The following is a 56,814-nucleotide window of genomic DNA, read 5'->3' as shown; positions in this document are numbered from 1 at the left end:
CGTCTCGCGCTGCGCCGCCCGGTAGAGCGCCGTGCAGCGCACCGGGCCGACGCGTCGGGGAAGCGGTGGCAGCACGGCGAGCTGGGCGGCCTCCGCGACGGTGCGCACCGTGACCAGGTGGGCGTCGCGCCGACTGCGCACCAGGGAGATGGCGACGCTCAGGATCGCGACGAACGTGATGGTCAGCAGGTCGGTGTTGCCCGGATGGTTGAGCTGGAGCGGCGGTACGTAGAGGAACACGATGACGATGGCGCCGAAGACGGCCGTCGCCACCGGTCCGTAGGAGAGCACGGCCAGCGACGGGATGGCGCCCAGCAGGAAGCCGATGTCCAAGGGGTACCGACTCAGCAGTTCGGCGGTACAGACCGCCACCAGCAGGGCGGGCGGCAGCACCCGCACCCAGCGCGGTGGTGGTGCTCCGCGCAGCCAGCCTTGGCTCTCCCGGACCTGATGCCGGTGGTCGGCCGTGCCCATAGCACTCCTCCCTACCCCACCACGCTCCTCCTTCCGGCGGTCGGGCGCATCACGGTGGGCCGGGCGGGCCGCCGGACGCCGAGGATTTCCTTGTCCCGCGCGGAGTTCCGCGCGGAGAATTTCCGTTGTTGGTTGAAAATCGCAATTCTCTGAGAATTCTCTTCGGGAAAAAGAGTGTCGGCGCGCGCTGAACGGACACCCGGTGTTTTCAAGCGCAGCGCGACGTAGCTGGAGGATTTCTTCATGTACGAGAATCTGTGGGCCTACACTCCGACCAGCGGCCACACCCCCGACTCGGATCTCACCAGGTACCGGGTGGAAGCGACCGATGGGCACATCGGGAAGGTCGACAAGCACTCCGACGAGGTCGGTTCCCAGTACATCGTGGTCGACACCGGCATCTGGATCTTCGGCAAGGAGGTCCTGCTGCCCGCCGGGACGATCACCACGATCACCCACGAGGACAAGACCGTCCACGTCGCCCGGACGAAGGACGAAATCAAGTCGGCACCGGAGTTCGACAAGGAGAAGCACCTCGGCGACCCGCATTACCGCGATCAGCTCGGCGGACACTACGGGTCCGGACACTGACACCGCCCCGTCCGCCGGTGCTGCCCCCTTTCGGGGGCGGTGCCGGCGTTTCTGCAGCCCGCTCCGCCTCAGTGACCCGACCCGGGCCCCCGCCGGCTCGGCGACCTGCGTCCGGGACGGCTCGCCGGCAGACGGGACCTGGCCGCCCTGGGTGTCCTCTCGGCCCGCGACATGCTCGCTCCCGCCCGTTCGGTGAAGCACGGCGACGACCGCACCACCCGCGGCCCGCGAGGTGGCTCGGGACCTGGCGGCCCAGTCACCCGTGGGCGGCTAGGCGTGTGAGGCGTCGGTCGGGGAGGCGTCGGTCAGGGACGTGGGGCGCTTGGAGAACCAGGAGCCGATCAGGGTGGGGAGCGAGGGGCCGCCGCGCAGGCACCAGAGGGCGATCACCGGGTCGCAGATCGCGCAGCCGAGCGACGAGTGCGTGGCGAACGGGATGATCGGGGCTCCCCGCAGATAGTGCAGGGCGTCCCAGGCGGTGTGCAGCAGCCAGGCGATGCCGATCCAGACGTACGAGTCGAGGCCGCGGTAGGCGCAGTAGGTGACCGCGGCGGTGAAGACGAACTCCCAGGCGCCGAAGCTGCCACTGCTGAGATAGGCGGCTCCGGCCCCGGCGACCATGATGGCGTTGAACCGCCGCCTCGCGGGCTCCCGGAGCAGGGACATGAGGAACGCGTAGAGAACACCGATGAGTACGGGTGCGACGAAGAGCATGAGCGAGACGCTACGAGGGTGATCGCGGCCCCGGCAGTGGCCGGAATGACAGAGTGCGACGGGTTCTCGCCACCCGGTATCGCCGGCTCCGGGGACCGATCCGTCGTCGCGAGGTGAGGCGCGGCTGCCGACCGCCGTGGCGCCCGGCGTCGGACGACCAGTAGGCGATGGGACACTTCTCCCACAGGCGGAGTCGGAACACGGGAAGAGCTGTGATGCGCGGCCGAACGCGGACAAGGACCTCTGGTGCACCGGCGCGTGGACCGGTCGGGACCGACACCGCCCTGGTGCCGGTCCGTCACTCGGACGCGGCGCGTGCGGCCGTGCTCGTCCTGCACGGGGGCCGGGCCGACAGCCTGGCCCCCGCACGGCCCTGGAACGTGGCGGCGCTGCGGATGAGGCCCGTGGTCCGGGCCGTCGCCGCGGCCGTGCCGGACGACGAGGTCTTCCTCGGACAGGTGCGCTACCGCCTCAAGGGCTGGAACGGGTCACGGGCCGACCCTGTCGGTGACGTCCAGCGGGCACTCGCGGAGCTCGCTCGCCTAGTCGGTGAGGTGCCGGTGATTCTCGTGGGTCATTCGATGGGCGGCCGGGCAGCCCTGCGCGTCGCGGCGGCGACACAGGTGGGGGGAGTGGTGGCGCTGGCACCCTGGTGTCCGGAGGGCGAACCGGTGGCCCACCTCCAGGACAAGAAGGTGATCGCGCTGCATGGTGACCGCGACCGCGTCACCGAACCGTCGGAGTCGATCGCGTTCGTCCGCCGGGCCAGGGCCGCCGGATCCCGCGCGGGTGTGCTGCTGGTCAAGCGCGGTGACCACGCCATGCTCCGACGGTACGGAACCTGGCACGGCGCCACGGGGGCGGCCGTCGCCGAACTGCTGAGACCCACGGAGTCGCCCGGTGGACTGCTCGCCCGGGCGCTTTCGGAGGCCGACTCCGGCCTGCTCTGACCGGACCTGCCGGGAACCTGTGACTCCGGGACCCGTCGGAGTTGTCAACTCCCGGATTCGTCGGAGCTGTCAACTCCGGGACCGGGCGCGGCGCGAGGAGCGAAATTCCGGTGCGCCGACCGCTTCGCGCTCCCTACACTCACCCCACAACGCGCGCTCACCGCACCTGCGGAACATCACGGCGCGCGTCCTGACGAGTGAGGGGAGCCGGGCCGTGCGTCACCGCACCGCTGTCGTCGTTCCCCCTTCGCGCTACGAGGTGATCCTCGTGTCTCCGGGTGCCCGGTGCCGGCTGCGCGGCCGACACCGGTGGTCCGTGACGAACATCTGACCTCTCTCCGCCCGTCACCGGGCAGATCGGCTCCGTACGCCCCGATGGGGATGTGCCGCGGCCAGAGGTCCCCGCACGGCCCGTGGCACGACCGCGGGCCGCTTCGTCCGGGAAATCGCGCCGCCCCATCCGGATCATTCCGAAAGGCCATGGGCCGTGCGTACCGACCGACACCGTCACCTCGACACCCCGCTCGCCGCCGTCCGCAACCTGGGCATCCTCGCCCACGTCGACGCCGGGAAGACCACCCTCACCGAGCGGATCCTCTACCTCACCGGGACCACCCACAAGCGGGGTGAGGTCCATGACGGCACCACCGTCACCGACTTCGACCCCCAGGAACGCGATCGTGGCATCACCATCTTCGCCGCGGCCGTGAGCTGTGCCTGGGACGCGCACCGGATCAACCTGATCGACACCCCGGGCCACGTCGACTTCTCCGACGAGGTGGCGCGCTCCCTGCGGGTGCTCGACGGCGCCGTGGCGGTCTTCGACGCCGTCGCGGGAGTCGAGCCGCAGAGCGAGGCGGTGTGGCGCCAGGCGGACCGGTACGGCGTGCCGAGGATCGCCTTCGTCAACAAGCTCGACCGCGCCGGTGCCGACCTCGACACCGCGGTCGAGTCGATCCGGGAGCGGCTGCATCCGGCCCCGCTGGTCGTCCAGTTGCCGATCGGAACGGAGGCCGGGTTCACCGGTGTGGTGGATCTGCCGCGCATGCGGTCACTGGTCTGGCCCGAAGGCCGCGACACGGTCGAGGAAGGCCCGGTGCCCGAGGCACTGAGGGACGCCGCGGAAGGCCGCCGCCGACAGCTGGAGGAAGCGGTGGCGGAACTCCACCCCGGCGCGCTCGAGGAGTTCTGCGCGGAAGGGACGCTCTCCGCGCGGACCCTGACCGCCGCGCTGCGCGACCTGACCCGTTCCGGCGACGGCGTGGTGGTGCTGTGCGGCTCGGCCTACCGCAACCGCGGGATCGAGCCACTGCTCGATGCCGTGGTGGCCTACCTGCCGTCGCCGCGCGACGTGCCCGCGGTACGCGGCACCCGGGACGGTGGGGAACAGGAGCGGTTCGCCGACCCGGCGGCACCGTTCGCGGCACTGGTGTTCAAGGTGAACGGGACCGCCACGGGGCGGCTGACGTACCTGCGTGTCTATTCGGGCACGATCGGGAAGGGAGAGACGGTGTGGGACTCGGGCACGGGGCGCACCGAGCGCATCGGCCGGATCCTGCGGGTGCAGGCCGACCGTCACGCCCCACTGGAGCGGGCGGTGGCGGGCGACATCGTCGCGGTGGTTGGGCTGAAGTCGGCCCGCGCCGGGTCGACCCTGTGCGCCCCCGGGGCTCCGTTGGTTCTCGAACCGCCGACCGTCGCCGATCCGGTCGTCTCGGTGGCCGTCGAGGCCGTCGGCAGCGCTGAGGCGGAGCTGTTGGTGTCCGCGTTGACGCGGCTGGTCGAGGAGGATCCCTCGCTGGTCGTGCGCACCGACCCCGAGACCGGCCAGCTGGTCCTGTCGGGCATGGGCGAACTGCATCTGGAGGTGGCGGTGGAGAAGATCCGGCTCGCCCACGGTCTGGACGTCCGGGTCGGCCGGCCGAGGGTGGCCTACCGGGAGACGGTCGTCCGGGGAGTGTCGGGGCTGGTCCACCGGCACGTCAAACAGGACGGCGGCGCCGGTGAGTTCGCCCATGTCGTGCTCGACGTGGAGCCGCTGGAGGACGTCCCGGGCGACGGCGGCGAGGGCGCGACGCGCTTCGAGTTCCGCTCGACCGTCGTCGGCGGACGGGTGCCACAGGAGTATGTCCGGGCGCTGGAGGCCGGGTGCCGTGACGCGCTGGCCGACGGGCCGCTCGGCGGGCACCCGGTCACCGGGGTACGTGTCGTCCTCACCGATGGAGCGACCCATCCGAAGGACTCTTCGGAGCGGGCGTTCCGGACGGCCGGCCGGTTCGCGCTGCGGGAGGCACTGCGCGCCTGCGCGATGGTTCTCCTGGAACCGGTGGCGGACGTCACGGTCACCGTGCCGGACGACGCCGTGGGCGGGGTCCTCGGTGACCTGGCGGCGCGACGCGGGCAGGTCTCGGGCTCCGTCGCGCGGGCGGGCGTCGTGGTGATCACCGCGACCGTGCCGCTGGTCGAGCTGTTCGGCTATGCGACCCGGCTGCGCAGCCGGACCCGGGGCCGGGGAGTCTTCACCGCCCGGCCCGCCGGGTACGCCCCGGCACCGAGCACGGCGCCGACCGGGACTGTGGCCCGGTGACGCACAGGACGGTCCCGCCCGACTTCGGGCGGGACCGTCCCGCGGCGCCCCGGTCGAACGCTGTCCCGGTCGAACGCTGCCCGGGGCGGGTGCGTCGGACGACCGCGGCGCGTCAGGCGACCGCGGGATCGAGCAGCCCGGTGCGAAGACGCTTGATGATGCGGGTGATCAGACGCGAGACGTGCATCTGCGAGATGCCGAGTTCCTCGCCGATCTGGGCCTGGGTGCGCTCCTCGACGAAACGCATGTGGATGATCCGGCGCTGACGCTTGTCCAGTTCGGCGATCAGCGGGGCCAGGGACTGGAAGTCGTCGACGAGTTCCAGCGAGGGATCGTCCTCGCCGATGAAGTCCGCGAGAACGGTGTCCCCGTCCGCGCCGTCGTCGGCCGTGAGCGCGGCGTCGAGGGACGAGGAGTTGTAGCCGTTGGAGGCCTTGCGCGCCTCGATGACCTCCTCCTCGGAGAGAGACATCAGCGCGGCCAGCTCACGCGTGGTCGGGGTGCGGCCGAGGCGGGTGCGCAGTTCTTCCGTCGCCTTGGCGAGTTCGATCCGCGCCTCCTGAAGACGGCGGGGCACGTGGACGGCCCAGCTGGTGTCGCGGAAGAAACGCTTGATCTCGCCGACGATGTACGGAACGGCGAAGGAGGTGAACTCGACCTCGCGGGTCAGCTCGAAACGGTCGATCGCCTTGATGAGCCCGATCGTGCCGACCTGGACGATGTCTTCCATCTCGTCCTGGTTGCGGCTGCGGAAGCGGGCCGCCGCGTACCGCACGAGGGAGAGGTTCATCTCTATGAGCGTGTTGCGCGCGTACTGGTAGTCGTGCGTGCCTTCCTCCAGCACGGCCAGCCGGTCGAAGAACTGACGCGACAACGAGCGCGCGTCCTTCGGGCTGATCTTCAGTGGCTCGTCGATCAGGGGGAGTGCCTCCTCCTGTGCCGTCCCTGCCTGCTGTGCCGTGTTGGTCGCCTTCGCTGCCGTCACGGCTGCCATGCGGTCCACCCCAGTTCGTTCGAAGCCAATTGAAGACAGTGCCCGTCTGCCCCGTCTCAAGCCAGTCATGCCACCCAAACCCCGAAACCCGCGGAACGCCTCTGTTCCGCGGCCCGCCGGACATGGGGCCACTACCACTCCTCGCCGAAGCCCTCTGCCGGATGCACGCCGACGGCAACCGCCGCCGCCTACAGTGGGATCCGAGGTGAGCCAGTGGGCATGGAGCAGGGAGAACACGGAGCGCGGTCGCCCCTCGCCCGAGACCGGGCGGAGCCGTTCGCGCATCCCGCGCTCCTGTACCGCTCCGAGCAGGAGTACGCGCAAGGCACCCTGCCGTTCGTGTCCGAGGGCCTCGCCACCGGCCTGCCCGTGGCGGTGGCGGCACCTCCGTCTCGACTGGCGCTGCTCAAGGCGGAACTCGGAGCGGTCGCCCACGAGGTCCGCTGGATCGACATGACCCAGGCCGGCCGGAACCCCGGCCGGATCATCCCCGCCGTCCTGCGATCCTTCGCCGACGCCCACCCCGGACGCCCTGTGCGCATCATCGGGGAGCCGATCTGGTACGGCCGTACGCCGCGTGAGTACCCGGCCTGCGTCCAGCACGAAGCCCTCATCAACACGGCGTTCCACGGCCGCGACGCGACCATCCTCTGCCCTTACGACGCCCGAACCCTCTCCGACGACGTGATCGCCGACGCACACGCCACGCACCCCGTGGTGATCAGCGACGGGCGGCCGTGCGTCAGCCACGCCTACGATCCCGAACGCGTCCTCGCGCGCTACAACGAGACCTTGCCGTATCCGCCGGGAGCGGCCACGGTCCGCTTCGCCGCCGGACTGCTGCCTGCCGCACGCGACTTCGCGCTGCGCGAGGCACGGGAGCGGGGGATGGCGCCGCCCCGGCTGCAGGATCTGAACCTCGTCGTCGCGGAGTTGACGACCAACAGCGTGGTGCACGGAGGCGGTTCGGGGACGCTACGGATCTGGGCCGAGAGCGAGCAGATCGTCTGCGAGGTGCGTGACGAGGGACACCTGACCGACCCCCTGGCCGGCCGCCGCCCGGTGCGCCCGGACCAACTCGGCGGACGGGGCCTGCTCCTCGTCCACTTCCTGTCCGACCTGGTACGCGTCCACACCGCCGCGTCCGGAACGACCGTACGCAGCTATCTCGCCCGAAGATGACCGCGGTCGTTCCACCCGGGGCCGGCCGTGCCCCTCGCAGCTCGCCGTACTCGCTCTACTCGCCGCGGTGCCGCCAGTACCAGACCAGGACCGCGACGAGCCCGCAGAGATAGACCAGGGGCAGGACCAGGCCGGGGACACGGGCCGCGTTCACGAAGCGGCTCCGACGGGAGAACAGGCCGATGCGGCCGGGGTGTGTGCCATTGCTGTCTGCTTTCGATGAGCTGCGGGCCGGTGGGGGCGTGTGTGGCGACAGGAGCGGACTGATCGGCACTCGCGGCCCGGGTGGTGGGCTCAATGATGACGGCAGGCCCCGCGGTTCGGCCCCGTCCGGGCCGGCTGGACTTGTGTACGGGGATTCCGCCCGCGCGAGCGGTACACGGAGACCGGCTCCCGTTCCAGGCTCGCACCGATGCGCGAAGTTGTGTCGACAGGATTCCTGGGGGCACTCGGACTCCACCACCACTTCGGATGAGGAGAGTTCATGCTCGGAATCGTTGCGGCGATCGTGCTGTTCATCGCGTTCTTGATCAATGCCGCGGACCTCTCGACCAACGACGTCTTCACGTCGACCAACGTCATGCTCATAGGGCTGGCCCTGCTCGCCCTGCACGTCTCCGGCGTCGGCGGCGGCTGGGCGACCCGCGGCCGTAGGCGCTGACGCCTGGGGCGGACGGTTCAGGAGGAACAGCATGACGATCGACAGAATCTGGTCGTACGCACCGGGGTTCGGCAGCCCCGAGGCGCTGGACCTCACCGGCTACACCGTCGAGGCGAGCGACGGGACGATGGGGCACGTGGACCGACAGGCCGACGATTCCGGTATGCGCCACCTGATCGTCGACACCGGTGCGTGGGTTTTCGGAAAGAGTGTTCTGGTACCTGTGGGTGTCGTCACCGACATCGACACCCAGGCGCGGAAGGTGACGATGGCCCGCACCCGGGAGGAGATGACCTCGGCACCGGTCTTCCGGACCGACCGCGAGACCCTGGACCCCGCATACCTGGCCCGGGTCGGCAGCTACTACCGAAGCCTGCCGCCCGGACAACTCGCCTGATGTCGTCGTCCCCGAGCGGACGACATCGCAGCCCAAGGAGCCCGAGTGACCTACGACGTCGGCGCGTTGCGCGCCCAGATCCCCGCCCTGCGGACCGGCATCGCGTATTTCGACGGTCCGGGCGGCACCCAGACGCCGGCGCCGGTCGGCGCGGCGATCGCCGACGCGCTCACCCGCCCACTGTCGAACCGCGGGAGCGTCACGACGGGAGAGGCGAACGCGGAGGCTCTCGTCAGGGAGTTCCGGCAGACCATGGCCGACCTGTTGGGCGGGGAACCCTCGGGAGTCGTCTTCGGCCGCAGCGCCACCCAACTCACGTACGACTTCTCCCGGGCGCTGGCCAAGGACTGGGCCCCCGGCGACGAGATCGTGGTGAGCCGGCTCGACCACGACGCCAACATCCGCCCCTGGCTCCAGGCCGCGGAGCGGACCGGCGCCCGGGTGCGATGGGCCGACTTCGATCCGGTCACCGGCGAACTCCCGCCCTCGGCCGTGGGCGAACTGCTCACCGAACGCACCCGGCTGGTCGCGGTCACCGCCGCCTCCAACCTGATCGGTACGCTCCCCGACGTCGCGGAGATCGCCCGTCTGGTCCACCGCACGGACGCACTGCTCTACGTCGACGGCGTGCACTACACGGCGCACACGTTCGTGGACCTCGCACGGCTCGGCGCCGACTTCTTCGTCTGCTCGCCGTACAAGTTCCTCGGCCCGCACCACGGCGTGCTCGCCGCCGCTCCGGCCCTGCTGGAGACGCTGCGTCCCGACAAGCTGCTGCCCTCCTCCGACGCGGTCCCGGAGCGTTTCGAGCTCGGGACGCTACCCTACGAGCTCCTCGCCGGCACCCGCGCCGCCGTCGACCTGCTCGCCGGTCTCGGGACCGGTCCGACGGACGACCGGCGCGCCCGGCTGCGGTCCGCGTTCGCGTCGATCGAGCGGCACGAGCGAGCGCTGCGGGACCGGATGGAGAACGGCCTGGCCGCACTCGCGGGCGTCACGATCCACTCCCGGGCGGCCGACCGCACCCCCACGCTGCTCCTGACCTTCGACGTCCGCGACACGGACGACGCCTACCGCTTCCTGGCGGCGCGGAGCGTGCACGCGCCCGCGGGAACCTTCTACGCGCTGGAGGCATCGCGCCACCTCGGCCTGGGCGACACCGGGGGCCTGCGCCTCGGACTGTCACCGTACAACGACGAGGACGACGTGGAACGGCTGCTGGAGGGCCTGGCGGCATTCCTGAAGTCGTGACCCCCGCGACTCCCGGCACTCCTTAGGCGGCGGGTCCCCGGGACGCCGTGTCCGCGGGCGTCGACACCGGTACTCCGAGGGGGCGGGCGAGGCCGATCACGCCTTCGTCCAGGCGCTGCAGATGCCGCAGGACCCGGTCGGTCACGCGGTCGTGCCGGGGACGGCCCGGCCGGTCCGTCTCCAGCATGGACGCGAGGCTGGGGCCGGTCTCGGCCACGCCTTCGGTGTCGTCGTCCTCGACGCGTGCGACCAGGACGTCGATGTTGTGTGCGATGCGCCGGCCGGCCCCCTTGAGTCGGGGATCGGCCGCGACGGTCTTGCTGTAGGGCAGCAGCTCGGCCGTCGCCGCCAGGGAACGCGCGTGGTACGCGCACGTCTCCAGGAGCGCCACGAGATAGCGCGCGGTCTGCCGACGGGCCCGCAGTGGGGTGATCGGATGGGTCAACGGCTGCGTGGAGGATCGTAGATCGTCCAGAGCCGTGTCGAGATCCCGCGCCTTGTCCAGCAGCTCGATCGCCGGGCCGCCGCTCAGCTGCTCGACCGCCGCACCGGTGACCTCCCCGAGCCGCTTCAGAACCGTGGCCAGCAGCTCGTCGGTACGGCGGTCCGTGTTCACCGGCAGCACCAGGGCGGCCGCGATGACACCACAGGTGGCGCCGAGCGCCGTTTCCTCGATACGAAGGACGAGCACCCCGGTGCTGTAGGTGTTGAGCAGCGTGTACAGCAGGCCCAGCATCGCCGTGACGAAGAAGGACATCAGGGCGTACGACAGCGGCGCGGTGAAGAACATCGCGAAGATGAACAGCAGCACCAGGGCGAACGCGGTCCAGGTGTGGGAGCCGACCAGACTCGCCAGCAGGGCACCGGCGACGACGCCGAGGACGGTGCCGAGCAGCCGCCGATACCCCTTGACCAGGATCTCTCCCGTGGACGCCGTGTTCAGGAAGACCACCCAGCAGGTCAGCACGGCCCAGTACCAGCGCTGACTGGAGAGGAACTCCCCACCGACGATGGCCAGGGCCGAACCCACCGACACCTGGACCGCGGTACGGGTCGTCGGACGCTTCCACCCCGTGGGGGCGTGCGCGTCCTCCTCGTCCTCCTCCTCCCTGGCGATGGCGATGTCCTCGGCGTCCAACTCCTCACGGGAACGGGTCGTCGACGGTGTGTCGTCGGACTCGTCCTGCGGCCCGTCGAGGGCGAGTCGCAGGCCCAGGACGGAACGCCCCGTCTCCCCGATCCCGCGGAAGACGTCCTGGACGGCCGCCGAGGCACGCGGCAGGTTCTCCTCGTCGCGGTAGCCGAGCAGCCGGTTGCGCACATGGGCCACCCCGGTGCCGCGGTCCTCGGCGACCGGGCGCAGGACGAGCAGGCGCAGCGCTTCGAGATCACGGCGCAGGGTGGCGGTGGTGTCGTCCTGCGCCCGGAGCCGGTCGCTCGCCGCGGGCACGGGCGCGTTCGGCAGATGCAGGGTGAGCGTGTCGGCCCGTTCCGCGCTGCGGGCGGTCAGGATGAGCACCCCGAGCCGCTCGGCGGCGATCTCGGCGTCGGCGATACGCCGCTGCACGAGCGCGGCGGTGGCGCTGTCGCTGGTCCCCTCCGCCAGCCGTCCCTGGATCATCATCGCGCTCTCGTGGAGCCGGGCGGTGTGCCGCCTGACCTCCTCCAGAGCCTTCTCCACCCGGTCGGGGCCGGCGTCCAGCAACTCGATCTGGGCGGACACCAGTTGCGCCAGACGGGCCCGGAAGGCCGCGCGCAACCGACGCAGCACACGCTCGGGCGTCTCCGGCACGACGACGAAACGCACCAGCGCACTGCACACGAACGCGACGACCAGGGTCCCGCACAGTCCCGGCAGACCGGGGACGCCGGCCCTGACGAACAGCGACACGAAGTAGACCTGGAACCCGATGAGGCCCAGCGCCGTTCCGCGATCACCGAAGCGGCGGCTGTACACGGCGGCGAAGATCAGCGCCAGGAAGAAGAGGTCACCCGCGACCACGTGGGTGCTGAGCAGCGCCCCCAGCGACATCGCGGCGAGTGCCACGACCAGCCCGAGCGCGAGCGTGACTGCCTGTTGGCGCTGCTGCTTCTCCTTGATGGCGAAGGTCGCGGCCATGGCCGAGATGGAACCGGCGACCAAGTGAGTCTTACTGGCCCCGAGCAGCGCCAGTACGGCGAGCGTGAGCGCGATGGCCCCCACCGTCCGCAGCCCGGCCATGAGCCGCAGCAGCCCGGGGTCCGATGCCGCGAATCGGTCCCAGATCCTCGTCCGGCCCGGCCGTGTCGCTGTCCTCACGCTGCTGTTCTGCCTCGCTCTCCGCCATGATCAGCGGTTCCAGCATGGCACGTGTCGACGCCCGCGCGTCCTTCCCGGCGTCCGCGGCGACCCCGGGCTCAGTCGGCCTCGCTCAGCGCGGGCGTCAACTGCGCCCAGGGATTGGGAGGTTCTCCCGTCACGGGACCGTAGACCGCCGCGCCGCGTTCGCGCGCGGTCCGCACGGCGAGCGGTACGAGCGCCTCGGGCACACCGTAGACGAGATGGCAGAACCGGTCGGGCGGGTGCCGGGCGGTCCACGCCGGTCTGCTGAACGCCGACACATAGGTCGTCCAGTGCCCCTCGAAGGTCACCGTCAGGTCGGCGACGCGCGCATCCCCCGGCGCCGGGTGCACCCCGGGGTTGAGCACGACGGTCGTGGCGCCCAGCCGGCGTACGGAGCGCACCACCCTTCGGCAGGCGGGCAGTTCGGCCGGGTCCGAGGTCACCCGGTCCAGGAAGCAGCCGTCGGCCCCGTACCACTCCCGGTGCCGTACGATGTCCTGCGCGACCTCGGCCGTGGAACGCGCACCGTAGTCGGTGTCCACGTAGCCGAGCAGGCGGGCGCCGGCCACCCGCAGAGCTCCGGCCGCCGCCGTGAACGCCGGGTCGGGGCTCGGGCCCGGACCGTTCGCGGGATTGATCACCACCGCGTACGTACGGGCCGCGGCCGTGATCAGCCGGTGCCAGGCGCCCGGATCCTCGGCCGGGTGGACGTACAGCGGAATGAGCAGGCTCATTGCGCCCGGCCGCCTTCCGGCCGGACGGGCGGCGCCGCCCAGCGCGGCCAGCGACTCCTCCAGGGCGTACGACGGCCGCCAGTCCAGGCCCTCGCCGGCGGCGGCGATGTCGGAGCACTGCCACGACACGGCCCCCGAGCGCGCCGAGCCGCCGCCGTCCTCCTCGATCCGGCCCCGGAACCCGGCGGTGCGGGCCAGCGTCCGTACGAGCTCGCGCACCGGGACGGCGCGTCCGCCCCCGATGTTGAGGACGTGCGGCAGGGGCCCGGGCGACGTGGCCGCGAGCACCGCCGCCCGCGCCACATCTCGTACGTCCACGAAGTCGCGGTATGCCGACAGGTCACCCAGTCGGATCACCGCGTCCGGGTCCGGGCCGGCCGCGCGCAGCAGCCCGGCGATCCGGCCGGGCAGCCCGGTGGGCGGGGCGCCGGGCCCCACCGGGTTGCCCACGCGCAGGACCACCGCGTCGAGTCCGGAGGTGGTCACGGTGACCGTCCCGGCGAGTTTGGTGGCGCCGTAGGGGGTGACGGGACGGGTGGCCGACGCCTCGGTCACCCTGGTGTCCGGGGTGCCGGGGCCGTACTCGGCGGCCGAGCCCAGATGGACGAGGCGTGCCGAGGGTGCCGCCTCTCGCAGCGCCGCGCACAGGACGGCGGGGCCACGGGAGTTGACCTCCGCGAGGGTCACGGCGTCCCCGTCGGTCGAGCCCGCACAGTTGATCACGGCATCGGGCGCCGCCGACGCCAGGGTCTTCGCCAGCCCGTCCGTACGGGCGGTGGCCAGGTCGATGTCCAGCTCCGCGTCGGGCGAGCGACCGCCGCCGAACACCCGGGCGTCCGGCAGGGCGCGCAGGTGCTCGACGACGTGACCGCCCAGATAGCCGGTGAAGCCGAGGACGAGAATGCGCATGCGGTGGTCAGGCTCCCTTGAGCAGCATCGACTTGCGGGTGGTGAACTCGGCGTTGGCCCGGTCGTAGTCGTCGGGGCGGCCGATGTCGAGCCAGTACCCGTCGAAGTCGTAGGCGTGCGGGGGGTCCTGTGCTTTGAGTAGATCGAGCACCAGTTCGTCGAAGCCCAGCGGCAGCCCGGGCGTGTAGCCGTCGAGGGTCGTCCTGGACAGCCCATAGACGCCCATGGAGACGCGGTAGTCCATGCTCGGTTTCTCGGTGAACGCGACGACCTTGCTCTGGTCGGTGGTCAGCACGCCGAAGTCAATGCGCACCTTGCGCGCGTAGGTCGCGATCGTCAGCGGGGCGGCCGAGTCCCGGTGCTGCTTCAGGACGTCGGCGTAGTCGAGGTCGGTCAGGACGTCTCCGTTCATCACGAGGAACGACTCGGGCAGGCGCTCGCGCATGGTGAGCAGCGGCCCCATGGTGCCCAAGGGGCTCTCCTCGGTGGCGTAGTCGACGGCCATGCCCCACTGGGAGCCGTCGCCGACGTAGGCGCGGATGATCTCGCCGAGGTGGCCGATGGCGAGCGTGCAGTGGGTGAAGCCCGCGGTGGCGAGCTGGCGCAGCACGATCTCCAGGATGGCGTGCTGGTCGCCGATGGGCACGAGCGGCTTGGGCAGCGCGGTGGTGTAGGGCCGCAGCCGGACGCCCTTGCCTCCCGCCAGGATCACTGCGTGCATAGGGGCTCCTCCTTCGTGGACGTGCCGGACGGGGTCAGATGTTGTAGATGCCGGTCTTGTACCGGGCGAGGTTGGCCGGGTCGCGGAAGAACTCCACGGTGTGCGCGAGCCCCTGCTCCAGGTCGTGGCCGGGACTCCAGCCGGTCGCCTCGCCGAGCCGGGTCGCGTCCGCGACCAGCCGCATGACCTCGGAGTTCGCGGGCCGGATGCGCTGCGCGTCCTCGCGTACGTCGATGGCCGTGTCCATCACCTTGCCGATCAGCGTGACCAGGTCACCGACGGAGATCTCGCCCCCGGTTCCGGCGTTGAAGGTGCGGCCGACCACCCGCTCGGCGGGCGCGGTGCCCACCGCGAGGAACGCCTGTGCGGTGTCCTTGACGTAGGTGAAGTCGCGGGTGGGCCGCAGGTCGCCGAGGGTGATGGTGTGCGCGCCGGCCGCCACCTGCCCGATGACGCTCGGGATCACCGCGCGCATCGACTGGCGCGGCCCGAAGGTGTTGAACGGGCGCAGGGTCACCACCGGGGTGTCGAAGCTCGCGTGGTAGCTGTCGGCGAGCCGGTCCCCGCCCGCCTTCGAAGCGGCGTACGAGGACTGGGTGTTGATCGGGTGGTCCTCGGTGATCGGCACGGTCCGCGCCGTGCCGTAGGTCTCGCTCGTGGAGGTGTGCACCAGCCGGGGTGTGCCGAGGACGCGCACCGCCTCCAGCACGTTGAGCGTGCCGGTGACATTGGTGTCGACGTAGCTGTGCGGTGCCTGGTACGAGTACGGGATCGCGATGAGGGCGGCCAAGTGGTAGGCGCAGTCGGCGCCTTCGAGGAGGCCCCGGACCGAGCCGGGGTCCCGGACGTCGCCGAGGACGATCTCCACGTGGTCGAGGACGTCGGTGGGCAGGGTCTCCAGCCAGCCGTAGGAGGCGAAGGAGTTGTACTGCGCCATGGCCCTCACCCGGTGTCCGGAGGCGACCAGTGCCTCGGTGAGGTGTGAGCCGATGAAGCCCTCGGCTCCGGTGACGGCGGCGAGCGGTGCGGAGGTCAACGCGTGGTCCTTCCGGTCGGTTGCGCGTGTGATGTCCGTGCGTCGGGCGCGGCCCGGGGGCCGGTGTCGTGCGGTGGTGGTCCGGAGGTCAGGCATGCGGCGCGGGCCGCCCGAGCAGCCGTAGCGCGCACGCCGCGAGACACAGCGCGGCGGCGCCGCAGCACAGCGACAGCACCTCCGTGCCCGGTGGGAGACGGAACAGGGTGACGGCCGCGGCCCCGCCCGCGGCCGCGAGGCACACCCCGGCGGGCGTCCACGCCACCCCGAACGCCTGGAGCAGCAGCGCGGTCCACAGGGTCGCCGCGAGCAGCAGCAGCGGGGTCGGCTCGGCATCGGTGAGCAGGGCAGCGGGCAGCAGCGGCAGCAGGTAGGCGAACAGACAGAGGGCGAGCACGCCGGCCGAACGCAGCAGGAACCCGGCCGGGGTGGCCGTCGCCCGCAGCGCCGCCACCGACATGCCCCGGTAGCGGTACAGCAGCCACTCGGCCGGTCCCATGCTCACGGCGTACGGGTCCTGGCGGCCCTCCAGCAGTACCAGCGCCCCGGCGGCCAGGCCGAACAGGCCGCACGGCAGCGAGCGCAGCAGCCTGGGCCGGGTGCCGTCCGGGACGGGCACGGCCGCGAGGGTGCTCCGCAGGGCCCAGCCGGCCGCGGCGACCGTGCCGAGCAGTGCCAGCAGAGGCAGCCCGGCCCGCAGCGCGGTGCCCGGCTCCCACCACGGCAGCACCGCCGCCCCGGCGATCAACGGGGTGAGCGCGGCCAGCAGCAGCCGTTCCCGGCCCAGCACCAGCAGCACGCCGGCCGCCGCGAGGTACGCCGACTGCGCGGCCGCGACCAAGGCCGCCGGATCGGGTCCGGCGACCAGCGCCCCGGCGGCCGTGGCCACCACGGCGCCCAGGGGCGCGCCCTTGAGGAGCGTGCGGCCGGCCTCCCGCCGCCCCGTGGTCATCCGCAGATAGGCCCGGTGCCACAGTCGCCCGGTGAGCAGGTAGGCCAGTCCCGGCAGCGCGAACAGCGCCCCGCGCAACGCGCACCGCACATGGTCCGGGCGCCACGGGTCGGCCGGCTTCGCGGGCTCGGGGAAGGTGCGCGGCACCCGTTCGAACAGGGTGGCGGCGAGCGAGAAGAGATGGGGGTGCCCGTAGCGCTCTTGGATGACCTCGGCGGTCAGTCCCTCCGACTCCAGCAGCGCCGCCACCTCGTACGGATGGACCGCGGGTCCGATGCGGTCGGCCAGCTCCGCGGCGAGCCGGTCGACCGCGTCCCGGTCCGGGCCGTGGTCCGGCAGGCGCAGGGCGAGTGTGCGGTCGTCGGCGAGCCGGAGGGCCAGCGTGTCCTGCTCCAGCCCACCGGGTTGGAGCTCGATCGGCCCGCTCATCCGGCCAGGCTCCCCGACTGCGCGCCCGCCGCCGCGAGTTCCGCGTCGGCCGCGGCACGGTCGGCCGTCCACGACTCGCGCGGTGTGATCCGGCCGAGCGCCGACAGCTCCAGGTAGATCGACCGGAAGGTGTCGACGGTCTGGCGCAGGGTGAACTGCTCGATCACCCGCAGCCGCGCTGCCTCGCCCGTCGCACGGCGGCGGTCGGGATCACCCAGCAGCTCCAGCGCCGCCGCTGCCATCGCGGCGGGATCGCGCGGCGGTACGACGAGACCCGTGTCGCCGACGGCCTCCCGTACGCCGCCCACGTCCGTGGAGACGGTCGCCCGTCCGCAGGACATGGCCTCGATCAGGGTGAAGGGGAAGCCCTCGCTGATGCTGGAGAGCATCACGACGTTACCCGCGGCGTAGGCCTCCTTGATGTCGTCGACGCGGCCCTCGAACGTGACCGCGTCCGCGTGGCCGAGTTCGGCGGCCAGCGCCTCGCACCGCTCCCGGTACGCCTCGCCGCCCCGCGGTGTGCCACCGAACAACCGCAGCCGCAGGGAGGGGAGTTGGTCCCGGGCGAGGGCGAAGGCGCGGATGAGGGTCTCCAGGTCCTTGATCGGGTCGACGCGGCCGGCCCAGCTGAGGGTGGCCTCGGTCGGCTCGGGGCCGGCCGGCGGGAACGCGGCGGGGTCCACGCCGTTGTAGACGGTGCGGATCGACTCGGGGTCGGCGCCGCCCTGTTCCTCCCACAGCCGGTTGTAGAGGTTGCCCGGCGTGATCAGGGCGGCCCGCCGGTAGGTCTCCTCGGCCAGCAGCCGGAAGAAGCCCAGCACGACGGCCTTCACCGGCCAGCGGTAGGGGGCGGTGCGGTAGCCGAGGTAGCGCTCGCGCAGATAGACGCCGTGTTCGGTCAGCAGCAGGGGGACGCCGTGCCGTTCGAGCGCGGCCAGGCCCGGCAGCGCCGCGACACCGCCGCTGACCGCGTGGGCCACGCCGTCCTCCGGCAGCGGCGCGGCCAGCGGACGCAGCGCGTGTTCCAGCAGGGCGGTGGCGGTGAGCGCGTCGTGCAGGGTCGGCCGTGCCTCGCGTACCGCGAGCCCGGGCCGGTTCCAGACAGCGGTCAGGATGCCGATCGCCGTCCCCGCGCAGGAAGGGACTCAGCTTGCCGTCCGCCGCGGCCCGCGCCATCTCGTACAGGGTGCTGCCGAACCTGTCCTCCGCGCAGGGATCGAGCAGGGCGGTGAGGAACCGCTCGTACGCGGTGGCGAGCTGATTGAGCCGACGCCCGCGGGGCGGCCGGCCTTCGGGCGCGGGCCCCCACATGGGGACCGCGACGACGCGCGAGACGTGCGGGGGGATGTCCCACACGATCGGTTCGCGTCCCGTACCGGTCACGGCGACGACGTCGAAGTCCATGTCGGGCATGCCGCCGACGAGCTGGTCGCACCAGACGCTGACGCCGCCGTGACTGTGCGGATAGGTACCTTCGGTGAGCAGAGTGACGCGCGTTGACTTGGGACGTCGCGCGCCGTGGGGAACGTGCATCGATGTGCTCCACGGCCGAGTTATGGGGTGGTCGTGCCGGTCCCGGACGCCGGTGATGCGGCCGGGACCGTCTGTCGGTGCGCCGTTCAGTTGTCCGGGGTGTAGGGCACCTGCCGGGTCGCACCGGCCGGTACCCGGGTGCGCGGAGCGGTACGGGTCGCCGCCGCCTTCCGCGACACGTCGACGGTCGCGGACAGCGACGGGGTGGTCGACGGCAGGGCGAGCGCGAGTGGTGCGTCCGCCGACGCGGTCCAACCGGCCACCTCACCGGCGTACGAGGAGCCGAAGCCGGTGCCGCCGTTGGTGGTGCCCGTGGGCATGGTGGCCGTCACCGCGACGCCGCTGGGAGCCTGGACGGTCACGGTGTCGCCGATGCGGTAGGCGGTGACCTGACCGGCGGACACCGCGGTCTTCCAGGCGGCGCGCCGCTGCAACTCGGTGCCGATGTCCTTCATCCGCGGGTTCAGCACGGGGGTGTTGTCCGCGAACAGGGCGTCGTACCCGTCCAGCACACCGTCGAGGACCGGGTACGCGATGCGGTCCTCGGCCAGGTTCGACTGGTGCATGATGTGCGGCTTGGGGTCGTTGGAGAGCACGTGCCCGAGGTCGATCCTCGTCTCCAGCGGCACGATGTAGTCGGCGTAGCCCGTGCTGGTGTCCAGCGGCGCCGACAGACAGGTGGAGGTGTCGGGGTGGTCCTCGCAGATGCCGCTGCCGCCCTGGGCGCGGCTGGTGTAGATCCAGTTGTACTCGTCGACCTGCTCGGCCGCGCGGCCCGCGTTGTAGAAGACGTTCATCGGGTAGCGGGGGACGGTCGTGGCGGGACCGACCTGACGCTGGTCGGGCTCGCGGGAGTTGTCCGAGCCGAGCCAGGCCACGCCGTTGTCGGTGAGCGCGGGCGCCAGGTCGGGATTGTCGTCGGGCTGCTGCGGCAGCACCTTGAGCCCCGAGTGCTCACCGGTGATCAACTCGCTGGTGTCCAGGGGAAGTCCGGCCGCCTGCCCCCAGGCGCGGTTGGTGGCGATCTCGTCGGAGATGGCGGTGCGGCTGACCCACTTGGTGCTGCCGTCGGTGTTGGTGGCGCACTTCCAGGGCACCACGGTGGTGTCCTGCTCGCAGCCGAGGAAGGCGTGCGTGTAGGTGTGGTTGATCCAGCGGAACTTGTCGCGGTCGGCGATCAGCTTGTCGGCCAGCAGGTCGACCCCGTTGTTGTCCGTAGGCTGGTCCACGCTGCCTGCGCCGTTGAAGGCCAGGTCGAGGGTGAAGTTCCGGCTGCTCTCCCAGGCGGCGGCCTGGTCGACGTCCGCCGGGGTCATGCGGATCGGGTTGGCCACGCCCTCGCCCTGTGGGCAGTCGATGTCGCCGGGCGTGCAGTTGAGCTGGGTGTCCCAGCGGTCGTCGGCGGCGAAGACGTCGTCGACGTGCACGGCGAAGTAGTTGCGCGAGGCGCCGAGGTGCACGCCCCCGGTCATCCACTCCACGATGCCGCGGGCCAGCAGCCGGAACTGCTGCTGGTACTGGTTGTAGACGAACGTGACGACGAGCTCACGCCGCCCGTCGTGCCGGTACTTGCCCACCAGGGAACCCCGCGTCGACTGCCCCGGTATCGGCGCGTCGACGTACGGGGTGAAGTCGGCCCCGGCGGCGGGCGTCGACAGATAGGCGTAACTCTCGCCCACCGTGGGGGAGTTGTCCTCGAACGGCACGGAGCCGTCCAGATAGCCGAAGGGCCCTGCCTTGCCGGCCGCCGTGACCTGGGCCTGCACACCGTCGACGCTGCCGGAGTAGCCGCCGCTGACGGGGTACTTGAGCCCGGCCTCCGGACGCGCGTAGGTGTACGCGTCCACCTGGGGGATCGCGTACGTCTGCTCGTACGCGGCCAGCGCCGCCATCTCGGCGGAGCCCGCCGGGAACGGGTTGTCGTTGGGCAGGACGACGGCCTGGAACTTGGCGCGCGGACGACCGTCCACCGTGTCCGCCAGGAAGACGGCGTCGATCACGGACCTCCCGGACTGCTGGAGGTCGACCTCGGTGTACGGCGTGCCCGCGGCGTCCAGTTCGGCGGCGATGGCATCGGTCGACGGGCCGCCGTCGCTCACGACCAGGACCCGCAGATCGATCCGGGGTGCGGTGGCGTCGGCGTGGGCCGTGCCGGTCGGCAGGCCGAGCGAGGCGATGAGAGCGCCCACGGTGAGCGCGGTTCTGCGTATGGTCCGCTGCATGCGGAGAAGTCCCCGCCCCGGGTAGGGGTGAGTACAGCTCCTTCGGAGCGGACGCACCCCCTTGCGCGACGCCGCCCCCCCTCAGGTACCGGTCGCCGACGCATCCGTCGCGTCACATCCGTGTGGGGCGCGACTGCCCCATGGGCCCCGCGGGCTGGTCGTGACCTGAGCCGGGGCGGATGCGGAGCGAGGGAGTCCGCCGCGTTGCGGCGTCACCGGCCCAGACCATGTGAACTTCCCGTGTACGGGCCGGAATTGATGTCAATCGGCCCCGACATGCCGGTGGCGGCCGACGCGCGCGCAGCGCGAACCGTCCGCCACCGAGGGCCAGGTGACCTCGTGGATGCCCCGTACCGGAGCCCGATCCGACGTGGTCACCGGTCTGCCGTCAGGGGCAGAGCACGCGGGTCTCGGGCGTGTAGACCGGACCGCCGTTGGAGTTGGCGCTGTCGCTGAACTCGGCGTAGAAGTGCGAGTAGAAGCCGATGTTGCCGTTGCAGCCGGAGTCGGCGGCGATCTGCAGCGTCAGTGTGACGGTCCGGCTCTGACCGGGCGGGATGGTCGCGCCGTAGTTGGCGCCGAGGTTGGCGGGCCCGGTACCGGAACAGGGGGTGCTGCCGGCCGCCGTGGCCAGAGTGCAACCGGTGAAGCCGTACTTCAGGTCGGGGCGCTGCGTGGTCAGCCACGTGGGGTCGATCGTCTGGTGGATGAACCAGACGTCGTACGTCCTGTTGTTGGTGATCGTCATCGACAGGTTCACCGTGCCGCCCGGGTGGGTGGTGGCGCTGTCGGTCGTGAACGTCAGGTCGGCCGGAGCCGGGTCGGCCGCGCTCGCGCTGGGAGCCAGACCGAACACGGCGAGGACAAGGGCGAAGACGGCGGCGAGACCGAGGCGTCTCATCAGAGTGGATCGCATGGCCCGGGAGGCTAGGCAGACCGCGAGCGCACCGTCTGCCCCAACCGGCACGCCGGAAGGGGCGGTCGGCCGGAAGCGTACGTCTCGTGAAGGCTGTGTAACCGGCCCATCACGCCGCGCGATCACCCGCATCCGCCCATGACGCCTGAGGCGCGGGCGGCCGGCCCCGGCGACTTTCGCCACCGTGCGGTTCCCCTGGGTGACGGAGCGCTATTGGCCAGTACCGTCCGGACCGGGAACGGCGGAACCGTTCCTACCGCTCGTGAGGCGGAGACGTTCTCGGCCAACCCGTCATTTCCGGCCGCGGGGCTGACCGCGTCGAGCGCATGGCGGCCATGGCGTGGCCTTGTCCGTGGCCCGGGCAACGGCACCTGGGTGTGCCAAGGGGCGGACTCCATGGTGGCGCGGGAGCATGGGGGGTGACCCGTGCGCCTCGGTCGGTGCCCGTGGGAGAAAGCGGGAGAGGAGCGGGAGAGAAGGAGGGGCAAGCCGGTGGCGTTGGTGTTCTCCGTCGTCTTCGCGGTGCTGGCCGCGGTCAGCAACGCGACCGCCACTGTCCTCCAGCGCCGCGCGGCACAGGACGTGCCGTTGTCCGAGGGCTTCCACGCCAGACTGCTCGTCGAGCTGCTGCACCGGCCGGTGTGGCTGGGCGGGATGGCCGCGGTCATGGCGGCGGCATGCTTCCAGGCGCTGGCGCTGGTCAACGGAGCGCTGTCCGTCGTACAGCCGATCTTCGTCCTGGAACTGCCGTTCGCTCTGCTCATCGGCGGTCTGGTGCTACGGCGACGGGTGACCCGGCGCGGGTGGACCGCCGTGGTGTGCATCGCCGTCGGGCTGGGTACCGTGCTGGCCGCGGCCGCCCCCTCGGTCGGGACCGACCGGCCCACCACCGGCGGGTGGATCCTGGCCATCGTGTGCTGCGTCGGCGTCATCGTGGCCGCCGTCGGTGTCGCGCTGCGGCGCCCGGCCGGACGCGCCCGCGCGGCCTGTTTCGGCGCCGCGGCGGCCATCGGCTACGCACTCACCGCGGCCCTGATCAAGGACGCCACGCACGCCTGGGAGACGGGCGGCGTCACCGGGTTCTTCCTCGCCTGGCAGACCTACGCCTTCGCCGCTACCGGAGTCTGCGCGCTGTTCCTCCTGCAGAACGCCGTCCAGTCCGGCCCCCTCGTCGCTTCCCAGCCCGCCCTCACCCTCGGTGACGCCCTGGTCAGCCTCGTCCTGGGCGTCACCTTGTACGCGGAGCGGGTACGCACCGGCTGGTGGCTGATCCCCGAGACCGTCGGGGCCGCCCTGATCCTGTACGGAGCGATCCTGCTGGCGCGGATCCCGCTCACCCAGGTGCTCGTCGCGTCGCCGGCCGCGCCGGACCGTACCAGGGCATGAACCGCGGGAATCGACGACTCGGCGGGTTCAGGCCTGGAACTCGGTGAGATCGATGGCGTGAACGAACAGTGGATGGCCGTACACCGGGTGCGTCGTCTCGCGCTCCAGCGTCATACCGAGCTTGCGGATGACGTTCTCGGACGCGTCGTCCCCCGCTCGGGTGATGCTGATGACGCGGTCGAGGCCACGGTCCTGGAGTGCGAACTCCAACGTGGCATGGGCGGCTTCGGAGGCGTACCCCTGACCCCAGAACGATGAGCCGAGCCGCCAGCTGATGGCGACGGCGGGCAGTACCTCCGGCAGGAACTCGGGCACGGACAGGCCCACGAAGCCGGCCAGTTCGCCGGAGGCCAGCAGTTCGACGGCGAAGAGGCCGAATCCCTCCTCGTCCCATTCCTCTTCCCACTGTTCGATGGCCTCTGCCGTGTGGTCCAGGTCGCGAACGGAGCCGTCGTCGATCCAGTGCATGACGCGGGGGTCGGCATTGATGTCCGCCATCGGCACGAGGTCGTCGTCGGACCAGCGGCGGAGGAGGAGGCGGGGCGTGTGGATCTCGGTCATGGCGCCCATCCTGCCCGACGGGCGACCTCGGGCCGACGGCGGCAGCGCCAAGACCGTGCTGTCGGTGTTCGGAAGGGCCCTCAACGACCGGTGGGACGGGACAAGAGGTCGGTGACCAGTTCGTGGACCGCTTCCCAGGCTGTGGCGTGCAGTGCGCCGACGGCCGTGCGACGCAGGTCGTCGAGGAGCTGTTCGGAGTCGGAACCGGCGTCGTACTCGGTGCCCTCGGTGAGTACGTCGTACCCGTCGCGGACGGCGACTCGCAGGCGCGTTCCTCCGGTGCCGGCGGTGTGCAGAGCGGCGGCGACGACCAGCGGTGGCGGACCGCCCGCTTCGCCGGGCAGCTTGCGGTAGGCGCTGGTGATCGGATCGCGCCAGCGGAGGCCGAGCAGCAGGTGGCCCTTGGCCAGTACCTCGGTCAGGTCGGTCTCGTAGACGCTGTCCGGATCCAGGACCACCGCGCGCGCTTCCAGCACGAGTGCGGCGGGCAGCAGACAGCGCAGGGTGCTCCCGACGATGTTGCCGCCGACGGTGGCAGTGCGGCGCACGGCTCCGGTCCCCACGGTGGCGGCCGCCCGGCGCAGTGCTTCGGGCACGCGGTCGTCGATCCGGTTCAGTATCACGGCCCCGCCCAGCGTCTCGCGGCCGATCGTGTTGGCTTCCGGCAGGTCGCGCAGCGACATGGCCTGCTCGGGGAAGCCGTCCCGCTGCCAGGTGGCCCATATCAGGGTCGCCCCGCCTATGGGCACCGCCCCCTCGGCCATGCACTCCTGTGCTTCGGAAACGGACGTGGGCAGACGCAAGAGCACGGCAGCCGACCTGCTTTCTGGGAAATGAGCGGCTGAGTACGCACTACCTCAGCCCTATGACCGTCGACATGGCGCATTTTCCCCCGGCACACAGGGGCGCGTACAGGGCTCACCGCATCACCCGGTGCGCCCTAGGCCCTGTCGACCTGGCCCGCGGTTCAGCCGCGCTCGCCGCCGAACACCCCCAGGATGCGCTCTGCGGCCAGCGTGGCCGTCAACTCCCCGTCCCGCACCTGCTGTTCGAGACCGGGGGCGAGGGCGCGTACGGCCGCGTCGGCGTGCAGGCGCCCGAGGAGTTCGTCGCGGACCATCGTCCACGTCCAGTCCACCTGCTGGTCGCGGCGCTTGGCGGCGAGGCGGCCGGTGGAGTCGAGGAGTGTGCGGTGCTGTTCGAGGCGCTCCCACACCGTGTCCAGACCGGTCGACTCACGGGCACTGCAACTCAGCACCGGCGGCGTCCAGGCGGCGTCGACGGGATGCATCAGCCGCAGCGCGCCCGCCAACTCCCGTGCCGCACCCCGGGCGTCCCGCTCGTGCGGTCCGTCCGCCTTGTTGACCGCGATGACGTCCGCCAGTTCCAGGACGCCCTTCTTGATGCCCTGCAACTGGTCCCCGGTGCGGGCGAGGGTCAGGAGCAGGAAGGAGTCGACCATGTTCGCGACCGCGGTTTCCGACTGGCCGACGCCGACCGTCTCCACCAGGACCACGTCGTAGCCCGCCGCCTCCATCACCACGATCGACTCCCGGGTCGCCTTCGCCACCCCGCCGAGCGTGCCCGCGGTGGGGGAGGGGCGTACGAAGGCCGCCGGGTCGACGGCCAGGCGCTCCATCCGGGTCTTGTCACCCAGGATCGAACCGCCGGTCCGACTCGACGACGGATCGACGGCGAGCACCGCGACCCGGTACCCGAGCGAGGTGAGCAGCGTGCCGAACGCGTCGATGAACGTCGACTTGCCCACACCGGGTACGCCGCTGATGCCGATCCGCCGCGCCTTCCCGCTGTGCGGCAGCAGCTCGGTCAGCAACTCCTGTGCCAGGACGCGGTGTTGGGGCCTCGTCGACTCCACGAGCGTGATGGCGCGTGCCACCAGCGCCCGCTTTCCGTCGAGTACGCCCTTCACATAGGTGCCGAGGTCGATCGCCATGGGGGTCAGAGGTCGTGGCCGAGGTCGGCGGACAGCCGCTGCACCAGGTCGTACGCCGCGTCCGGGATCACCGTCCCGGGTGGGAAGACGGCCGCCGCGCCCATCTCGAGGAGCGTGGGCACGTCCTGCGGCGGGATCACCCCGCCGACCACGACCATGATGTCCTCCCGGCCCTCCTCGGCGAGCGACTCCCTGAGCGCCGGTACGAGCGTGAGGTGCCCGGCGGCGAGCGAGGACACCCCGACGATGTGCACGTCCGCCTCGACGGCCTGGCGCGCCACCTCGCCCGGGGTCTGGAACAGCGGGCCGACGTCGACGTCGAAGCCGAGGTCGGCGAAGGCGGTGGCGATCACCTTCTGGCCGCGGTCGTGCCCGTCCTGGCCCATCTTGGCGACCAGGATGCGGGGCCGACGGCCCTCGGCCTCCTCGAAGGAGGACACCAGGGTGCGGGTGCGTTCGACGGAGGGCGACTCGCCGGCTTCGGTGCGGTACACACCGGAGATCGTACGGATCTGGCTCGCGTGCCGCCCGTACACCTTCTCCAGGGCGTCGGAGATCTCGCCGACCGTGGCCTTCGCGCGGGCCGCGTTCACCGCCAGCTCCAGGAGATTGCCGGCGCCTTCGGCAGCCCGGGTCAGGGCGTGCAGGGCGTCCTGGCACGCCTGTTCGTCGCGCTCCGCGCGTAGCCGCCGCAGCTTCTCGATCTGCTGCGTGCGCACGGAGGAGTTGTCGACCTTGAGGACGTCGATCTGCTCGTCGGTCTCCACCCGGTACTTGTTCACGCCGATGACCGGCTGGCGTCCGGAGTCGATCCGGGCCTGGGTACGGGCAGCCGCCTCCTCGATGCGCAGCTTGGGGATGCCCGCGTCGATGGCCTTGGCCATGCCGCCCGCCGCCTCGACCTCCTCGATGTGCTGCCAGGCCCGGCGGGCGAGGTCGTACGTCAGCTTCTCGACGTACGCGCTGCCGCCCCACGGGTCGATCGCCCGCGTCGTGCCCGACTCCTGCTGGATCAGCAGCTGGGTGTTGCGGGCGATGCGCGCCGAGAAGTCGGTGGGCAGGGCGAGCGCCTCGTCGAGGGCGTTGGTGTGCAGCGACTGGGTGTGCCCCTGCGTCGCCGCCATCGCCTCCACACACGTACGCGTGACGTTGTTGAACACGTCCTGCGCGGTCAGCGACCAGCCGGAGGTCTGCGAATGGGTGCGCAGGGAAAGAGACTTGGCGTTCTGCGGGTCGAACTGCTTGACCAGCTTGGCCCAGAGCAGCCGCGCCGCCCGCATCTTGGCGATCTCCATGAAGAAGTTCATGCCGATCGCCCAGAAGAAGGAGAGCCGGGGCGCGAACGTGTCCACGTCCATCCCAGCCTCCCGCCCCGCCCGGATGTACTCCACCCCGTCGGCCAGCGTGTACGCCAGCTCCAGGTCGGCCGTCGCGCCCGCCTCCTGGATGTGGTAGCCGGAGATGGAGATGGAGTTGTAGCGCGGCATCCGCTGCGAGGTGAAGGCGAAGATGTCGGAGATGATCCGCATCGACGGCTTCGGCGGATAGATGTAGGTGTTGCGGACCATGAACTCCTTGAGGATGTCGTTCTGGATGGTCCCGGCCAACTTCTCGGGCGGTACACCCTGTTCCTCGGCGGCCACGATGTAGAGCGCGAGTACGGGCAGTACCGCACCGTTCATGGTCATCGACACGGTCATCTTGTCCAGCGGGATGCCGTCGAAGAGCTGGCGCATGTCGTAGATCGAGTCGATCGCCACGCCCGCCATGCCGACGTCACCGGTTACGCGCGGGTGGTCGCTGTCGTAGCCGCGGTGGGTGGGCAGGTCGAAGGCGACGGACAGGCCCTTCTGACCAGCCGCGAGATTACGCCGGTAGAAGGCGTTGGACTCCTCGGCCGTGGAGAAGCCCGCGTACTGACGGATCGTCCAGGGCTGGTTGACGTACATCGTCGGGTACGGGCCCCGCAGATACGGGGCGATGCCCGGGTAGGTGCCGAGGAAGTCCAGGCCCTCCAGGTCCTGCCCGGTGTACAGCGGCTCGACCGCGATGCCCTCCGGGGTCTCCCACAGGAGATCGGCCCCGCCCGTGGCCTTCTTGACGGCGCTTCGCCACTCGTCGCTCCCGCCGTCGGCCTTCGGGACCCCCAGCTCGATCCCGGAGAAGTCGGGGATTCCCATCGCTGCCATCAGGACACTCCCATACGGTCGAGGGTGGCGGAGAGCACGGCGACGGCGTCGCACCCCGCGAAGACATAGGCATCGACATCCGGGTACTGCCCGGGACGGCCCGCGAGGAACACGTGCCCGGCGCCCGTCGCCTTCAGCTCCCCGGCGACCTCCGCGGCCCGCTCCTCGTACAGCGTGTCGCTGGAGCACAGGCAGACCTCGGTGGCACCGCTGTCCTCGAAGGCGCCCTCGGTGACGGGCTCGATGCCACCCGCTTGGAACAGGTTCGAGGCGAAGGTGAGGCGGGCGGTGTGCGCGGCGGCCGGGCCGAGGGCGGCCAGGAAGATCCGCGGCCGGGAACCGGTCACCGCCAGGTGGGCGTCGGAGCGGGCCCGCAGCGCCTCGAACGCCTCGTCGCGCCGCACCCGCGGCAGCCCGCCGGACGGCGGCACGGGGGCTGGTTCGCGCTCCACGAGGCGTTCGGCGAGGTTCGGGAACTCGCTGACCCCGGTGATGGGTTCGCGCCGCTTGGCGAGCTTCGCGCTGCGCGCCTCCCAGGTGCGGGCGAGGTCCTGGCCGAGCCGCCCGGAGCGCAGGGCCGCCGCCTGGCCGCCCTCCCGCTCGATCTGCTGGAAGAACTCCCAGCCCGCGTGGGCGAGTTCGTCGGTGAGCCGCTCCACATACCAGGACCCACCGGCCGGGTCGATCACCCGGGACAGATGCGACTCCTCGACCAGGATCGTCGAGGTGTTGCGGGCGATCCGACGGGCGAAGGCGTCCGGCAGACCCAGGGCGTGGTCGAAGGGCAGCACGGTGACGGCGTCGGCGCCGCCCACTCCGGCGGCCAGTGTCGCGACCGTCGTGCGCAGCATGTTCACCCACGGATCGCGGCGGGACATCATCACCGGCGAGGTCACCGCGTGCTGCACCTGCCCGACCGGGGCCCCGCAGACCTCGGTCACCCGCGCCCACAGCCGGCGCGCCGCCCGCAGCTTGGCGATGGTCAGGAACTGGTCGGCGGTCGCCGCGTACCGGAACTCCAGCTGGGAGGCGGCCTGTTGGACGGTCAGCCCGGCCTCGGTCAGCTCCCGCAGATAGGCGACACCGGTCGCCAGCGAACAGCCCAGCTCCTGCGCCGCCGAGCCGCCGGCCTCGTGGTACGGCAGCGCGTCCACGGTCAGCGCCCGCAGCCCCGGGTACTCCTCGGCGCACAGCCCCGCGAGGGCGGCGACGGGCGCGAAGTCGAACCCGCCGTCTCCTGTACGGGCCTCATGGCCCAGCGGGTCGGCTCCCAGGTTGCCGCGCGCCGCCTCCTTGGCGACCCCGCGCTCCTGGTAGAGCCGTAGCAACTCGCGTGCGGCGGGCTCGACTTCACGTCCCGCGTCGAGGACGACGGGCGCCAGGTCGAGATAGACGCCGTCGAGGACCCGGTCGAGCGAGGACACCGGAATGCCGTCCGCACCGGCGACCAGCCAGAGCGAGGTGACGCCGTTCTCCAGGTCCGCGAGGACCGCCGCGCCATCGGCGGCCGTGTGCTGCTGCCGTACGTCCCAGCCGCCGAGGGTGTTGCCCTCGGGGCGTCCGCCCCGTACGAAGGGAGCGAAACCGGGCAGGCCGGGATCGGGCGCGGAGTCGTCCGCGGTGTACAGGGGACGGGCGCGCAGCCCGTCCTCCAGCGTGGTGGACAGAGCGTCTTCTGCTGCCGCGCCCGAGACTTCCTTGCCCGACTTGCGCAGGACGCCTTCAACCAGGCGTTGCCACTGCTCATGGGTCGCATCAGGGAACTCGGCGGCCAGCGAGAGCCCGTCGTCAGGCAGGACCGTCATGCTCGGATGCTAGGCCAGATACGCAGGTGAGCAGCAGAGGACGCGGCTGTGACCTTGACCTCCCAGGGGTGGTCTTGATCAACAGGCCGGGTTCGTACTACGGCAGCACAGGGATCTCGGACAGCGCCGGGTGCCGCGGAGCGAGGAGGACGATCTGGGTGGGGTGCGCCCCGGGCTGCGGGTACACGGTCTGGCGCCGGCCCCGACAGCGGAAGAAGTTCAGCGCCGCGGTGTCCTGATGGTCGGTCACCGCCCAGGCCCGCTCGTCCATGGCGGGCAGCAGCAGTACGTCCAGGAGCCCGGTGCCGACGCCACGGCCGCGCGCCGCGGGCGCCACCACGAGATCGGTGATGCGTACGGCACCCGCGAGCCACTCCTGCGACCGCCGAGCCCCCAGTGCCGGATGTTCCGGGGCGGGATCCGCGGAGCGTACGGCGGTGCCGAAGCCGCTGCCGCACCTTGGAGGCGACCTCTTCGTCCCGCTCGGGCGAACGCTCGCGCGACGACAGCAGCCGCAGATGCACGAACTCCTCGACGACGCCGAGCGCCGTGTCGCCCTGATAGACGGTGGTACCGACGTCCATGAACTCCTCCGGCCGGGATGGTCGCCGCCGGCGGGATGACGCGTCGATCCGCGCCGAGTGGGCGCGGCAGGTTCCTCAGCGGTCGGGGAGTGTTCCCAGAAACCGTATGTGGGGGTGGTCGCCGGGGCCTTCGCCCGTTCTGGTGACGATGGCGCGTACGCCGTAGACGTCGGCGATCAGGGCCTCGGTGAGCGTCTCGGCCGGGGTGCCGCAGGCGACGACCCGGCCCTGCCCGAGGACGACGATCCGGTCGCAGTACATGGCCGCGAGGTTGAGGTCGTGCAGAGCGACCACGCTGGTGACGCGGAGTTCCGCGATCAGGGCCAGCAGGTCGAGCTGGTGCTGGATGTCGAGGTGGTTGGTGGGTTCGTCGAGGAGGAGTTCGCGTGGTTCCTGCGCGAGCGCGCGGGCGATCTGGACGCGTTGGCGCTCGCCGCCCGAGAGCGTGTGCCAGGAGCGGTCGGCCTTGTCGGTCAGGTCCGTACGCTCCAGCGCGGTGCGAACGGCCTTCTCGTCGGCCGGAGTCGAGGGCGACCAGGCGCGTCGGTGGGGGATGCGGCCGAGACGTACGACGTCGAGCACGGTCAGGTCGAGCTGGGTGTCGACCTGTTGTTCGACGACGGCGACGCGCCGGGCGACGGCCCGGCGGCCGAGGTCGCCGAGCGGGTGCCCGTCGAGGGTGACGACGCCGGAAGCGGGAATGAGGACACCGGCGAGCAGACGCAGCAGGGTGGACTTGCCGGAGCCGTTGGGGCCGAGCAGACCGGTGAGGGATCCAGGAAGGGGCGTGAGGTCGACGCCGTCCAGGATCAGCCGGCCGGCGGCGGTGCGGGAGACACGGTCGGCGCCGAGCGTCATCGGTTCACCCTTCGGGTGCGGTACAGGATCAGCACGAAGCCGGGTACGCCGATCAGCGAGGTGACCACACCCACCGGCACCTCCCGCGGGTCGAGTGCGGTACGGGCCACGGTGTCGGCCCAGACCAGGAAGACCGCCCCGGCGAGCGCGGTCACCGGCAGCAGCCGGGCGTGTCCGGGGCCGCCGAGGGCGCGGGCGGCGTGCGGCAGGACGAGGCCCACGAAGCCGATCGCACCGGCCACGCTGACGAGCGCGGCGGTCAGCAGCGCCGTGACGCACAGGAGCACCAGCCGGGTACGGGCCACGGAGACGCCGAGGGAGGCCGCGGCTTCCGGCCCGAACGCGAAGGCGTCGAGTGTGCGCGCCTGTCCGAGGCAGACCAGCAGGGCGATCACGAGGACGGCCGCGCACAGCCGGACGTCGGTCCAGTCCGCTCCGCCGAGCGAGCCCAGCAGCCAGAACAGGACACCGCGGGTGGTCTCGGCGTCGGCCGCCGTCATCACGACGAAGGAGGTGAGCGCGGCGAGCCCGGCCGCGCGCACCGGATTCCCTTGACTGGCCTCGGCAAATTATCGCGCCCCCGTCAGCCGCGGCTTCAGCACGATTGTTAGCCTTGGTTGTGATCCAATTCCCCGTGCCCGGCCCAGGCTTGCGATGAGCGCCGTCGGCTCCTTCCCGCTCGGTGCCGCGACCACACTCGCCGAACTCGCCGCGGATCCGCATCCGCGCCTGGCGCGACTCCGTGCCCACGAGCCCGTTTCCTGGCTGCCCGAGCTGGACGGCTGGCTGGTGACCCGCCGCGATCTCGCGCTGAACGTGATGCGGGACCCCGCGACCTTCACCGTCGACGACCCCCGGTTCTCCACCGCACAGGTCGTCGGCCCGAGCATGCTGTCCCTGGACGGTGACGAGCACGCACGCCACCGGGAGCCCTTCACCGCTTCCTTCCGCCCCAGGGAAGTACGCGACGGCTTCGCCTCGTTCATCGAGCGGGAGACCGACCGGCTCATCACCGCGCTGGAACCGGCGGGCGCCGTCGAACTGCGACGCGCCTTCGCCGGCCCGCTCGCCGTCGCCGTCGTGACCGAGGCGCTCGGGCTGGTCGGCACCACCGCGGACACGGTGCTCTCCTGGTACGACTCCATCGTGCGGTCGGTCTCGGACATCACCGCAGGACACGAGGCGGCACCCGCGGGCGCCGAGGCGTACGCGCGGCTGAGGGCCGCCGTCGAGGCCACCGTCGCCGACCCGGGCGCGGCGTCGCTCCTCGGCTCCGCCGCCGAGCGACTGGCGCTGCCCGAAGTGGCGTCCAACGCCGCGGTGCTGATGTTCGGCGGGATAGAGACCACCGAGGCGATGATCACCAACGCGCTGCTGCACCTGCTGCGACACCCCGGCCAACTCGCCCTCGTCCGCGATGACGACGGCCTGCTGGACGGCGCGATCGAGGAATCGCTGCGCCTCGAACCCGGAGCGGCGGTCGTGGACCGGTACGCCACCCGTGACACCGTCCTCGGCCCGGCCACGATCCGCCGGGGTGACCTGGTCACCGTCTCCCTGGCCGGCGCCAACCGCGACCCGGCCGTCTTCCCCGATCCCGACCGGTTCGACGTCCGCCGCGAGAACGCGCGTCTCCAGCTGGCCTTCGCACATGGCCCGCATTACTGCCTCGCCGCGCACCTCGCCCGACTGGAGACCCGTATCGCCCTTCAGCGCCTGCTCGAACGCCTCCCCGCCCTGCGCCTCGACCCGGCCCATCCGGTCACTCCGCAGGGGCTGGTCTTCCGCAAGCCGCCCACCCTGCACGTCCTGTGGGACAGCCCCGCCTGATCAGCGTGACACCGGGGAGCGTCGCGGGGATCTCAGGAAGGGCCGCAGAAGCCATCGCCGGGCGGGTACCTCCACGTACTCGTACAGGAGCCAGGCGAGTGCCAGGGACACCGCGAAGGCGCTGATCGCGCCGATCGGCGACGGTTTGAACAGGTGCTGCCCCGCGCGCAGCACGAGCAGGTGGACCATGTAGAAGGCGAAGGAGAGTTCACCCAGTCGGACGAGGGCCGGATGTCGCCACAAGCTGGGCAGGCCGCGTACGTCGGCGAGGGCGGCCGCGGGGATCAGGCAGGTGAAACCGACCAAGGTGCAGGCGACGCAGGCGTACGATCCGCCGACCTGGGAGACCAGGAAGTAGCCGATGATCGTCAGGGCCACCGACGCCTCCAGGCCGGGGCCGCGCCAGCGGCCGAGGAGCACGAGGCGGGCGACGGCGACTCCGAGGACGAACTCCGGCAGCCGGGCGGCGGGGAAGGAGTACAGGGTGCGGCCGACCCCCAGATGCAGGTCCGCCCGGGTCAGGATGAGCACGGTCAGGACGCTCGCGCCGGCGAGCGCGGTCGCGGTGAGGGCCCCGGCGTGCCGCAGCAGCAGGGCGAACGCGGGGAAGGTCGCGTAGAAGAACGCCTCGCACGCGAGGGACCAGCTGACGGGGTCGAGTGTCTGCCACCACGGGTGCCACCAGGAGTGGACGAGGAGCAGATTCGCCGCGCTGCCGGCCGGCTTGCCCATGCCCATGACGAACACCGCGATACAGGCCGTGACCAGGTGGACGGGGTAGAGGCGGGCGAAGCGGCGGCGCCAGAAGGCCGTGGGGCGGTCGTCGGACCGGGCGGACCAGCCGAGGACGAAGCCGGAGAGCAGAAAGAAGAAGGAGACCCCGGTGGAGCCCGCCCCGAAGCCCCAGTCGGCGAAGTGACGGGCCTGCCCGTTGAAGTAGCCCAGATTGCGGGTGTGCAGGCAGAAGACGAGAAGGGCCGCCACCCAGCGCAGACCGGTGAGGGAGGGCAGTGGACCGGGATGGGTCACCTCGCGGTGGTGAGTCTTCGATCGGACCGGCGATTCGGATTGCTCCGGCTCGGCGAAGGAAGACTTGCTCACGATGGGACCGCCTGTGTTGGTCAAGGAGAGGTGCTCGCTGGGGGACTGGGGTGGTGAACTGGGCATGTTTGGGGTGGTTGTCGTCGACGCGTGTTCCCCGAGGAGCCGGTAAGTATGCGTGTCGAATTGCCGTTCGATCTGGTGATGGGCGTCGGCCGCTGCGATGCCATGTCAAGGTGTGAACGCCTGGTCGGACGCTGGGTCACCCTCCATTCGACGGTGGACGGGACACCTTCGGGCAACGGGATGGCCGATGGACTGTGACACGCACGGGGACCGCGTCGCGTACCGAGCGCTGGGGCGCCGGCGCGGGAGTGGGTCGGCACGATCGCCGTGAGCGCGGCGGTCGACGCCGCGGTGACCGGGAGCCAGGGCCACACGGGCACGGGCGGTCGCATTCCGGCCCCGATCAGCAGCGCGGTCAGGAACCGCACAAGCCGCCCGGCAGACCGGTGGTGAGCGCACCACGGGCCACCGTCCCGTAGGGAAGGGGCCCGTCGGCAACGCGCAGCGGGTCTCCAAGCCACTCGGGGAGGCCGGGGCGACGCCGCGAACCCCACGGAAGCACCAAGGCGGTCGCCGCCCCGGGGAACAGGGGCGGCGACCGCCTTGGACCTGGGTCGGCGGGGTACGGCAGGCCCGTACCCCGCGTCCGTGACCGCTACGACTTCGCCCCGGAGACCTCCGCGGGCCGCTCGGCCGGCCCACCGGCCACCGGCGTCGCCGAGCCCGTCGCCCGTCGGCCGGGCAGGAAGGCGGCGAGGGCGAGGGCGAGGAGGGCCGCACCGGCACCGATGGCCATGACCACCTTGAAACCGTTCTCCGAGGGCAGGGCGGCGGTGCCGAAGCCGGTGGTCATCTGCGCCAGGACGACACCGGCGATGGCGCTGGCGAACGACGTACCGATGGACCGCATCAGGGTGTTGAGGCTGTTGGCGGCGGCCGTCTCGGAGGCGGGCACGGCGCCCATGATGAGGGCGGGCATGGCGCCGTAGGCGAACCCGACGCCGCCGCCGATGATGCAGGAGACCAGGATGAGGTGCCAGACCTCGGACATCAGCACGATGTTGAGGCCGTAGCCCGCGGCGACGATGACGGCGCCGAGCATCAGGGTGGCCTTGGGGCCCTTGGCCTTGGTGAGGGCGGCGGACAGCGGCGCCATCGCCATCATCACCAGACCCTGCGGGGCGAGGACCAGGCCGACGGTCATCATGGACTTGCCGAGGCCGTAGCCGGTCTGCTCGGGCAACTGGAGGAGCTGCGGCAGCACCAGGGACATGGCGAACATCGAGAAGCCGAAGGCCACCGAGGCGAGATTGGTGAACAGCACCTGGCGACGGGCGGTGGTGCGCAGGTCGACCAGCGGCTTGGCGATGCGCAGCTCGTAGACGCCCCACGCCAGCAGGACGACGACCGCGACGGCGAGCAGGCCGAGGGTGGTGGCGCTGCCCCAGCCCCAGTCGGCGCCCTTGGAGACGGCCAGTAGCAGGGAGACCAGGCCGACCGCCATGCCGACGGAGCCGAGCAGGTCGAAGCGACCGCCGGTGCGGACCTTGGACTCGGGCACGAGGACCAGGACGAGCACGAGGGCGACGGCGCCGAGCGCGGCCGAGGTCCAGAACAGGATGTGCCAGTCGAAGTTGTCGGCGATGAAGGCCGCGGAGGGCAGGCCCAGGGCGCCGCCGACGCCGAGGGAGGCGCTCATGAGCGCGGTCGAGCCGGCGAGCCGCTCCGAAGGCAGTACGTCACGCATGATGCTGATCCCGAGCGGGACCACGGCGGCGGCCAGGCCCTGGAGGGCGCGCCCGGCGATCATCGGGATGAGGGAGTCGCTGAGCGCGCAGACCGCCGAGCCGGAGATCAGCAGGACGATGCTGACCAGGAGCATGCGGCGCTTGCCGAACATGTCCCCGAGGCGGCCGACGACCGGGGTGGCGACGGCGGCGGCGAGGAGGGTGGCGGTGACCGCCCACGCGGTGTTCGACGCAGAGGCGTCGAGGAGCTTCGGCAGCTCGGGGACGATCGGGATGACCAGGGTCTGCATCAGCGAGACCACGATGCCGGCGAAGGCCAGAACCGCGACCACGGCGGTCGACCTCGGCGGGGCGGAGCCCTCGGCGTCGGTGGGTCGGGCAAGGGCGTCGGACATGGACGTGCCTCCGTCGGGCGAGCCGGTTTGCTTAACTCACTCAACCATAATCCAGATTGATTGACTTAAGCAAGCGTGTCCGTGAAGATCACCGCGTGGCGGTGGAGGACGATGCGGGTGACAGCGACAATCCCGCGTAGATCTCGTCGAGAACGGTGGGCAGCAAGGCGTTCGCCGTGGTCCGGCCGTCCGGTGACAGGGTCAGGTTCGTCCAGATGACGAGCGTGACGTCGTTGGCCGGGTCGTGGCCGATGAACGAGTTGAAGCCCGGAAGCTCGCCGCCGTGGTAGTACATCGCGGCGTTCGGGCCGAAACGCTGATAGCTGATGCCGTAGCCGTATCGCTGCCCGTCGGGTGCCTTGGGGTCCTCGGGTTGCGGGCTGTGGAGCCATTCCCGCTGGTACGTGGGGTTCAGGACCTTCCCCGAGACCAGTGCCCGGATCCATGTGGACAGGTCGTCCGCCGTGGAGATGACGCCGCCGGCGGCGGTGGCGTACGAGGGGTTCTGGCGGGTGTAGTCGACGGGCGGGAGTTTCCCGGTCCGCGCGGCGGCCTGCAGCTCGGGCGGATACGGCTTGTCGACCAGCGCGTAGGACGATCCCCCGTACATGTAGCCGTGTGAGAAGCGGTCCGGCATGGAGCTGTCGTCGGCGGCGGGGAGTGAGGTCCGCCGCAGCCCCAGCGGGCCGAACAGCCGGTCCTGGAACTGCTGGGCCAAGGGGCGCCCGCCGGCCTTCTCGGCTATCAGACCCAGCACTGCGTAGTTGGTGTTGCAGTAGTCGTAGGACGCGTCGGGCGGGAACTCCGGTGGGTGCCGGAACGCGATGGACAGTACCTCTTGTGGGGTCCAGGCCTTTGCCGGGTCGGCGTCCAGAGTCGCCGCCAGTTCGGGGGCGCTCGTGTAGTCGTAGAGTCCGCTGCGCATTTTCAGCAGGTCGGCGATGGTGATGTGCTTGCCGCCCGGCACGTCCGGGACATAGGCGGACACCGGGTCGCCGAGGTGAAGCCTGCCGTCCTGGGCGAGCAGCATGATCAGCGCCGATGTCATGGTCTTGGTGTTGGAGGCGATCCGGAAATGCGTGCCCGCGTCGGGCGGGGTGTGGCCGCCCAGATCGGTGGTGCCGACCTTCGCCTCGAACGTGCCCTGCGGGGTGCGCAGCAGGACCACCGCCCCGGGGACGAACAGTTTCCTGGCGGCGCCGTCCACGGTGGATTGGAATGCGGCCGGATCGATCGGCTTCAGCGCCGACCGCTCGGAAGCGGAACCGGTCGCGTTCGTGGCGCCGGGCGACGAGTCCGGGAGCGCCGTGGTGACTGCCGTCCCTGAAGTGACCCAGCAGCTCGCGATCAAGAGGGCGCAACAAGACGCGAGCACGCCGAAACGGGTGCGGCGCGCCTTTCGGGCAGGACTCATCGTCGCCATCACGGCCTTCGCGCCCTGAGATCGGGACCACGCCGAAAAGCGGTGCGCGGTCCCGTTCGGGACCATTCATTTGACCATTTCACGGTATTCGTACAGGTGCACGCCCACGCCCACGCCGACGCTCCCGCGCCTGCGGTGTGCGGCAGGCGCGGGAGCGTTCGGCCGGGCACTCAGCGCGAGGTGAGTTTCCACAGATGATCGGCGGTGCCGTTGTCGTCCCACTGGAGGACCTGGGCGCCGGAGGAGGTGCTCATGTCGGTGACCCCGAGCAGGAGGCCGCTGTTGTAGTTGGCGATCTTGTAGTAGCCGTTGTCGGCGGGGATCAGTTGCCAGAGGTGGTCGCTGGTGCCGTTGTCGCCCCAGATCAGGGCTGTACCTCCGGCGGCGGTGCTCATGCCGTTGACGCCGAGCAGCAGACCACTGGCCTGGTTCACGATCTTGTAGAGGCCCGAACCCGCCGACACCAGCGTCCAGTTCTGGTCGGTGCCGGTGGTCGAGGTGGCCTGGACGACGGCGGTGCCCTGTGCGGTGCCCGCGCTCCGTGTGTCCAGCGCGAGCCCGCTGTTCTTGTTGGTGATCTGATAGCGCCCGGCGAGCGAGGCGGACGTCCCGCTGGGCGTGACGACCAGGTGGTAGCCGTCGGACGCGTTCATCGCGACGGGGACGGTGATGGAGCCGTTACTGACCGGATAGTCGCCCTCGGAGATGGTGTACGGGGCGGAGACGGCCGTGGTGCGGCCCTTGGACGGGGTGTACTCCAGCTTGACGTGGACCGTGCCACCGAAGGCGGACAGGGAGCCGAGTCCGTTGACGGTGACGGCTGTCGAACCGGTCCCTCCGCCGAAGATCACGCTGATCTGCCGGCCGTCACCGGTGAGCGAGGCGGCGCCGTCGATGCCGGTCTGCGCCGGGGGAGTGGTGGTGAGCATGTTCCCGGACATGTCGCCGTACCACTTGTAGAGCCAGTAGGAGCCGTTGGGCGATCCGCCGGTGTCGGTGAGGGTGTCGCCCAGGGTTCCGTAGTGGTTCCAGAAGGCGAGTTCCGCGTCGTGGACGCCCGCCCGCTCGAACTTGGCGACGTAGCCGATGAGGGCGCCGGGTATCCCCATCTCGCTCGGTGTCGCGTACTCCTCGATGGAGATCGGCCGCGGGCTGATGCCGAGGCCGCTCTCCAGGGAGCGGTAGGCGGAGACGTGCGCGGCGATGTCCTTGCTGCCCTGGAGTTCGTGCCAGGCGATGACGTCCGGGACGGTGCCACTGGCCTTGGCGTCGGTGAGGAACTGGCTCATCCAACTCTGGTTCCACGCCGAGTAACTGGGGCCCTGGATGGGAGTGGCGGCGTCCTTGGCGCGTACCTCCTTGTACGTGCGTGCCCAACCCGCGTCGAAAGCACCGGCGTTGGTGGTGTCCCAGGTCCAGTCGGGCTCGTTCCACAGCTCGTACGCGCTGATGTTCCCGGCGCCGGAGGACTTGACCGAGGCGACCTGGGTGTCGACGGCGGACAGCCAGTCGTTCCAGCTCACCCACTTGTAGGGGAAGTCGGGGTACCAGTCGGGCATCCGGACGACGACCTTCGCACCGGCCCTCGCGGCCTTGGGGGCGACGACCAGGGAGTCTCCGGCGGGGCTCGGCTCACCGTTGGGCAACTGGTGGCCGCCGGGTGCCATCTGGACGAAGGTGTTCGGCTTCAGCGGCTGGACGAGACTGTCGGCCGGGGTGCTCGCGTCGGCGAGGCCGTAGAGGCTGCCCGTGGCGACATGGGTGACGGACCGCAGCGTCTGGGCGGCGTTGACGACCAGGGTCGTGGACGCGGTGGGGGCCGCCTGGGCGGACGTGCAGGTGAGGACGGTCGCGGCGGCGGCCAGGGTCGTCGCCAGGACGGCGGCGGCCGTGCGGTCGAACGGCCTTCTGGGCGTGCGCGGTTGAGATCTCGGAACAGGCATGGGTGGCGGCTCTCCTGACGGATGAGGAGGTGGATGGGAGACTGACGTCCCGGTCAGTCCTTGACCGCGCCCGCGGTGACCCCGGCGGCCACGTACCGCTGCGCGAGGACGAGCAGGACGGCGGCGGGTACGGACGCGACGACGGCGGTGGCCATGATCGCGTTCCATTCCTGGTTGTTGTTGCCGATGTAGCGGTAGATGCCGAGGGTGATCGGGCGAAGATCGCCGCCGCCGTCGAGGGTGTTGGCGAAGACGAAGTCGGACCAGGCCCACAGGAAGCTGAACAGCGAGACGGTGACCACGGCGTTGCGGCTCACCGGCAGGACGACGGACCAGAAGGTGCGCCAGGTACCCGCGCCGTCGATGCGCGCGGCGGCGGTGAGCTCGTCGGGGATGCCCGACATGAACGCCGTGAAGATCATGACGCCGAAGGGCACGGCGATGGTGGAGTCCGCGATGATCAGGCCCCACCAGGAGTTCAGCAGGCCGAGGTTGAGGAAGATCCCGTAGAACCCCATCGCCATGACGATGCCGGGGATCATCTGGGCGACGAGGAGGGCGAGGCCCATGATGCCGCCGCCGCGGGGGCGGAGTTTCGCCAGTGAGTAGCCGGCCGGTGCGGCGAGGACGAGGGTGGCGGCGACCGTGCCGAGGCCGATCAGCAGACTGGTGCCGAGGTAGGGCATCTGGTCGTGCAGCACGGCCCGGTAGCCCTCGAACGTGGGGTGCAGCGGGAACAGGTCGGGCGGGGACTTGCGCATGTCCTGCTGCGGGGTGAGGGACACGTTCAGCATCCAGTACACCGGGAACAGCATGATCCCGGTCAGCAGGAGTCCGACGGCGGTGTGACGGCGGGAACTCGCGGGAGACTTCACGCTTCCTGCCTCCTCTGGACGCGGATGTACAGCAGGCCGAAGACGAGGGCGATGAGGATGAGGATGTTGCCGACGGCGGCACCGGGGCCGAAGTGCGGGAGCAGGGTGCCGAACGCGAGCTGGTACGACCAGGTCGCCAGCGTCGACGAGGAGTCGCCGGGACCTCCCTTGGTCATGATCCAGATCAGGTCGAACACCTTGAGCGTGTAGACCAGTCCGAGCAGCAGCGTGATCGCGGAGACCGGCCGCAGCAGGGGAAAGGTGATGCGCCGGAACTGCTGCCGGCCGCTCGCCCCGTCCAGCGAGGCCGCCTCGTACAGCTCCCCGGGGATGTTCTGCAGACCGCTGTAGAGGATGACGAGGTTGAAGGGGATGCCGATCCAGACGTTGGCGATGACGACCGAGGCGAGCGCCCAGTGCGGCGAGGTCAGCCAGTCGACGGGCGGAACGCCGACGAGGTGGAGGGCGTAATTGACCACGCCCGACTCGCTGTTCAGCATCCAGGACCAGGTCGACGCCGACACGATCAGCGGCAGCAGCCACGGGATGAGGAACAGCGCCCGCAGCGTGGTGGAGAGACGGAAATGCCGGTTGAAGAAGACCGCGAGCGTCAGCCCGGCCGCGTACTGGAGCGCGATCGACACGAAGGTGAACACCATCGTGTTGCGCAGCGCGGGCCCGAAGGTCGGGTCGTTCAGCACCTGGGAGAAGTTGTCCCAGCCCGAGAACGGCGCGTCGCCCGCCACGAACGAGCGGACCGTGTAGTCACGCAGGCTCAGATCGAGGTTGCGGTAGAGCGGATAGAGGTAGAAGGCGGCGAGGTAGGCCACGAGCGGGGCGAGGAAGCCCAGCGCGGTCAGCCGGTCCCTGCCGTGCCGACGTCGTGGCGGCACGTCACGCCGGTCGGCGTCGCCCGCCGCTCCGGACACGGCCGGGGACCGCTTGGGACGGCGGTCGACTCGGGCGATGGTCATGCGAACTCCTGGATGCGGGTGGCGGTGTCCGGGACGCGGCCTGCGGTGCCGCGCGCTGTCAGCCCTTGCTCTGGCCGGCCGCGTCAGCCCTTGCTCTTGCCGGCCGCCGTCTGTGCGGCGTCGAGAGCCGCCTCGGGGCTCTTGCCACCGGACAGGGCCGCCTGTACGGCCGTCCACATCGGCTGCGAGATGGTGGGGTACTTCGTGCCGAGACCGCCGCTGGTACGGCCACGCGCGGCGGCCACGGCCTCCACCCACGGCTTGAGCTTCGGGTTCGCCTTGACCTGCTGGGCCTGGACCGTCGCGGTGGGCGCGACGTACGTCAGGGCGGTGTCGCTCGCCAGCAGGCTCTCCGAGCTGGTCAGACAGGTGACGATCTTCTTGCTGACGTCGTAGCGCGCGGTGTCCTGCTGCACGGGCACGGTGACGAACTCGCCGCCGGTCGGCACCGGCGCCGAACCGCCGTTCTGCCCGGGGATGCTGACGACCCCGTACGGGAATCCGGCCTTCTCCGCGTTGGCGAGCTGCCAGGTGCCGTTCTCTCCGAAGGCGTAGTCGCCGGTGGCGAACTCCTGCCAGCTGGTGGTCTGGGTGTTGTTCAGGACGTCCTTGGGCGCGAGACCCTCGTCGACCCACTGTTTCCACAGCGACAGCGCGGCGGCGCTCTTCGGCGAGTCGAGGTGGGTGAGGTCGCCGCCCGCACCCCAGAACCACGGCAGGAACTGGAAGCTGCCCTCCTCCGTGCCGATCGCCGAGAAGGTGATGCCCTTCTTCCCGGCCGACTTGACCTTCTTCAGGGCGGCCGTGAGCGACGCCCAGTCCTTGATGGAGGCGGGGTCGACGTGGGCGGCGGTCAGGATCTTCTTGTTGTAGTAGAGGGCGAGCGTGTTGGCGCCGATCGGTACGCCGTAAGAAGCGCCGTCGATGGTGCCCGCGCCGATGATGTTCTTCTGGATCGCGGACGTGTCCAGACCGAGGTCGTTCGTCTTGTTGAGGATCCCCGCCTCGACCAGTGTGGAGACGACCGGGTTGTCCACGAGCATCACGTCGGGCGCGTTGCCCTGCTGGGCGGCCAGCAGCGCCTTGTTGCCCAGGTCGGTGGTGTCGTAGCCGGTGCGCTTGATCTTGACGCCCGCCGAGGTACCGCACTGGGCGACGCGCTTGCCCCAGTCCGAGGAGGCGTCGAACTGCGGGTACGGGTCCCAGAAGGTGTACGTCGCCGACTTGCCGGTGGAGTCGGAGGAACCCGAACCGCCACCCCCGCAGGCCGTGACGGAGGCGAGGGTGCCGGCGGCGACACAGGCGGCGAGGAGAGTTCTGCGGGTGTTTCGCATTGCGGTGACCTCGTTGTCATGAGTGGTCGTGCGGGGTGACGGGGTGTGCACGGATGCAGGGAGGAGGCCGTGGAGGTCGGCCGACGTCAGGAGGTGGGCAGCCAGACGCGCATGCTGCCGTCCTGCCGGTTGGCCCAGGCGTAGTAGGGGATCGCTGTGAGCTCGACGGACTCACCCGAGGGCGCGATGGCCGGGTCGGCGTCGGCGGACCGATAAGGCCACCAGCCGGTGTCCGGGACCGCCCGGCGACGGCCCGTGGCGACGACGGTGGTGACACCGCCGAGCAGATCAGGCCGCTGCTTCACGGCGAGCGGCCGCGCCGTGTCGATGACGACGTCGTCCAGACCGCCCCCGGGGTGGTCCACCTGCTCCAGGCAGTACACGAGCGGGCCCCGCTCGATGGCCACACAGCCGCGGACCGCGTCCACCCGCGGGTCGGCCGCGGTGAGGCGGGGCTCCAGGCCGAGTTCGACGACGACCCGGTCGCCCGGCGCCCAGGTGCGCTCCAGGCGCAGCCAGCCGTCGGTGACGGGGGCGTCGGCCTGGTCGTACGTCCGGTCGCCGCACCGCACGCGGTACTCGTGGCACCACTGCGGGATGCGCAGGGACAGCGTCCAGGGCCGCTCCCGCGGGGTCTCCTCGACGGTCAGGGACACCGCGCCGTGCCAGGGGTAGTCGGTCTCGGCGGACACGGTGACGGGCGTGCCGGCGAGGTCACCGCGGTAGCGGCCGGTGACGTACTGGTGGATCTGCAGACCCTGCCCCTCGGCGTCGGTCGAGGAGAGGTAGTGCTCGAGTCCGGCCAGCAGCCGCATCACGTTCGGGGGGCAGCAGGCGCAGCGGAACCAGCGGGTACGGCGGGCCGACTGGTCGCCACCGGGGTCCGTGTGGCCGTCACGGACCTGGAGCGGATTGACGTACAGCCAGCCTTCGCCGTCCAGCGAGACACCGGCGAGGAACCCGTTGTACAGGGTGCGCTCGATCAGGTCGCTGTAGCGGGCCTCGCCGGTGAGCAGAGCCATGCGCCAGCTCCACTGGATCGAGGCGATGGCGGCGCAGGTCTCGCAGTAGGCGCGTTCGTTGGGCAGCTCGAACGGGTCGCCGAAGTCCTCCTTGTCGTGGTGCGCCCCGAGACCACCGGTGAGATGGGTCTTGGTCGTGGTCATCGCCCGCCACAACCGCTCGGCGGCGGAGCGCAGTTCGGCGTCGCCCGTCTCGGTGGCCACGTCCGTCGCACCGGCCAGCAGATACAACTGGCGCACGGCGTGCCCTTCGACGGTGACCGCCTCGCGCAACGGCACGCGGTCCTGGCAGTACGCCTCGCCGCCGAGCAGGCCGTGGCCGTAACGGTCGACGAAGTAGCCGGCGAGATCCAGATAGCGTCGCTCGCCGGTCTCCCGGTACAGCTCGACCAGGGCGGTCTCCACCTCCGGATGGCCGTCGACGCCGTCGATCGGCCTGCCGCTGCCGGGAAGGCCGAAGACGGAGTCGAGGTGGTCGGCGAACCGTCGTGCCACGACGAGGAGTTCGTCGCGACCGGTCGCACGGTGATGGGCCACCGCCGCCTGGATCAGATGGCCCGCGCAGTACAACTCGTGCCCCCAGCGCAGGTCCTGGTAGCGCTCACCGTTCTTGCGGACCTGGAACCAGGTGTTGAGATAGCCGTCGGACTGCTGGGCGTCGGCGACCAGGGCGATGATCCGCTCGACTTCGGCGGCGAGTTCACGCAGGTCGGAGCTGTTCTCCTCGCCGTCAGCCGGCGGCCCGCCGCGGGCGAGCTGCCAGGAGGCGGCCTCCAGCCACTTGTAGACGTCGGTGTCGACGAAGGGGTAACTGCCCTGGAACTCGCCCTGGGCCGTGCTGGCCGCCAGGCGCAGGTTGTGCAGGTTTCCCGCGGACTCCAGCAGAGCGGGGCCCTGCGGGATCGAGGTGTGCGCGTTGACCTCGCGGCGGGCGTGCCAGAAGCCGGTGCGCACCTCCGCGGCGGCGGGACGCAGCGCGGCGGGGGCGTCCGGGCCGAGCCGGACCGGGCCCACGGGGGCAGCGCCCTGTTCGGTGGCAGCCGAGACGTCGGTGGGGGAGGGCAGGGCGGAGTCTGTGCGGGGCATGGTTCTCCGAGAGGGGTGGTGGCGGGAGGGAGCCGGGCTGCGGGGCAGGGCACGACGGCCCCCGTGCTCGAGAGGCGGGAGGTTCTCGGAACTCGTTTGAGCAACCGTTTTTCCTGCCGAGAAGTAGAGGGCAGTGGGGTAGCCGGGTCAAGAGTCGCGGCAAGAGATTTTTCTGTTGCCCGGTGGCTGGCACTCACCCCCGGAAGGCTGCGACGATGGACGGGTCGTTGCCGTCCAGGAAAAGGTTTGCTCGTGACCGTTGCTCCAGGTTCCCGCTCCGCCGGCCCGGCGAAGCTCGCCGACGTCGCCGCCCTGGCCGGCGTCAGTGTGGGTACGGCGTCGAAGGCGCTGAACGGCGGAGGGCGGATGCGTCCCGAGACCCGCCAGCGGGTCCTTGACGCCGTCGACGCACTCGGGTTCCGGCCCAACCAGCACGCGCAGAGCCTGCACACCGGGCGGAGCTGGACGGTCGGGCTGATGACGACCGACGGCATCGGCCGCTTCAGCACCCCCGTACTGCTCGGTGCCGAGGACGCGCTCGGGGCCGGCAAGATCTCCGTCCTGCTGTGCGACACCCGCGGCGACGCGATCCGGGAACAGCACCACCTGCGCAACCTGATGGACCGCCGGGTGGACGGCATCATCGTCACCGGCCGCCGTACGGACCCCCGTCCGCCCCTGGACGGCATCGAGGCCGTCCCCATCGTCTACGCGCTCTCGCCGTCCACCGATCCGGCCGACACCTCGGTGGTCTCCGACGACCGGGGCGGGGCCGTACTGGCCGTCGAGCACCTGTTGGCCGCGGGCCGCACGCGCATCGCTCACATCACCGGCCCGGAACACCACGCGGCCGCCCGCGACCGGGCCCGGCACGCGGTCGAGCATCTGGAGCGGGCCTCCCTCGGGCTCTCGACGGGACGGGTGCACCACGGGGAGTGGAGCGAGGCGTGGGGGCGCCGCGCCGCCGAGGCGGTTCTGCGCACGGCACCGGACACGGACGCCTTCTTCTGCGGCAACGACCAGATCGCCCGGGGTGTGGCGGACGCGCTGCGCGAGCGGGGCGTCAACGTGCCCGGTGACATCGCGGTCGTCGGCTACGACAACTGGGACACCATGGCCCTGGCCAGCAGGCCGCCCCTCACGACGATCGACATGGACCTCACCGAGATCGGCCGGATCGCCGCCCTGCGACTCCTCGAAGCCATCGACGCCGACCCGGCACCGGGGGTGCACACCGTCCCGTGCCGACTGATCGTCCGCGAGTCCAGCTGAAGCGAACCGAGTTCCGGGGGGTTGGGGGGACGGTGGAGGAGCCGGAGTTCAGTGTTGTGCTGACCGGGACCGGCGGCCGGAGGATGGACGTCGTCCAGGCGGTTCGGTCGATCACCGGTCTGAGCGCGTGGCGGAGCGCGCGGCTGCTGGAATCCATCCCGGTCGTGGTCGTCGAGGACACATGGTTCGGGGCGGCCGCGGACGCCGTGGGACGTCTGAAGGCGGTCGGCGCCGAGGCGGGCCTGCTGTGCGGGTGGTGCGAGCGCGCGATAGTCCCCGGAACGGAGCCGGTGGACCCGGGACCGTGCGCGTCCCCCTCTTGGCCTTCGGCGGAGTGCCCGGCCGGCCGTCCCAGGCGCTGACTAGGACCGAGACGCGAGAGGAAGATCCTGCACGGCGGGCTGTCCGACTTCCCCGCCTGGCGGGTGGCCACCGCCGCCACCCTCGCCGAGCTGCGCGACCGGGCCCCGGTGATCGGCATACAGGTCGAATACGGCCTCGCCGACCGCACCACCGAACGTGAACTGCTGCCCATGGCCGAGGCGTTCGGACGCGGCGCCGCCCTCTACGCGCCGCTCGCGGGCGGCCTGCTGACCGGCAAGTACCGGCTCAGCCGGGAAGGCCGCCTCAGCAGATGGGGCGCCGGTGGCGTGGCTTCGGGCTCGCACCGCCCGGGCCTCCACCGCTCTGATCCCTGTTATCGGCGCGCGTACCACCGTGCAGCTGGGTGAGTACCTTGCCGCGCTGGACCTCGTCCTCACCGACGAGCAGTACGACCGCTTGGAACAGGCGAGCCGGGGCGCCCTGGGCACCCCGCACGAGACGGCCGCCGCCGGCGTCGCCGCCGCTCTCGGCGGCACGCCGCACGTGTCCGCCGCCATCCTGTCCCCGTGATCTGATCCCACAGTCGGCCGGGCGCAGCCGTCAGTCGCTTGCGTCAGCTCAGTGAGTGCTGCCCTGATCGCCACCCTCGGCGGGACCGAGCGGTCTCCCGAACGTCGCGTTCCAGCGTCCGGCGCGACCGCTGAACTCGGTGGCGGTCAGCGGCGGTACGTCGATCCGCCAGAACGCCGACTCCGGTGCCCCGAGGGCCCGTACGGCCGCGGCCCGTACGACTTCCGGCTCCACCACGGCGACCGTCCGGCCGGAGAACCGCGCGGCCTCGTCCAGCCAGGCCGCGACCCGCTCGCACAACTGGTGCACCGACTCGCCGCCGTGCGGTGCTGCGGTCGGGTCCGCCAGCCAGAGGGCGACGGCGTCCGGGGCGTCGGCGCTGACGTCGGCCAGCGTACGGCCCCGCCAACCACCCACGTCGAGCCCGGCCGGCGCGGTCTCGACAGCGCCGTCGAACCCCAACGCCGACGCGGTCTCCCGGCATCGCGGAGTGGGGGATACGAGTACCCGCTGTGCTGCCGGAAGGGAGCCCGCGGCCGATCGCGCACGCGCGGCGCCGGTGGCGTCGAGCGGGCATCCGTCGTCGAAGCGCGCCTCCCGCAGCGCCGCACTGATCGCGGGGGAGATCATCATCACTCGGCTCGTCATTCGCCCATCCCCATGTCCGACTTCCCCGTCCGCCCAGGCCGGTGGGACTCCGGACCACCGGGTGTGTCGTGGAGGGTGGCGAGGTGCTCGAGCAGCAGGCCTTCGCGGGTGGACCAGGGGCAGACCTCGACCGCCTTCGCCTCGCAGGCCTCCATGAGCGCCTCGGCCACCAGTGCTCCGGCCAGGGACTGCTCGGCGCGGTGCCGGGAGATGCCGGGGAGCTTGGCGCGGCGCGCCGGATTCGCGGCGGCCAGTACCGGGACGGAGGCATGCAACTGGGACAGGGCCAGCTTCCGTTGCGAGCGCTGTGCCTTGCCTCGGGCGGCGGCGAGCCGGGCGAGCTGCTCGAAGGTCTTGGAGCAGGCCAGCACGCGGGTGCCCGGTTCCGCCCGCGGCAGATCGGGGACGGCTTCCAGCTTTCGACGCAGATACCGACGGATCTCGGTGAGACCCTGTTTGGACGGGGCGATGCCGCCGGGCAGCCAGTCCCGGGTGATTCTGCGGGCGCCCAGGGGCAGGGAGTGGACGCTGTGCGGCTGGTCTCCGGTACCCGAGGCGATCTCCACGGTGCCGCCGCCGACGTCCAGGACCAGCAGCCGGCCGGCCGCCGGGCCGACCCACTGGCGGGCGGCCACGTAGGCAAGCCGCGCTTCCTCTTCGCCGTCCAGCACGCTCAGTTGGGTGCCGGTTCTGCGCGCCACGCGCCTGATGACCTCGTCGCGGTTGGGTGCGTCCCGGATGACGGAGGTGGCGAACGCGAACATGTCGGTGCCGCGCAGTCGGGGGTCGGAGGCGATCGCCTGGGCGACGGCGCGCTCGACGCTCTCCACCCCGGCGTCGTCGAGTCGGCCCTTGCGGTCGAGCGTCTCGTGCAGTCGCAGCCGCACCTTGTGGGAGAACACCGGCTCCATCACATGGCCCGGCCGCGATCGCACCACCGTGAGCAGAGCGCTGTGGCACCCGACGTCGAGTACACCGGCCTGCCGCATCCCATCGCCTCCCCTGGTCTCGTTTCCTCCATGTCGGAACGGATCGACTGCGTCTCCCCGTCGTCCGACGGCCCCGTCACCGACGCGCCGGGACTTCCGGTCCACGTGCGTGCTCGTTCCCTCACCCACCGTGTACCCTACGTGCCGCTCGAATGAGACGGAGTCACGGTCCACGCGAATCTGGAGGGAGGACCGACGGCCTCACGCCTCCTGCCGGGCATCGATCTCGCTGATCAGGTTCTCGACACGGGCCTTGATCTCGTCCCGGATGGGGCGCACGGACTCCACACCCTTGCCTGCCGGGTCCTCCAGGGCCCAGTCGAGGTACTTCTTGCCGGGAAAGACCGGGCAGGCGTCGCCGCAGCCCATGGTGATCACGTAGTCGGACGCCTGGACGGCCTCGGTGGTGAGGAGCTTCGGCTGCCGGCCGGCGATGTCGACGCCGACCTCCCGCATGGCCTCGACCGCGGCCGGGTTGACCTGCTCGCCCGGGACCGAACCGGCCGAGCGGACCTCGATCCGGTCGCCCGCGAGCTGCGAAAGGAAGCCGGCCGCCATCTGTGAACGCCCGGCGTTGTGCACACAGACGAACAGCACGGAGGCGAGCGGAGTGGCAGACATCGGTACTTCTTTCGCGGTCAACGGGTCGTGCGGGGGTGAGTGTCGGCCCGGGGGGCGTGAACCCTGGTCGGCGTCGGCCGGAACTCGTATCAGCCTCGAGTGATGTGACAGTATCAGCCCATGCTGACGTCAGCCGATGCTGATCTGATGCGGGTCCTGGCCGACCCGCTCAGGCTCCGGATCGTGACCCTCCTCGCCCGGGAGACGCTCTGTACCACGCACCTGATCGAGGAGACGGGCGCCAAGCAGACCAACCTCTCCAACCACCTGAAGGTGCTGCGCGAGTCCGGGATCGTGGAGACGGAGCCGTGCGGCCGGTTCGTCTACTACCGGCTCAGGCCCGAGGGCCTCGCCGCCCTCGCCGGTCGATTCGCCGACTTCGCCGAAACCGCGCGCACGACCGCCGAGAACAACACCAAGCGGTCCTGCCCCTGACCTGCCGTCAGTGTCTTTCCCCCGGTTCTCTTCCTCGATTGCGGGGCGCTGAACGGACACGGGATCAGGCCGCCCGGGACGCGCCGGTCAACGCCTGGGAGTCGACGGCGTCCTCGCCGTACAGGTCCCGCACCCAGTTGGTCTGGTAGATGGTCTCCAGATACCGCTCACCCAGATCCGGGGCGATGGCCACCGCGGTCAACTCCCGCCCCTCGTGCCGGGCCAGCCAGTCCATCGCGCCGCTGACCACCGTGCCGGTGGACCCGCCGAACAGAAACCCGCGCCTGGCCAGTCGGTGACAGACCCGGATGGTGTCGGTCTCCGCCACGCGCACCACGTCGTCCACATACGACTCGTCCAGCATCGGCGGGCGTCTGCTGGCGCCCAGGCCGGGAATCATCCGCCGACCGGCGTCGCCCCCGAACGTCACGGAGCCCACGCTGTCCACGGCCACGATCCGCACCGGGCGGTGCCACTCGCGGAAGTAGCGCGCGCAGCCCATCAGGGTCCCGGTGGTGCCGGCCCCGACGAACAGGACGTCCAGGTCCGGGAACTGCCGGGCGATGGCCGGTGCGGTCCTGCGGTAGTGGGCCATGCCGTTGTTGGGGTTGGTGTACTGGTTGAGCCACACATAGCGGTCCTCGGAGGCGCACAGCGCGCGGACGTGGTCGATGCGCGCGCCGAGGAAGCCGCTGACGGGGTCGGGTTCGGTGATGACGTGGACCTGGCCTCCCAGGGCCTCCATCATCAGCCGGGTCGCCAGGTTGCAGCGGGAGTCGGTCACGCACAGGAACTGGTAGCCCTTGGCGGCAGCGATCATGCTCAGGGCCACGCCCAGGTTGCCCGAGGACGACTCGACCAGAACCGAGCCCGGTGTCAGCAGGCCGTCGCGTTCGGCGGCTTCGACCATTTCGGTGGCGGCCTTGAGTTTGATCGAACCGGCGAAATTGAAGCCCTCGCACTTGAGGAACAGCGAGTGCCCGAAGATTCCCTCAAGGTCGACGAAGAGATCGTCCTCGTTGAAGTCCTGGGGGACGGATATGACGGGCATGGTCGTCTCCTTCACTGCGAGGGTGGGATCGTCTTCCGGTCTTCCTGCCGCTGATCCGTCCGGGTGCGGCGCGGAGAGGAATTCGGAGCGGCGAGTTGCGAGTCGCCGGAACGACTCCAGTACGCCCGAATCCAGGCCCCCTGTCATGCCACCGAAATTCGGGACTTGACACGCGCTGTCTTCATGCAAAAGCAGTCGTGACCGGGGCAGGGCGGGGCCGTTCAGCGCAATTCCCGGGTGATATTCCCGCGGATCGAACGGGTCTCTGTGAGGCGTGGTCTTAAGCCTGCGCGACGCGCACGGAAAGCAGGGGATCGCGGGGCGACGACGGGCAAAATGGCCGGACTATCAAGACCCATGCGCTTCGTCAAGCCCCGAAATGCAGGGGCAGGACACGAAGCCCCCGGCCGGGCCTACTGGAGAGGCGCGGACATCACGAATCCGTCCGTACCGACCGACGCCGAATGAAACGTCATCGAGGAGCTCACGTGCTAGAGAAATCCGTGGAGGTCTTGACGGCCGAACCGGCTGACATCCCACCCCTCCAGGACAGTGGGGACGCCGATTCGCCGACCGACACCGAAAGGCTTCTGGCCGACGTGCTGGCCGGCGTCGTGCGCGTCGAGCAGGTCCCGGTCGACAGCCACTTCTTCAACGACCTGGGTGCCGATTCCCTGGTGATGGCCCAGTTCTGCGCGCGGGTCAGGAAGCGGGGGGACATGCCGGCGGTGTCGATGAAGGACATCTACCGGCACCCCACCATCCGGAGCCTGGCCACCGCGCTCGACGATGCCGCTCCCGCTCCTGCCCCCGCCCGCACCGCCGCCCCCGTCCCGTCCCCGTCCGCGGAGGCGCCGTCACCGGTGCGGGCACCGACCGACGTACGGGCATCGGCAGAGGGGACGGCGCGGGCCGAGGCGCAGGCGGCGGCTCGTACACGGCGCTACATCGTCTGTGGAGTGCTGCAGTTCCTGATCTTCCTGGGCTATTCCTGCCTGGTAGCCCTGGCCGTCGAGGAAGGTCATGAGTGGATCTCCGCGGGATCAGGCCTGTTCGACCTCTACCTGCGGTCCGTCCTGCTCGGCGGCGCGGGCTTCCTCGGCCTGTGCGTCCTTCCGATCGTGGTGAAGTGGACGCTCGTCGGCCGCTGGCGGTCCGGGGAGTTCCCCCTGTGGGGCATGGCCTACCTGCGTTTCTGGGTCGTCAAGACGTTGATCCGCACCAGCCCCGTGCGTCTGTTCGCCGGTTCACCGCTCTACGTGCTCTACCTCAGGGCGCTCGGGGCACGGATCGGCAAGGGCGTCACGATCCTCTCCCACACGATCCCGGTCTGCACCGACCTGCTCACCGTCGGCGAGGGCACGATCGTCCGTAAGGACGTGCTGCTGTCCTGCTATCGCGCCCACGCCGGCGTGATCCAGACCGGCCCGGTCACTCTCGGCAGCAATGTGCTCGTCAGCGAGCACACGGTCCTCGACATCGAGACCTCGATGGGCGACGGCGCCCAGCTGGGCCACGCCTCCTCCCTGCACACCGGCCAGGTGGTGCCCGCCGGCGAACGCCGACACGGCTCCCCCGCGCAGCCGACCGAGGTGGACTACCGAAGGGTCGCCCCCGCCGACTGCCCCACCGCCAAAAGGACCGCGTACGGCGTTGTACAGCTGCTGAGCCTGCTGGCGGTGTACCTGCCGCTGGCGCTGGGCGGCGTGACTGCCCTGCTCACGGGTCTCCCGCAGCTTCAGACACTCCTGAACCCGCAGCCGATGGCCAGCCCGGCGTTCTACGTCGACGCCCTGATCGCCTCCGTGGTCCTCCTCTTCGGATCGCTGGTCGCCGGCCTCCTCGTCGTGGGCACCGTGCCGCGTCTCCTGAGCCGGGCCGTCCAACCCGGCAAGGTCTATCCGCTGTACGGCTTCCACTACGGCATTCAGCGGGCGATCGCGGTGATGACCAACAGGAAGTCCCTCACCACCCTCTTCGGCGACAGCTCCGGCATCGTCCACTACCTGCGCTACCTCGGATACGACCTGTCCCGCGTCGAGCAGACCGGGTCGAACTTCGGCACCGAAGTGCAGCACGAGAACCCGTACCTGAGCTCGGTCGGCACCGGCACCATGATCGCCGACGGACTGTCCATCATGAACGCCGACTTCTCCAGCACGTCCTTCCGCGTGTCCCGCACATCGATCGGGCCGCACAACTTCCTCGGAAACCGCATCGCCTACCCCGCCCACGGCAGGACCGGAGACAACTGCCTGCTCGCGACCAAGGTCATGGTCCCCATCGACGGACCCGTGCGCGAAGGCGTGGGCCTGCTGGGCTCACCCAGCTTCGAGATCCCGCGCACGGTGATGCGCGACAACCGGTTCAACCACCTCGAGACCGGCGACGAACTGCGCCGCCGCCTGGCCGCCAAGAACAGGCACAACGCGGCGACCGCCGGCCTGTATCTGCTCGCGCGGCTGATCCACTTGTTCGTGATCACCCTCATCACGATGGGCGCGGTCGACCTCTACCCCTCGTTCGGCGCACTGGCGATCGCACTGGCCAGTGTCCTCACCCTCACGTACACCGTCGTCCACTTCGCGCTCGTCGAGCGGGCCTCCACCGGATTCAAGCCCCAGAAGCCGCTGTACTGCTCGATCTACGAACCCTCCTTCTGGCGCCACGAACGCTTCTGGAAGATGGCCTCGGTCCACTACATCCAGGCCTTCGACGGCACCCCGTTCAAGAACGTGATCTGGCGGCTGCTGGGGGCCCGGATCGGCAAGCGGGTCTTCGACGACGGCTGCTTCTTCCCGGAGCGCACCCTCGTCACCATCGGCGACGACAGCACGCTGAACGCGGGCACCGTGGTCCAGTGCCACTCGCAGGAGGACGGCGCCTTCAAGTCCGACCGCAGCGCCCTCGGCAACGGCTGCACCCTCGGCGTCGGCGCCTTCGTCCACTACGGCGTGACGATCGCGGACGGCGCCGCGCTGGCCCCCGACTCCTTCCTCATGAAGGGCGAGGAAATCCCCTCGCACGCCCAATGGGGAGGCAACCCTGCCCGGGAAATGCCGGACCACAAGACCCAGGTCGAGGCCGGTGAGGAACCCCACGCCACCCAGTCCGTCCCGGCTCGCGGCCTCTGACACCGCGCACCGCCGACAAGCAGAGGAAAGACCCGATGGAAACGCATGTGAGTCCCAGCCGGACCGCCCGCGCATACTGGCGCGGCGTACTGACAGCCGGGGGCTTCACCCCCGCCCCACGCTGGACCCTTCAGCCGGTGCCCGGCGTGGGGGAGTACGAGACACCGGTCCCCGACGACACCGTGACCGGGCTGCGCCGACTGGCGGCGGAGCTGGCGGTACCACTGCCCTCGCTCCTGCTGACCGCGCACGCCAAGGTGCTCGCGGCACTGTCCGGAGAGAGGGAGATCACCACCGGCTACGTCGCCCGGGGCGGCACCCCGCTCCTGTGCCGGCTCACCACCGCCCCCGCCTCCTGGCGCGAACTGCTGCACCACGCCCACCAGGTCGCCACCGAACTGCCGGCACACCAGGACGTCCCGGCCGAGGACATCGAGGCTCTGAAGAGCGAACTGGGCCTGACCGGGCCGCTGTTCGAGACCGTCCTCGACCCCACCGAGACCGTCTCCGACCCCACCGAGACCGTCCTCGATCCCGCCGCGATCGACGGAGCCCTCACCGAGGACACCGCACTGCGGGTGGGCGTCCGTCACCACGACGGGCGGCTCGTACTGCGGCTGCGCTACCGCACCGACGCGCTCGACGCCGACAGCGCCGCCCGTATCGTCGGCTACCACCTGACCGCGCTCGCGCTGATCACCGCCGACCCCGATGCCGAGCACACACACCAGAGCCTGCTGTCCGCCGAGGAGTTGCGGTTCCAGCTCGACCAACTGGCCGGACCGGACCGGGAACTGCCCGATGCGCGGATGCACGAGCTGTTCGAGGACCGGGTGCGCAAGCACCCGGACGCCGTCGCCGCCGTGCACGCCGACCGGCAGTGGACGTACGCGGAACTCAATGCCCGGGCCAACCGGCTGGCACGCGCCCTGGTAGCTCGTGGGCTCGCCCGTGAAGGCGTGGTCGCGGTGGTGACCGAACGCAATCTGGACTGGCTGGCCGCCGTGATCGCGGTCTTCAAGGCCGGAGGCGCCTACCTCCCCATCGAGCCGCACTTCCCGGCCGCACGCATCGCCGCCACTCTCTCCCGTGCCGCATGCACGCTGGTGCTGACCGAGCACGGCAGCACCACCACCCTCGACCAGGCCCTCGACTCCCTTCCCGGAACCGAGCGGCTCCTTATCGACACGGCCTACGCGGAAGACCACCCCGACGGTGATCTCGGCATCCCGGTCACGCCCGACCAACTCGCCTACATCTACTTCACCTCCGGCTCCACCGGTGAGCCCAAGGGCGCGATGTGCGAGCACGCGGGCATGCTCAACCACCTCTACGCCAAGATCGACGACCTCCAGGTCGGCGAGGGACACGTGGTCGCCCAGACCGCGCCCCAGTGCTTCGACATCTCCCTGTGGCAGTTGGTCTGCGCGCTGCTGGTCGGCGGGCGGACCCTGCTGGTCGCACAGGACGTCATCCTCGACGTACCCCGCTTCCTCGACACCCTCACCGACGGCGAGGTCACCGTCCTCCAGGTCGTGCCCTCCTACCTCGAAGCCGTCCTGACGGAGCTCGAACAGCGCCCCCGCCCGCTGCCCGACCTGCGGTTCGTGTCGGTCACCGGCGAGGCGCTGAAGCAGGAACTCGCCGAGCGCTGGTTCGCCGTCCAGTCCGGGATCAAGCTGGTCAACGCCTACGGGCTGACCGAGACCTCGGACGACACCAACCACGAGGTCATGGACAGGGCGCCGGACCGCATCCTGCTCGGCCGCGCGGTCAACAACGTGCGCGTCTACGTCGTCGACGAACACCTCACCCCGGTGCCGCTCGGCGCCCCAGGCGTGATCGCGTTCTCCGGGGTCTGCGTCGGCCGCGGCTACATCAACGACCCCGCACTCACCCGGGCCTCGTACCTGGTCGATCCGCACCGCAAAGGCACCCGGCTTTTCCTCGGCGGCGACCACGGCCGCTGGCACCCTTCGGGGAAGCTGGAGTTCCTCGGCCGCCGCGACGCCCAGGTCAAGATCCGCGGCTTCCGGATCGAGATCGGCGAGATCGAGAACACCCTGCTCCGTCTCCCCGGTGTCCGCGACGGCGCGGTGGTGACGGTCGAACGCGCCGACCGGAGCAAGCACCTGGTCGCCTTCTACTCCGGCCCGAAGCCCCTGGACACCGGGATCCTCAGCGACCGGCTCGCCGAGTCGCTGCCCGAGTACATGGTCCCGTCGGCCTTCCACTGGCGCGAAAGGCTGCCGCTGACCGCCAACAGCAAGATCGACAAGAAGGCCCTGGCGGCACTCGCCGAAGCACCCGCCACCACCGACGACGAGCACCAGCCGCCGACCACCCCGACCGAGCAGCGCCTGGCGGCCGCCTGGGCGAAGGTCCTCGGCGTCCCACAGGACCGGATCGGACGCCGTGACCACTTCTTCGACCGCGGCGGCACCTCCCTCTCGGCGGTGAAGCTCGCCATCGCCCTGAACCGCGCGGTGTCCCTCAAGGACGTCACCGCACACCCGGTCCTCACCGACCTCGCCGCTCTGGTCGACCACGGACCCCAACGCCACACGACCCCACCACCGGCCTCCGCCTGACCGACATCGAAGGAACAGCACCATGCCGTACGCGACCCCGGCGCCCCTCCTCGAGGTGGACCTGAACCCCGGCAGACCCCCGATCCCGCACACCGGCACCCCTGCTGTTCGCCTGCCTGAGCGCACCCGCCACCGGCGGAGCGACCGCCGTCGCCGACGCGTCCACCGTCCTCGACGCACTGCCCACCGCCGACGAGATCAGCGCCCCTTACGCCGAGGCCTTCGGCACCGCCGACCGGCGACGTGAGCGCCGTACGACCACCGTCCGTTCCATCGCACTGGAGCCCGTCATGTCCCAGCCGCACCTCGTGCCGACCTTCGCAGTGATCTCCGGCGCCCAGGTCCAGCACGCCCTTCAGGACCGGGAGGAGCAGATCGTGGACCTCGTCGAGGCCACCTATCACCTGCACGCCGCCGGAGAGTCGGTCAACCCTCCGTCCTACTTCCTGCGCTTCCCCGACCGGCCCACCGCCCGGATCATCGCGCTGCCCGCCTCGATCGGCGGACCGGCGCCGGTGGACGGCATCAAATG

At 70.8% G+C, this 56,814-nt stretch carries 49 protein-coding genes and 3 pseudogenes (2 of these 52 cut by a window edge); 19 read left to right on the top strand and 33 right to left on the bottom strand.

Features of this window, described 5'->3' with window-relative positions:
• A protein-coding gene (locus KVT44_RS26330; protein WP_217569081.1) for a PP2C family protein-serine/threonine phosphatase crosses the window boundary here: on the bottom strand, nt 1–474 show its start. 633 nt of this gene lie to the left of the window's left edge; 474 of the gene's 1,107 nt are visible here — the first part of the coding sequence; the start codon lies at nt 472–474; its stop codon lies off the left edge, out of view.
• 11 nt (nt 475–485) lie between these two features.
• Entirely contained in the window at nt 486–719 is a 234-nt protein-coding gene (locus KVT44_RS26325; RefSeq protein ID WP_217569079.1) for a hypothetical protein, read from the bottom strand.
• Between KVT44_RS26325 and KVT44_RS26320 the strand changes: the two genes are divergently transcribed.
• On the top strand, nt 718–1,065 hold the full coding sequence (locus KVT44_RS26320) for a PRC-barrel domain containing protein (protein WP_217569077.1): 348 nt from the start codon (nt 718–720) through the stop codon (nt 1,063–1,065). The genes KVT44_RS26325 and KVT44_RS26320 overlap by 2 nt on opposite strands.
• 270 nt (nt 1,066–1,335) lie before the next feature.
• Here the strand turns inward: KVT44_RS26320 and KVT44_RS26315 are convergent, their stop codons facing one another.
• Complete coding sequence (locus KVT44_RS26315) at nt 1,336–1,779, bottom strand: DUF6010 family protein (protein ID WP_229889225.1); 444 nt, start codon at nt 1,777–1,779, stop codon at nt 1,336–1,338.
• A gap of 287 nt (nt 1,780–2,066) precedes the next feature.
• On the opposite strand from KVT44_RS26315, the gene KVT44_RS26310 reads away from it, so the two are divergent.
• Complete coding sequence (locus KVT44_RS26310; RefSeq protein WP_308314116.1) at nt 2,067–2,729, top strand: alpha/beta fold hydrolase; 663 nt, start codon at nt 2,067–2,069, stop codon at nt 2,727–2,729.
• A 487-nt stretch (nt 2,730–3,216) separates the two neighbouring features.
• Entirely contained in the window at nt 3,217–5,316 is a 2,100-nt protein-coding gene (gene fusA, locus KVT44_RS26305) for an elongation factor G (protein WP_217569073.1), read from the top strand.
• 112 nt (nt 5,317–5,428) lie between these two features.
• Here fusA and KVT44_RS26300 read toward each other — a convergent pair whose 3' ends face one another.
• Nucleotides 5,429–6,310, bottom strand: a complete 882-nt coding sequence (locus KVT44_RS26300) for an RNA polymerase sigma factor SigF (RefSeq protein ID WP_217569071.1) — start codon at nt 6,308–6,310, stop codon at nt 5,429–5,431.
• A gap of 219 nt (nt 6,311–6,529) precedes the next feature.
• On the opposite strand from KVT44_RS26300, the gene KVT44_RS26295 reads away from it, so the two are divergent.
• The 4 genes from KVT44_RS26295 to KVT44_RS26280 all read left to right on the top strand — a co-directional run bounded on the left by KVT44_RS26295 (nt 6,530) and on the right by KVT44_RS26280 (nt 9,801).
• Nucleotides 6,530–7,492, top strand: a complete 963-nt coding sequence (locus KVT44_RS26295) for an anti-sigma factor RsbA family regulatory protein (RefSeq protein WP_217569069.1) — start codon at nt 6,530–6,532, stop codon at nt 7,490–7,492.
• A gap of 484 nt (nt 7,493–7,976) precedes the next feature.
• Nucleotides 7,977–8,153 (top strand): hypothetical protein, encoded by a 177-nt coding sequence (locus tag KVT44_RS26290; protein WP_095856747.1) that lies wholly within the window; start codon nt 7,977–7,979, stop codon nt 8,151–8,153.
• Between the two features lie 31 nt (nt 8,154–8,184).
• A complete protein-coding gene (locus KVT44_RS26285; protein WP_217569067.1) occupies nt 8,185–8,550 on the top strand; it encodes a PRC-barrel domain containing protein in 366 nt (121 codons plus the stop codon).
• Nucleotides 8,551–8,595: 45 nt separating this feature from the next.
• Entirely contained in the window at nt 8,596–9,801 is a 1,206-nt protein-coding gene (locus KVT44_RS26280; RefSeq protein ID WP_217569065.1) for a cysteine desulfurase-like protein, read from the top strand.
• Nucleotides 9,802–9,823: 22 nt separating this feature from the next.
• Here the strand turns inward: KVT44_RS26280 and KVT44_RS26275 are convergent, their stop codons facing one another.
• The 9 genes and pseudogenes from KVT44_RS26275 to KVT44_RS26235 all read right to left on the bottom strand — a co-directional run bounded on the left by KVT44_RS26275 (nt 9,824) and on the right by KVT44_RS26235 (nt 21,573).
• Nucleotides 9,824–12,022: an FUSC family protein gene (locus KVT44_RS26275; RefSeq protein WP_217569139.1), complete on the bottom strand. Its 2,199-nt coding sequence runs from the start codon at nt 12,020–12,022 to the stop codon at nt 9,824–9,826.
• 176 nt (nt 12,023–12,198) lie between these two features.
• The gene (locus KVT44_RS26270) at nt 12,199–12,858 is read right to left on the bottom strand and encodes a spherulation-specific family 4 protein (RefSeq protein ID WP_217569137.1); all 660 of its coding nucleotides are present in this window, start codon (nt 12,856–12,858) and stop codon (nt 12,199–12,201) included.
• 39 nt (nt 12,859–12,897) lie between these two features.
• A pseudogene (locus tag KVT44_RS26265) lies at nt 12,898–13,767 on the bottom strand (NAD-dependent epimerase/dehydratase family protein); the annotation flags it as partial.
• Nucleotides 13,768–13,774: 7 nt separating this feature from the next.
• A complete protein-coding gene (locus KVT44_RS26260) occupies nt 13,775–14,488 on the bottom strand; it encodes a sugar phosphate nucleotidyltransferase (protein ID WP_217569063.1) in 714 nt (237 codons plus the stop codon).
• Between the two features lie 34 nt (nt 14,489–14,522).
• A complete protein-coding gene (locus KVT44_RS26255) occupies nt 14,523–15,524 on the bottom strand; it encodes a GDP-mannose 4,6-dehydratase (protein WP_217569061.1) in 1,002 nt (333 codons plus the stop codon).
• An 88-nt stretch (nt 15,525–15,612) separates the two neighbouring features.
• Nucleotides 15,613–16,902: a hypothetical protein gene (locus KVT44_RS26250; RefSeq protein WP_217569059.1), complete on the bottom strand. Its 1,290-nt coding sequence runs from the start codon at nt 16,900–16,902 to the stop codon at nt 15,613–15,615.
• Nucleotides 16,899–18,435, bottom strand: a pseudogene (gene pelF / locus KVT44_RS26245) (GT4 family glycosyltransferase PelF). Before pelF ends, KVT44_RS26250 begins: the two are co-directional and overlap by 4 nt.
• An 86-nt stretch (nt 18,436–18,521) precedes the next feature.
• Nucleotides 18,522–20,657 (bottom strand): hypothetical protein, encoded by a 2,136-nt coding sequence (locus KVT44_RS26240; protein ID WP_217569057.1) that lies wholly within the window; start codon nt 20,655–20,657, stop codon nt 18,522–18,524.
• Nucleotides 20,658–21,045: 388 nt separating this feature from the next.
• A complete protein-coding gene (locus tag KVT44_RS26235; RefSeq protein WP_217569055.1) occupies nt 21,046–21,573 on the bottom strand; it encodes a hypothetical protein in 528 nt (175 codons plus the stop codon).
• Nucleotides 21,574–22,065: 492 nt separating this feature from the next.
• Between KVT44_RS26235 and KVT44_RS26230 the strand changes: the two genes are divergently transcribed.
• Entirely contained in the window at nt 22,066–22,959 is an 894-nt protein-coding gene (locus tag KVT44_RS26230; RefSeq protein ID WP_217569053.1) for a DMT family transporter, read from the top strand.
• Between the two features lie 27 nt (nt 22,960–22,986).
• Here the strand turns inward: KVT44_RS26230 and KVT44_RS26225 are convergent, their stop codons facing one another.
• The 6 genes from KVT44_RS26225 to KVT44_RS26200 form a co-directional block, all read right to left on the bottom strand.
• A complete protein-coding gene (locus KVT44_RS26225) occupies nt 22,987–23,520 on the bottom strand; it encodes a GNAT family N-acetyltransferase (protein ID WP_190171712.1) in 534 nt (177 codons plus the stop codon).
• Nucleotides 23,521–23,600: 80 nt separating this feature from the next.
• The gene (locus KVT44_RS26220; RefSeq protein ID WP_217569051.1) at nt 23,601–24,329 is read right to left on the bottom strand and encodes an FAD binding domain-containing protein; all 729 of its coding nucleotides are present in this window, start codon (nt 24,327–24,329) and stop codon (nt 23,601–23,603) included.
• A 158-nt stretch (nt 24,330–24,487) separates the two neighbouring features.
• Nucleotides 24,488–25,474 carry a methylmalonyl Co-A mutase-associated GTPase MeaB gene (meaB, locus tag KVT44_RS26215; protein ID WP_190171710.1) on the bottom strand — a complete coding sequence of 329 codons (987 nt, stop codon included), beginning with the start codon at nt 25,472–25,474 and terminating at the stop codon, nt 24,488–24,490.
• 5 nt (nt 25,475–25,479) lie between these two features.
• Nucleotides 25,480–27,654, bottom strand: coding sequence for a methylmalonyl-CoA mutase (gene scpA, locus KVT44_RS26210; RefSeq protein WP_217569135.1), 2,175 nt, complete (start codon nt 27,652–27,654; stop codon nt 25,480–25,482).
• 8 nt (nt 27,655–27,662) lie between these two features.
• Entirely contained in the window at nt 27,663–29,468 is a 1,806-nt protein-coding gene (locus tag KVT44_RS26205) for a methylmalonyl-CoA mutase subunit beta (protein WP_217569049.1), read from the bottom strand.
• A 97-nt stretch (nt 29,469–29,565) separates the two neighbouring features.
• Nucleotides 29,566–29,820, bottom strand: a complete 255-nt coding sequence (locus tag KVT44_RS26200) for a GNAT family N-acetyltransferase (protein WP_308314118.1) — start codon at nt 29,818–29,820, stop codon at nt 29,566–29,568.
• Between the two features lie 85 nt (nt 29,821–29,905).
• Here KVT44_RS26200 and KVT44_RS26195 point away from each other — a divergent pair, with 85 nt between their 5' ends.
• A complete protein-coding gene (locus tag KVT44_RS26195; RefSeq protein WP_217569045.1) occupies nt 29,906–30,091 on the top strand; it encodes a hypothetical protein in 186 nt (61 codons plus the stop codon).
• A gap of 36 nt (nt 30,092–30,127) precedes the next feature.
• Here KVT44_RS26195 and KVT44_RS26190 read toward each other — a convergent pair whose 3' ends face one another.
• Together KVT44_RS26190 and KVT44_RS26185 are read right to left on the bottom strand one after the other, a co-directional pair.
• Nucleotides 30,128–30,910, bottom strand: a complete 783-nt coding sequence (locus KVT44_RS26190; RefSeq protein WP_217569043.1) for an ABC transporter ATP-binding protein — start codon at nt 30,908–30,910, stop codon at nt 30,128–30,130.
• A pseudogene (locus KVT44_RS26185) lies at nt 30,907–31,431 on the bottom strand (FecCD family ABC transporter permease); the annotation flags it as partial. The pseudogene KVT44_RS26185 and the gene KVT44_RS26190, both read right to left, overlap by 4 nt.
• A 133-nt stretch (nt 31,432–31,564) precedes the next feature.
• Between KVT44_RS26185 and KVT44_RS26180 the strand changes: the two are divergent.
• On the top strand, nt 31,565–32,740 hold the full coding sequence (locus KVT44_RS26180) for a cytochrome P450 (protein ID WP_217569041.1): 1,176 nt from the start codon (nt 31,565–31,567) through the stop codon (nt 32,738–32,740).
• Here KVT44_RS26180 and KVT44_RS26175 read toward each other — a convergent pair whose 3' ends face one another.
• Nucleotides 32,741–33,769 carry an acyltransferase gene (locus KVT44_RS26175; RefSeq protein WP_308314115.1) on the bottom strand — a complete coding sequence of 343 codons (1,029 nt, stop codon included), beginning with the start codon at nt 33,767–33,769 and terminating at the stop codon, nt 32,741–32,743. It abuts the gene before it with no gap.
• Between the two features lie 186 nt (nt 33,770–33,955).
• Between KVT44_RS26175 and KVT44_RS26170 the strand changes: the two genes are divergently transcribed.
• Nucleotides 33,956–34,105 (top strand): hypothetical protein, encoded by a 150-nt coding sequence (locus KVT44_RS26170; protein WP_180293158.1) that lies wholly within the window; start codon nt 33,956–33,958, stop codon nt 34,103–34,105.
• Between the two features lie 397 nt (nt 34,106–34,502).
• Here the strand turns inward: KVT44_RS26170 and KVT44_RS26165 are convergent, their stop codons facing one another.
• The 7 genes from KVT44_RS26165 to KVT44_RS26135 form a co-directional block, all read right to left on the bottom strand.
• A complete protein-coding gene (locus KVT44_RS26165) occupies nt 34,503–35,990 on the bottom strand; it encodes an MFS transporter (protein ID WP_217569039.1) in 1,488 nt (495 codons plus the stop codon).
• An 88-nt stretch (nt 35,991–36,078) separates the two neighbouring features.
• Complete coding sequence (locus KVT44_RS26160; protein ID WP_217569037.1) at nt 36,079–37,404, bottom strand: serine hydrolase; 1,326 nt, start codon at nt 37,402–37,404, stop codon at nt 36,079–36,081.
• A 179-nt stretch (nt 37,405–37,583) separates the two neighbouring features.
• Nucleotides 37,584–39,356, bottom strand: coding sequence for an RICIN domain-containing protein (locus KVT44_RS26155; RefSeq protein ID WP_217569035.1), 1,773 nt, complete (start codon nt 39,354–39,356; stop codon nt 37,584–37,586).
• A 53-nt stretch (nt 39,357–39,409) separates the two neighbouring features.
• On the bottom strand, nt 39,410–40,171 hold the full coding sequence (locus tag KVT44_RS26150) for a carbohydrate ABC transporter permease (protein WP_097288672.1): 762 nt from the start codon (nt 40,169–40,171) through the stop codon (nt 39,410–39,412).
• A gap of 56 nt (nt 40,172–40,227) precedes the next feature.
• Nucleotides 40,228–41,205 (bottom strand): carbohydrate ABC transporter permease, encoded by a 978-nt coding sequence (locus tag KVT44_RS26145; protein ID WP_217569033.1) that lies wholly within the window; start codon nt 41,203–41,205, stop codon nt 40,228–40,230.
• An 83-nt stretch (nt 41,206–41,288) separates the two neighbouring features.
• Nucleotides 41,289–42,539: an extracellular solute-binding protein gene (locus KVT44_RS26140; RefSeq protein ID WP_099924813.1), complete on the bottom strand. Its 1,251-nt coding sequence runs from the start codon at nt 42,537–42,539 to the stop codon at nt 41,289–41,291.
• An 86-nt stretch (nt 42,540–42,625) separates the two neighbouring features.
• Nucleotides 42,626–44,647, bottom strand: coding sequence for a glycoside hydrolase family 127 protein (locus KVT44_RS26135; RefSeq protein WP_217569031.1), 2,022 nt, complete (start codon nt 44,645–44,647; stop codon nt 42,626–42,628).
• Nucleotides 44,648–44,899: 252 nt separating this feature from the next.
• On the opposite strand from KVT44_RS26135, the gene KVT44_RS26130 reads away from it, so the two are divergent.
• The 4 genes from KVT44_RS26130 (at nt 44,900) to KVT44_RS58340 (ending at nt 46,813) form a co-directional block, all read left to right on the top strand.
• Nucleotides 44,900–45,919 carry a LacI family DNA-binding transcriptional regulator gene (locus KVT44_RS26130; protein ID WP_217569030.1) on the top strand — a complete coding sequence of 340 codons (1,020 nt, stop codon included), beginning with the start codon at nt 44,900–44,902 and terminating at the stop codon, nt 45,917–45,919.
• A gap of 56 nt (nt 45,920–45,975) precedes the next feature.
• The gene (locus tag KVT44_RS26125; RefSeq protein WP_190171698.1) at nt 45,976–46,281 is read left to right on the top strand and encodes a ribosomal protein L7/L12; all 306 of its coding nucleotides are present in this window, start codon (nt 45,976–45,978) and stop codon (nt 46,279–46,281) included.
• Between the two features lie 63 nt (nt 46,282–46,344).
• On the top strand, nt 46,345–46,650 hold the full coding sequence (locus KVT44_RS58345) for an aldo/keto reductase (protein WP_308314114.1): 306 nt from the start codon (nt 46,345–46,347) through the stop codon (nt 46,648–46,650).
• Nucleotides 46,637–46,813, top strand: a complete 177-nt coding sequence (locus KVT44_RS58340; RefSeq protein ID WP_254649873.1) for a hypothetical protein — start codon at nt 46,637–46,639, stop codon at nt 46,811–46,813. Before KVT44_RS58345 ends, KVT44_RS58340 begins: the two co-directional genes overlap by 14 nt.
• A 48-nt stretch (nt 46,814–46,861) precedes the next feature.
• On the opposite strand, the gene KVT44_RS26115 is transcribed toward KVT44_RS58340, so the two are convergent.
• The 3 genes from KVT44_RS26115 to KVT44_RS26105 all read right to left on the bottom strand — a co-directional run bounded on the left by KVT44_RS26115 (nt 46,862) and on the right by KVT44_RS26105 (nt 49,071).
• Nucleotides 46,862–47,461, bottom strand: coding sequence for a histidine phosphatase family protein (locus KVT44_RS26115; protein WP_217569028.1), 600 nt, complete (start codon nt 47,459–47,461; stop codon nt 46,862–46,864).
• Nucleotides 47,458–48,450: a Ppx/GppA phosphatase family protein gene (locus KVT44_RS26110; RefSeq protein ID WP_217569026.1), complete on the bottom strand. Its 993-nt coding sequence runs from the start codon at nt 48,448–48,450 to the stop codon at nt 47,458–47,460. Before KVT44_RS26110 ends, KVT44_RS26115 begins: the two co-directional genes overlap by 4 nt.
• 201 nt (nt 48,451–48,651) lie before the next feature.
• Entirely contained in the window at nt 48,652–49,071 is a 420-nt protein-coding gene (locus KVT44_RS26105) for an arsenate reductase ArsC (RefSeq protein WP_099924818.1), read from the bottom strand.
• Between the two features lie 120 nt (nt 49,072–49,191).
• Between KVT44_RS26105 and KVT44_RS26100 the strand changes: the two genes are divergently transcribed.
• Nucleotides 49,192–49,506 (top strand): helix-turn-helix transcriptional regulator, encoded by a 315-nt coding sequence (locus tag KVT44_RS26100; protein WP_099924819.1) that lies wholly within the window; start codon nt 49,192–49,194, stop codon nt 49,504–49,506.
• Nucleotides 49,507–49,570: 64 nt separating this feature from the next.
• Here the strand turns inward: KVT44_RS26100 and sbnA are convergent, their stop codons facing one another.
• Entirely contained in the window at nt 49,571–50,557 is a 987-nt protein-coding gene (gene sbnA / locus KVT44_RS26095; RefSeq protein WP_190171695.1) for a 2,3-diaminopropionate biosynthesis protein SbnA, read from the bottom strand.
• A gap of 464 nt (nt 50,558–51,021) precedes the next feature.
• Here sbnA and KVT44_RS26090 point away from each other — a divergent pair, with 464 nt between their 5' ends.
• The 3 genes from KVT44_RS26090 to sbnB form a co-directional block, all read left to right on the top strand.
• A complete protein-coding gene (locus KVT44_RS26090) occupies nt 51,022–53,691 on the top strand; it encodes a Pls/PosA family non-ribosomal peptide synthetase (RefSeq protein ID WP_217569024.1) in 2,670 nt (889 codons plus the stop codon).
• Between the two features lie 35 nt (nt 53,692–53,726).
• Nucleotides 53,727–56,282, top strand: coding sequence for an amino acid adenylation domain-containing protein (locus tag KVT44_RS26085; RefSeq protein WP_217569022.1), 2,556 nt, complete (start codon nt 53,727–53,729; stop codon nt 56,280–56,282).
• Between the two features lie 290 nt (nt 56,283–56,572).
• On the top strand, nt 56,573–56,814 hold the beginning of the coding sequence (sbnB, locus tag KVT44_RS26080; protein WP_217569019.1) for a 2,3-diaminopropionate biosynthesis protein SbnB. 793 nt of this gene lie beyond the right edge of the window; 242 of the gene's 1,035 nt are visible here — the first part of the coding sequence; it begins with the start codon at nt 56,573–56,575; its stop codon lies off the right edge, out of view.

This window comes from Streptomyces sp. GbtcB7, from assembly GCF_019091445.1.
GTDB classification, from domain to species: Bacteria; Actinomycetota; Actinomycetes; order Streptomycetales; family Streptomycetaceae; genus Streptomyces; species Streptomyces mirabilis.
The sequence above is the reverse complement of the archived record's forward strand: the minus strand, read 5'-3'. Positions and strand labels throughout refer to the sequence as shown.

Coding starts and splice junctions, on each gene's coding strand:
- KVT44_RS26320 (WP_217569077.1), top strand. CDS start 718: ATGTACGAGAATCTGTGGGCCTACACTCCGACCAGCGGCCACACCCCC.
- KVT44_RS26325 (WP_217569079.1), bottom strand. CDS start 719: ATGAAGAAATCCTCCAGCTACGTCGCGCTGCGCTTGAAAACACCGGGT.
- KVT44_RS26315 (WP_229889225.1), bottom strand. CDS start 1,779: ATGCTCTTCGTCGCACCCGTACTCATCGGTGTTCTCTACGCGTTCCTC.
- KVT44_RS26300 (WP_217569071.1), bottom strand. CDS start 6,310: ATGGCAGCCGTGACGGCAGCGAAGGCGACCAACACGGCACAGCAGGCA.
- KVT44_RS26295 (WP_217569069.1), top strand. CDS start 6,530: ATGGAGCAGGGAGAACACGGAGCGCGGTCGCCCCTCGCCCGAGACCGG.
- KVT44_RS26290 (WP_095856747.1), top strand. CDS start 7,977: ATGCTCGGAATCGTTGCGGCGATCGTGCTGTTCATCGCGTTCTTGATC.
- KVT44_RS26285 (WP_217569067.1), top strand. CDS start 8,185: ATGACGATCGACAGAATCTGGTCGTACGCACCGGGGTTCGGCAGCCCC.
- KVT44_RS26275 (WP_217569139.1), bottom strand. CDS start 12,022: ATGGCCGGGCTGCGGACGGTGGGGGCCATCGCGCTCACGCTCGCCGTA.
- KVT44_RS26270 (WP_217569137.1), bottom strand. CDS start 12,858: ATGAGCCTGCTCATTCCGCTGTACGTCCACCCGGCCGAGGATCCGGGC.
- KVT44_RS26260 (WP_217569063.1), bottom strand. CDS start 14,488: ATGCACGCAGTGATCCTGGCGGGAGGCAAGGGCGTCCGGCTGCGGCCC.
- KVT44_RS26250 (WP_217569059.1), bottom strand. CDS start 16,902: ATGAGCGGGCCGATCGAGCTCCAACCCGGTGGGCTGGAGCAGGACACG.
- KVT44_RS26240 (WP_217569057.1), bottom strand. CDS start 20,657: ATGCAGCGGACCATACGCAGAACCGCGCTCACCGTGGGCGCTCTCATC.
- KVT44_RS26235 (WP_217569055.1), bottom strand. CDS start 21,573: ATGCGATCCACTCTGATGAGACGCCTCGGTCTCGCCGCCGTCTTCGCC.
- KVT44_RS26225 (WP_190171712.1), bottom strand. CDS start 23,520: ATGACCGAGATCCACACGCCCCGCCTCCTCCTCCGCCGCTGGTCCGAC.
- meaB (WP_190171710.1), bottom strand. CDS start 25,474: ATGGCGATCGACCTCGGCACCTATGTGAAGGGCGTACTCGACGGAAAG.
- scpA (WP_217569135.1), bottom strand. CDS start 27,654: ATGGGAATCCCCGACTTCTCCGGGATCGAGCTGGGGGTCCCGAAGGCC.
- KVT44_RS26205 (WP_217569049.1), bottom strand. CDS start 29,468: ATGACGGTCCTGCCTGACGACGGGCTCTCGCTGGCCGCCGAGTTCCCT.
- KVT44_RS26190 (WP_217569043.1), bottom strand. CDS start 30,910: ATGACGCTCGGCGCCGACCGTGTCTCCCGCACCGCCGCCGGCCGGCTG.
- KVT44_RS26180 (WP_217569041.1), top strand. CDS start 31,565: ATGAGCGCCGTCGGCTCCTTCCCGCTCGGTGCCGCGACCACACTCGCC.
- KVT44_RS26170 (WP_180293158.1), top strand. CDS start 33,956: ATGCGTGTCGAATTGCCGTTCGATCTGGTGATGGGCGTCGGCCGCTGC.
- KVT44_RS26165 (WP_217569039.1), bottom strand. CDS start 35,990: ATGTCCGACGCCCTTGCCCGACCCACCGACGCCGAGGGCTCCGCCCCG.
- KVT44_RS26160 (WP_217569037.1), bottom strand. CDS start 37,404: ATGAGTCCTGCCCGAAAGGCGCGCCGCACCCGTTTCGGCGTGCTCGCG.
- KVT44_RS26155 (WP_217569035.1), bottom strand. CDS start 39,356: ATGCCTGTTCCGAGATCTCAACCGCGCACGCCCAGAAGGCCGTTCGAC.
- KVT44_RS26150 (WP_097288672.1), bottom strand. CDS start 40,171: ATGCTGTTCCCGGTGTACTGGATGCTGAACGTGTCCCTCACCCCGCAG.
- KVT44_RS26145 (WP_217569033.1), bottom strand. CDS start 41,205: ATGACCATCGCCCGAGTCGACCGCCGTCCCAAGCGGTCCCCGGCCGTG.
- KVT44_RS26140 (WP_099924813.1), bottom strand. CDS start 42,539: ATGCGAAACACCCGCAGAACTCTCCTCGCCGCCTGTGTCGCCGCCGGC.
- KVT44_RS26135 (WP_217569031.1), bottom strand. CDS start 44,647: ATGCCCCGCACAGACTCCGCCCTGCCCTCCCCCACCGACGTCTCGGCT.
- KVT44_RS26115 (WP_217569028.1), bottom strand. CDS start 47,461: ATGACGAGCCGAGTGATGATGATCTCCCCCGCGATCAGTGCGGCGCTG.
- KVT44_RS26110 (WP_217569026.1), bottom strand. CDS start 48,450: ATGCGGCAGGCCGGTGTACTCGACGTCGGGTGCCACAGCGCTCTGCTC.
- KVT44_RS26105 (WP_099924818.1), bottom strand. CDS start 49,071: ATGTCTGCCACTCCGCTCGCCTCCGTGCTGTTCGTCTGTGTGCACAAC.
- KVT44_RS26100 (WP_099924819.1), top strand. CDS start 49,192: ATGCTGACGTCAGCCGATGCTGATCTGATGCGGGTCCTGGCCGACCCG.
- sbnA (WP_190171695.1), bottom strand. CDS start 50,557: ATGCCCGTCATATCCGTCCCCCAGGACTTCAACGAGGACGATCTCTTC.
- KVT44_RS26090 (WP_217569024.1), top strand. CDS start 51,022: ATGAAACGTCATCGAGGAGCTCACGTGCTAGAGAAATCCGTGGAGGTC.
- KVT44_RS26085 (WP_217569022.1), top strand. CDS start 53,727: ATGGAAACGCATGTGAGTCCCAGCCGGACCGCCCGCGCATACTGGCGC.